This is a genomic window from Anaerovibrio sp. (assembly GCF_045637405.1).
In the GTDB taxonomy this organism is placed as follows: Bacteria; Bacillota; Negativicutes; order Selenomonadales; family Selenomonadaceae; genus Anaerovibrio.
This window is the reverse complement of record NZ_JAZTZI010000153.1, coordinates 1-45,460: the sequence shown is the minus strand read 5'-3', so window position 1 is coordinate 45,460 and position 45,460 is coordinate 1. Positions and strand designations below refer to the sequence as shown.

The window sequence follows — 45,460 nt, the reverse complement described above, 5'->3', positions numbered from 1 at the left end:
GAACATTTATAAAGAAGTTTTAGATAAAACGATAAACAGATTAAATCGATTTTGAATTATATATTATGTGTAAAAAAAGATAACATCTATACGATTGAGATGTTTGTATAATTTGTGTCCTCAGGGGGAACCTATAAAAATGTGAAATATGTTATTTTATGGGGTATAAGGGTCTATATTTTATAGTTAATGCCCAAGAATCAGAAGGGGGATATGTAAAAAATGCTTATTAAGTTGCTGATAGGTGGGACATTTATAGTTTGGATTGCTCTTACTATTGCTATTACATTGTGGTGGCGAAATAAATTCGTCTATATATATGGCGGTGATGGTGCTGTATGGAAAAGCTGGTACGGCACACTAATTGGAGCAGGGTTGGTTTCCATGATCATTGTAGGTGTTATAGCTTATCCTTTGACGTGGATGGATCAGAACTGTCCATATTTGCCGGATGTTTTGGCAGTAGGTGGAATAGGTTATTATTTTGTAAAGAGAAAGAAAAATCCTGAGGGTGATAATGCTAAACAAGAGCTTCAAGCTACAGGCGACACTGCCTCTAAAGAAGATAATAATGTAAATAAAGAATAAAAAAGGAAATCCCCGCTAAGGCTGTATGGTCACAGCCCATAGCGGGGATTTTTGCAATTTATTTGTAAAGTCGTGGCAAATCCACCATAAATATTTTTTTAGTTTGTGCATTAGTTTTAACCCAGTCAGAGAAACCACTCTTGGAGAAAAGCAGATATTGGACTACCTGATACTTTTTATTAAGCAAGTCCTTTCTTTCTTCCAGCTGTTCAAAGACACTCTTATCCAATAATTCATTCTTGTACTTACATTCACCAATAATAGCCTGTTTTCCAATAGTATCAATACCTACTACATCAATATCAGTTTCTTCTTTTTTGGCTGGGTTAGTGCCCCACCATTTTCCGACCTTCATTACCATACAAGCCAGTTCACCAGTACAACCTGCATACATGGTAAAGTAACGGCACATATCCTCAAAAACACTCCCCATATAGTGGGCAATGTTATTTTTTACCACATTTTCGTAATATACATCTCCACGTCCATAGTCAATCATGCTAACGCTCGGAGAAACAAACTGATACCAAAACCTGAACATATTGTCAGCTAATACATACTGGACTTTACGCTTATTGCTCTCATCAGTAATGGCATAGTCTTTACTGAGTATTCCTGTACTAACCAAATTCGCTACTGCGTGAGAAACCTGGGTCTTTTCCATATGTGTAAGGTCAGCAATGGTGACAATTCTGTTTCTGCCGGATGCTACAGCTTCAATGATGGCATTATAAAGAGCTACATTTTTAAACTCCTGTGTCAGAAGATTATTAGGCTCCTCATACAAATATCCTGTGTCGGAGAAAAACAGATTCTTAAGGTTATCATCCAATGATAATCCATCGTCAAACATAGCCAGATACTTGGCTATACCACCAGTAACACCATATACAACAGCCTTATCTTCAAAACTGTATTTTGGTACAAATTCTGCTGCTTCCCGATAGTTGAAGGCTTTTAATTTTAACTGTGATGTCCTGCGGCCGAACAGAGGACTCTTTTCGCTTAATACTTCATCTTCCATGAAACTGATTGAAGAACCGCTCAGGATAAAGAACATATTTCCTGTGATCCATTCTCTGTCGATATACTTCTGCAGCACTGAAAGCAGCGATTTATCCTGCTCAGCCATATAAGGGAACTCATCAATTATAAATATGATTCGTTCATTTTTGGCCTTTTCACCTATCCAATGAAATAATTGCTCGTATGAATCAAAGCTAATGCCCTGCATTTCTGGTGCCAAAGCCTCAACAACATAATCACTCAAAAGTTTAAGGTTCCTTTGACTGCTGCTTCTCACAGCTGTATAAAATATTGATTTCTTTCCTTCAATGAATTTCTGTAGCAATGTAGACTTACCAACCCGGCGCCGACCATAAAGCACCATCATTTGGAAGCCTTCCCTTTTGCAAATATTATCAAGAGCATCAAGTTCACGCTGACGACCAATAAATTCTTTCATCGTATTCACCTGCCCATCAGATTTTAGTTGAAAATGTTTTCAATGAAATTAACTTCAACTTATTATACATTATTTTTGATAATATCAGCTACATTTTTCTTTTTCGCTCTCATTCACCTGCTCAGAGTAGATTTTGAAATTTTTGCTTATGTCTGGCACACAAAAGGCCCTATGACATTTTCTGTCATAGGGCCTAAATTTCTTTCTGGAGCGGGCGAGGGGAATCGAACCCCCCTCTAAAGCTTGGGAAGCTTCCATTCTACCAATGAACTACGCCCGGGCTCAATTCCTTATTATAACGTATTTGATTAAATTTTTCCATCAAAAAATCAAAAAATATTCTAAATATTAATCATCCAGGAAAGGGCTCTTGGTGCTGTTTCTGGAGCTGTTGAGAGCTGCACTGAGTCCTGGAATGCTGTTGATCTTGTCTGCCAGTCGCTCATGATCCCGTTTTGCTGCCTCAGTCATTGGGGGTGCTGTAAAGCTGCCCTCAGTTGGGGATACAGGCATGCCGTTGGCATCCAGCTGTGGCTTTGCAGGGGCCTCAGCTGCGGTGGCGGCACTCTTTTCAGCATTTCCGACTGCAGAGCTGTGATGGGCCTCTATATCGGAAATAATAACCTCCAGAGTGTCACCGTTCTTAATAGGATCGGTGAAGTTCACCGGCTGGTTGTTTACCAGAAGAGTAAAGGTCTTTCTGGAGGAAGCAGCAGGTGGCTGAAAGCCTACAGCCAGCAGAGCATCACTAATGGTAGTGGTTGCCCTGAGAGATTTCATGTAACGTACTTCAGCTCCGTCCTCAATAATGGTTCCGGTGCTGGCAGGATGTCCATTTACCTCCAGAGAAACAGTGGCTGAAGGAATCTTATGCTCCTGGCCCTCGTAGTAGATAACCAGAGTTGCATCCAGCTCGGACACGTTCAGCACATTACCCAGCTTTGGTTCCTCGGATTCAATGTATTCAATATAATCATTCTCATGCACCTCTGTGGAGAGGGTTGCAGGATTATCATTCAGCAAAATTGTAGGGGACACAGTGAACTGGGACTCCTTGCCGTTAAGGGTATACTTTATCTTACGGCCCATAGGTGGCATATTAAGGGAATTCAGCACTTCACCCAACAGGCGGGTATCCTTGCTGGTAATAATATCCCCATCCTTAAGGAGCTGCCCCGGTCCTGCCGGCTGGCCGTTGATGGTGAACTGGGCATCAATATGACGTTCCTCACCATTTATATAAACAGTGTAGGAAGGCGGAATCTCCAGCACATCATTAATGGTTACCTCTGGCTGGGTGCCGTCCTTTCCCTGAATAATCTCAATGTGGCTGTCTTCCTTAACCACAGTGTCCAAAGTAGCAGGACGCCCATCAAGATTCAGCTGGGCCATGGTTCCCATGGTTCCTGGAATAAATTTATTTTCTCCATTAACGGTGAGCATAACACCCAGCCCCGGGCGGCCATTCATCTTTTTCAGCTGAATACCAGCATTTAAAAGGGCGTCTGAAACGGTGAGCTCACGGAAATTAAAGAGGCTGTACTCGTCATTATTTACGAATATTTTTAAGAAATGCAGGGAAGTAAGGGCAGCTACCTTCAAAATACCCAATGGAGTAACTGCATCCGGCAGCTTCAGTTCATCCGGGATTTCATTGATTCCGTCAATCTTCTCAGGATGGCGCACTGCCACGCGGCCAGGAGCCAGTCCTAAAATTTCTCCCACATAATCAGCAAGGTGTGGAGTCAGGGAACCGCCACCTACCATAATAACGGCCTGCGGCTGATCGCTGCCATTCAGCTCCATAATCTGCTTGGCAATGGCATCTGCCAGATTTTTGATGTTTGGCAGAACCGGATCCAGCACATCCTTGGCGGAAAGATCGTATTCTGCCCCCAGAATATCAGTAAAATGAACATCCTTGCCGTGGGCAGCATCCCGCTTTAATTGCTCGGCAACGTTAAAGTCCAGTAGGAATCGCTGGGAAATGGCTTCAGTGACCTCATCACCAGCCTGTGGTACCATGCCATAGGCAATTACAGAGCCGTTTTTGGTAATGGCCACGTCTGATGTACCAGCGCCCACATCCACCAGCACCAGGTTCAGATGGCGCATGGTAGGAGGAATCAGTACGTTGATGGCGGCAATTGGCTCCAAAGTAAGTGCCCGCATATCCAGCTTGGTAGCCTGGAGAGCTGAGTGCATGGAGTCAATAACCTGACGAGGCAGGAAGGTGGCAATAACTGTAGCGTTGGCTATACGTCCACGCTGTCCAACCAGAGTCTTTAACTGGGTACCGTCCAAATCATATTTTATGGTGCTGTAACCAACACAGTAATACTTGGTTGGATCATCAATTGTCTTGGAAGCCGCCAGCTTGGCCTGGGCAGCCTGAACACCGGCAAAATCCAGCGCTCGTTCCTGCTCCGGGGTAATAATGCCGTTGATTTCCATGTCAGCATCAGCAGTCATGGTGTAAAGGGCGCGGCCGGCTGCTGCTACGGCAGCACTCTTAAGGGCTCCGGTTTTCTTTATCAGTGCCTTTTTTACATTGTCTATAATGGCTGCAACCTGTGGCACGTCGTGAATCTGCCCGTCCAGCATGGCACGGGTTTTGTGCTCCTGACGCTCAGTGGCCACGATCTTAAGGCCGTTGGCCTCCTTCTCGGCTACAATACCAATAACGCTTCTGGTACCGATATCCAGAGCAAAGATGCGCTCCTTCCGTTCCTTCCTCGGCTCGGCAGTTTTCTTTTTGGTACTCCGCTTTTTAGTAGCTTTACCGCGGGTGGTTTTTCTGGTTTTTTTGGTGCCCTCTGCAGCTTCGGTAGCATCAGCTTCTGCTGCTTCTTCCATCTGGGAAAGCATTTCGATTTCATTAGCTGCTTCCATATTCTCAACTGGTTCAGGCATTTCAACAGACTGTGGAGCGGCAGATTTTCTGGTTGCTCTGCCAGCTCTGGTATTTCTGGTGGTTACCTTGGATTCTGCAATCTCTTTGGTGTCCTTGTTAGTCTCTTTAGTGACTGATTTTGCCATTGTATTGTCCTCATTTATTCAAAATTTAAAGGTGATAAAAAAGGTTTATTTGATTATTTCGCGAATAACAAAGTAGATTCCTTTTTTGGATTTGCACAATATAATTACATTATATCGCATTTGTTCTAATTTTTCCTTTACATTTTGAAAAAGGGAGAATATTCCTTTCAGAATAGCGGTGAGATGGTGGACATTTTTCACCGAGTTATATATGATTTTTATGAGAGAACAAAGTTACTATGCTTTATGGAGGCATTAGTTAAAAATGGCGGATACGATTGATAACGATAATATAGGAGAAATGATAACGGGAAGTGACTATAAGCGCATGGTTTTGGGTGCTTATGGGGAATTTCTCAACGAGTTTGAAAATATAAATGCCGTAAAAGAATCCTCTGCATTTTTCTACTCCGGCAAGCCGGGCTCCGATGTTTTGCGTACCATGGGGGCGGCGGTGATCCCTTTAACCGAAGCGGTAAATGAGAGTATTGGCGGCTTGGCCAGGCGCGTTGCAGACGCGTCTGTTTTGGGTGCCCGTGGAAATGCGGGAGTTCTTGTTTCCCAGATTTTAAGAGGTATTGCCAAGGGTCTTATAGGAAAATACACTGCTACCTCCCAGGAGTTTGGCAAGGCCTTCCAGTATGGTATTCTTTACGCCCAGAAGGCTGTGCCGGATGAAAAGAACCGTCCTATAATTGTGGCCTCAAAGGTGGTGGCCAAGGGTGCCCATGATGCTGTGAAATCAGGCAAGCATATCAGTGATATTCTTCTGGCGGCCATTAAGGCCAGCAACGAAAATAAATCCACCCATAAGGATTGTGGTGAGCAGATTTTACAGGTTTTTCTGGAGGGCTGTTTAAAGGGGCTCCAGGGAGATCTTAATTTACCTCCAATTGATGTGGGAAAGAAAATGTATGAGTCCCGGGGAATTGTAAGTCCTATGAATGATAAAGCCCGTCCGTACTGCGTCAGCTTTTTGGTGGCAAATCCCAAGCTGTCAGTGCCTCTTATCGAAAAAGAGCTTCAGGAGATTGGCAACTTTGTTGTGGTGGAACGTCGTTTTAAGACCATATTTATTCATGTTCACTCCGAGCACCCCGGTACTATTCTGGAGCGTGCCGTTGCCTGGGGCCATGTGGGAGAGATCCATATTAATATTATGGCAGAGCCTCATGCCATGGCCATGGTACAGCAGGCTTGTATTATGCCACAGGCCCTTTTGACTGTTGCGGAAAATGATGAATGGGCCCAGAAGCTTCAAGAGGCCGGGGCCATGGTTATTATTGACGGCAGCGATCCTTCAGGACCATCAGTTGAGGAAATCGTCAATGCAGCCCATAGTGATATTGCCAATAAATATATACTTTTGACGGATTCGGATCATTTGCGTCTGGTTATGCACCAGGTGAAGCGCATTATGGGTGACCGGGTCAGCGTGGTGGTTGCCAATAACAACGAAGAACAGATTTATGCTGTACGGGCATTTTTCCCAGAGCTTTCCATGGAGGAAAATGTGGCTCAGATGCGGGAGGCTATCCGCCGTATGTCCCAGGACAATAAAAAGAATAACAGTCAGGATAATAACAATAATTAACCAAATAAAAACAAGAAAGGAGCTGCTACCGAAGTAACAGCTCCTCGAAAGCGGGGTCCGCATATGCCGTAGTCCAACAGGCTAAACCTGTATGTTAAAGTGGGTATCCTAAGTAACAGGTTCTGCTATTCGTTCGGAGACGATCCAGCATCTGCTGCACAAAATCAGATTCCCTTATGAAAAAGAGTCGGCTAGACGATGAATGGAAGCTACGGTCAAAGAAGATTATCCCTCTTTAGCTGTATAATACCATAGGTTCATAGGAATAACAAGACTTGACAAAATGGTTAAAAGGTGGGTAAGATTAAAGAATAGTGTGGTAAAATTATAGTTACTATATATAAAATAGCATACAAAGTAGATACATTTGTATATGTAGAAAAAATACCAAAATAAGCTGAAATTTAGGAAGGAAGATAAACAAAGATGAGTAACCAGCAGTTGATGCGTGCCATATTGATTGAACCAGGCAAGGACCCGTCTATTATCAAGCTTCCGGCAGCTCACGGCCCCCATGATGAGGCCATCAAGGATACTTTGGAGGGCAACTACGGTGCTGTGGAATTTTTCCAGATTCAGCCCGGAATTTCCCTGTTTATTCTGGTTAATGACTTGGCAGCAGCCTTGGGAATGAAGCCAAACCGTCGCTTCCCTGGTGCCGACAGCGATCAGATTATTTGGGGCAAGGCTATTTTTATTGCAGCCTACAATGGTGATGATGAAACCAAGGAAGGGACCTTGGATATGTCAGAGGAAACCTGCCTTATGTTTATCGAGCAGATTAAGCTGAATTTCCCAATGTGCGATGGCACAGAGGAGCCTCGTCCGGAGGACACCTTGTATTATGATGAGGATGAGGAGGGCAATCCTGCACCATATCGCTGGATTGAGATTTCCAAGCCTTCCGGCTTGCCAAAGCCACTGGAGGCAGGTCGTGTAAAATTTTACCGTATGCCGGCCCAGGAGGTAATGGAAATAAATGATCGCTACTTTAAGAAGGTGGCAGTATATACCTCCGATTCAAAGCTGAATTAATACTAGCCAAAATTGACTTTTGTAGTATAATATTAACGTCAATGTGAATAGTTAATTTTTAATAAATTTTAAGGGAGAAACAAAATGGAAGATAAAATATATAGCGTAGCTGTAAGCTGCCGCGGTGTTAATGGCTGGGTAGAATATGATACTGAGGCTAAAACCGTAAAGGTGTTTTTGGACGATGAAAAGGCTGTGGCTGATGCTGAGAAGTTCCTCAGCGAAAAGCATGTGATTAAAGTGCCTCACGAGTCCCTGCTGGACTTCACCGAGGAGACCTTTGATCCATTGGCAGATGTAAAGAGCTTCCAGACCGTGCTCACCAGACTGTGGGAGAACACTGAGGTTCATGTGGACTGGAGCCGTCCGGTAGATTACGTAAAGGCTCACCCAACCTTAGATTAAGATGAATACTAAAAAGACAGGTAGAGAGTTTTGAGACCACCTCAGAATTCTTACCTGTCTTTTTTGTTGGATTATTGTTTAAGGAAGGGGCGAGGTCGATTGCCTAGAGCAGTTGAAGCCAGAGCGTAAAGAAATTTTTTCTTATCGTACTTATGCATTAGTGGAAAAAATTACTTGTCTGAGCGAAGTCCTATAAGGACGAAGCGAGTTGTAATTTTTTTCACTATATGAGGATAAGAAAAAATTTTAGCGATGGATTCGTGCTATAGGTAACGACCTTGCCACTTTTATTAGACTTCTGCATCCATCTTATCCTTTAAAAGCCCTACAGCGGCACTGGCTCCGATGCGCTCACAGCCCTCAGCCAGGTATTGCTTCATATCCTCCAGGGTGCGGATACCACCTGCGGCCTTCATCTTTACATTTGGACCAATGTGGGCGGCAAAGAGCTTAATATCCTCATGGGTGGCTCCCCCGGTGCCGAATCCGGTGGAGGTCTTTATAAAATCTGCTTTGGCATCGGTAACACATTTGCAGAGTGACTTCTTCTCATCATCTGTAAGGTAGCAGGCCTCGATAATGACCTTCAGGATATTATCTCCCACAGCCTTTTTGATTTCAACGATTTCTCCGGTGATTTTTTCAAAGCTTCCATTTTTGGCATCTGTAATATTGATGACCATATCAACTTCTTTTGCACCATCTTTTATGGCCTGTTCAGCGGCAGTGATTTTTGCTTCCTTGCTGTCATAGCCCAAAGGAAAACCAATAACAGTACAGATATTGAGCTTATCTCCAAATTCCTTATGAACCGGTGCCACATAGCTGGCAGGAATACAAACAGAGGCGGTTTTGCAATTAATGGCCTCCTGGCACAGCTCCTTGATTTGTTCCCAGGTTGCGGTGGGTTTCAACAAGGTGTGGTCCACATGGGCAAGAATTTCAGATCCCTTCATAATAGAAAATCCTCCTGTATCGTGATATATTTTAATTATATTATTTGCTAACTCAATGATGAATTTAATTATATAACATAATATGGTAAAAATTAAGGTGAAAATATGAAGGCAATTGTTAATGGCAAACTGATTACCCCAGGACCAAATGGCGACTTTCGGGTGGAGCGGAATAAGGTTGTTATCTTCGAGGACAGAATACTTGAAATAATTGACAAAGCAGAATTTGATAAGCGGGACAGAAGTTCCTTCGAGGAAGTCTATTACGCCCAGGGACAGTATGTGTCCCCCGGATTTATAAATCTTCATATCCACGGCTGTGTAGGCTCGGATACAATGGACTGTCGGGAAATGGGGCTTCGTCGGATGACTGTGTTTCAGGCCTCTACGGGAGTAACCTCCATGCTGCCCACCACCATGACCTATGATATGCCCAAGGTTTATGAGGCACTAAAGCTGGTGCGCCAGGCTGTATCCTATAGGGACGGGGCCAGAATTCTGGGGGCAAATATGGAAGGTCCATTTATCAGTGAAAGCCATAAGGGTGCCCAGAAGGCATCCCATATCAGAAAGGCCGATTTTAAGCTGATAAAAGAATATAGTGATGTAATAAAGCTCATAACCATCGCACCTGAGGAGCTGCCGGCTGGCAGTGATTTCATAAGCAAATGCCGTGATGCCGGAATCAGGGTCTCTTTAGGACACACAGCGGCGGATTATGACTGTGCCATAAATGCCATTAATGATCAGGGAGCAACCCATATTACACATCTCTTTAACGCCATGACGGGGCTTCACCACCGTAATCCTGGGGTGGTGGGAGCCGCCTTTGATTCTGATGCTTTTTGTGAGCTGATAACGGATAATATTCATGTGGCTCCAGGAGCTCAGCGTATAGCTCACCGAATAAAGGGCAAAGAACGGATAGCCCTGATTACTGATTCCATGCGGGCCTGCGGCCTTGGGGATGGGGAATCAGAGCTGGGGGGCCAGAAGGTTTTTGTCACTGGGCAAAGGGCTGTTCTTGAGGATGGTACCATCGCCGGTAGTGTGCTTACCATGGATAGGGGGCTATACAACTACGCCAAAAATCTTCATATTCCTGTATGGCAGGCCGTTGAATGTGCCACCATAACCCCGGCCAGGGCCATTGGCATGGAAAAGGATTTAGGCTCCATAAAAGTCGGTAAAATGGCAGATTTTACGGTTTTTGATGAAAATGTTCATGTAACTATAACATTTTGTGCAGGAAAAGAAATATTTTTGGAATAAATTTGCATAGTTCGGTATAAAAGTATATTATATATGTAATATATTATATACTGCGGAAGGTATGATTCTATGGAAATTAAAGACATGCAGGCGTTTTACGCCATCGTTGAAGAAGGCAATATCAGTCATGCGGCCATTCGCCTGAATGTGGCCCAACCGGCTCTCAGCCGTCAAATGAAGCGATTGGAGACTTCTTTGGGGGTAAAGCTCTTTGAGCGTGGCAGCCGCCGTATTCGTCTTACTGATGCGGGAATGCTTCTCTATTCCAGGGTTAAGCACATTTTAGGCATGGTGGACGGCACTATGAGGGAGCTTATTGATATTGGCTCCGGCGTGGCGGGAACCATTAAGCTGGGTACCATTACCTCATCAGGCTCCATGCTTATCCCGGAGCTGGTGGAGGACTTCACCAAAAGGTATCCTCTGGTAACCTTCCAGGTATGGGAGGGGGAGGGGGCCCGTATGCTGGAGCTCCTTGACAGCCATATAATTGAGATCGCCATAACCCGTACCCAGGTGGATAATGCCTCCTATGAGTCCATTATCCTTCCGGATGAGCCGCTGGTTCTGGCTATGCATAAGAGCTTCTGTGACGATGACAAGAACGAGTTTGTCCATATTCAGGACCTGAAGGACAAGCCACTTCTGGTGCCTCTTCGCTGGAAAACCGCCTTTATGTCCCATTGTCAGAAGGCAAAATTTGAGCCGAACATCTTAAGTGTAAGTGACAGCCAGATTCAGAACATGCTGTGGACTCAGCGGGGTATCGGCATTTCCCTGGTTCCATTATCTGCCCGCAGTCTGATGCGCTCAGATGATATCGTATTCAAGCACCTTGAGGAGGCAGAAATCTATACCCATACTGTTGTATCCTGGCTGAAGAGTCGCACTCTTTCCAGCAGCTGTCAGCATTTTATTGAAATGTTCCGTCAGAAATACGTTAAATAAGTTGATATTTAGAGAGGTATAAATATGGCAGATGGAAAAAAGATTTTTATCGTGGAGGATGAGAACCGCATTGCCCGCTTCCTGCAAATGGAGCTGGAGCATGAGGGCTTTGAAACTGAGACGGAATCCAACGGCAGCCGTGCCTATGAGCGCATTATTCAGGGCGACTTTGATCTGGTGCTGCTGGATGTGATGCTGCCGGATATGGATGGCCTCACAATCTGCAAAAAGGTACGGGAGCTTTCGGATGTGCCGATTATTATGCTTACAGCCCGGGATGATGTTAATGACAAGGTTCAGGGTCTGGATATCGGTGCCGATGACTATGTTACCAAGCCTTTTGCCATTCCAGAGCTTTTTGCCCGCATGAGGGTGGCTCTCAGAAAGCATACTGCCCCTGAACACTCAGTGGAGACTTCCAATGGGGAGGAGCTGAAGCTGAAGAATCTCACCATGAATATAGCCCGCCACGAGGTTATGGTGGATGATGTGCTGGTGGAGCTGACCAAAAAGGAATTTGACCTTTTGGAATACCTTATCCGCAACAAGCGTAGTGTGCTTACCCGTGATCAGATTCTCTCCCAGGTCTGGGGCTATGACTATATGGGAGACACCAATGTGGTGGATGTTTATATCCGTTATCTGCGGGCCAAGCTGGACGATAAATTTAACGAGAAATACATTCATACCATGCGGGGGGTAGGCTATGTCGTCAAAGACTAGTCTCTGGAAAAAAATTATAAATTATCCTAAGCAGTGGGAGATTTCTACCCGGCTTACCCTCATGTATGCCGCAGTGATCACCATTCTGTTGGGCTGTGCTTGTATGGCCTCGGTTATCGGCATGTATTACATAATTTACCATCAGGCAGAAACAGAAATGACCATCAGTGTGGAAATAGCCTTGGATAAAATGAATGACCCGCAATTCATGAGCCAGGCGGCAGAAAAGCCCCATGAGGCCACTGAGGAAATATTGCTTCCGGGAGTGGTGCTGAGGGTAGCCGATGAGAATGGCAAAATCGTATACGACACTGACAGGCATTTTGCTTCGGTGGATAAGCTTAGGGAAAATTTTACGGATGACAAAATGTTTTGGATTTCCGACAAATACCAGCTGGTACGGCTGAAGCATTTTATGATTTACTATCATGAGGTGCCTATGGACTACAAGGGGCGTCACTATACCCTGATTTTCAGCCGCGTTATTACTGCTGAGCGGCCAATGCTGGCCAAAATGCAGGAGCGTCTTATTTTAGGCGGTGTAATAGGAATTTTGTTGGTGGTGCTGATCGTTTACATGGGTATAAAGCGTGCCTTCAGGCCTCTCAGAGATTTTATTGCCACGGCCCAATCCATAGAGGTAAGTGATTTAAGTACCCGTATGGAGGTGCCTCCAAGCCATGATGAAATGACGGAGCTGGCCACTACCTTTAACAGGATGCTGGACCGCATTGAGGAAGGCTTTAAAATGCAGCAGCGTTTCGTTTCTGATGCATCCCATGAGCTGCGTACCCCGGTGACGGTAATTAAGGGCTATGCAGACATGCTGAGCCGTTGGGGACAATCTGATGCGGCTACTCTGGACGAGGGAATTAATGCCATAAAAACCGAGGCAGAGGACATGCAGGAGCTTATTGAAAAGCTGTTGTTCCTGGCCAGGGTTGACCAGAACCGCCAGATTGTGAACAAAGTTCCGTTGGAGCTCAGCGAGCTGGTGGAGGATGTTTATAAGAAGCTGAAGCTGACTGCCACCAATCATACTGTGGAGCTGCTGCGCAACGAGGAAGGCTATATAATGGGCGACAAGGTTATTATGAAGGAGCTTATCCGTATTTTCCTCGAAAATGGTATAAAATACACACCTGAGGGTGGTACTATAACCATTGATAGCCATGAAATGCCCCATTATATGTGTCTGGAAATTGCGGATAACGGCATTGGCATTGCTCCTGAGGACCAGGAAAAGATTTTCCAGCGGTTTTATCGTGTGGACAGCTCCAGAACAAAGTCTGCAGGACAGCCGGGGGGGACCGGGCTGGGACTTTCCATTGCCAAATGGATTGCAGACAATCACGATATTGGCATTTCTTTGGACAGTGAATTGGGGAAGGGTACCAAGTTTATTTTGATGATTCCTCTGATTGAGGAAGAAAAATAGCGGTGAATAAAAAGGGCAGATGGCAGTTGATTGGAGCGGTTGAACAGGTCGCGTTAAGAAACTAATTTTTACATTCCTGCATTAGTGATAAAAATTATTTGTTTGAGCGACGCGAGTTATAATTTTTATTGCTATTACAATAGTTGTAAAAAATAGTTTTAGAGTCCTGTTCTTGCGACAGACAACTGTTATCTGCCCGTTGCTATTACGCAAATAGAGAAGCCCGTTCTGCGGTGTGCAGAGCGGGCTTTGAGTTTTAATATGAATTTGGCAATGGATTACAGGGTCTTGGAAATCAGAGCCATAAATACCAGATCGCCGGAGGAGGCATTCTCGATGCCGTGGCCTTCTCCATCAGGGCAGTAAGTGGTGGTGCCTACACCGATGGTCATTTCCTTGCCATTGTCGTTGTAGAGAGCCTCACCCTGAAGAATGTGGTAGGTTTCAGCGTTGCCATGATGCTCATGGAAACCGATGGAGCATCCAGGTGGAATGGTAACCTTGGCAAACATGTCGTTGCCACCAAGCTCCTTTTCTCCCAGGAGCTTTTCAATGGTGATGGTACCCTTGCCGCCTGCCTTGTTCTCGGCCTTCACAATGTTGCTTGTTAATGTCTGCATAGTTCTTTCTCTCCTTTATTACACAATATGATAACCATATTATCTCACTTATGGTATATTATAACGTAGTTGTTCAAATTTTTCCTCTATTTAGGGGAAAAATATTCTTTATTGACGTTTCGTCGAGGTATAGGTTTTTCTCGACATAACGTAGTTGTTCAAATTTTTCCTATAAAAAAGGGAAAAAATTATAGGCAAGGGACTGTTGAGTTTCACGCCGTCCCAGCACTAAAACTTTTTCTTGCTCTTATATAGTGGCAAAAATCATAACTCGCTTCGCCCTAAAGGACCAGCTTCGCGTCGCTCAAACAGATGATTTTTCCCACTATAATCAAGGTATAGCAATAAAAAGTTTCTTAACGTACTGGGACTCAATGTTCAACTCAGCAGCCCCCTGCCCATAAAATTATTCTTAAAGTTTATACCGGAGCACATTATGATTTATATATTAAAATTTGGTGCCAGCCTTTTGATGCCACCGGGAATTTTTATTTTAATATTCCTGGTCATGGGAATATGGCTTTGGCGGAAAAATGAGAAAAGGGCTGCTTCCATAGTCGGGGCGGTAACGATAGTATTTTATTTGCTGTCCACCTTCTGGGTTTCAGGACTGCTTATTGGTTCTTTGGAAAATAAGTATGTCATGCCGGACAGACTTGATGGTGATTGTATCGTTATGCTTGGGGGCGGGGCCCTGTCCGGTACCCCCGCATTAGATGGTGAAGGCTCTCTTTCAGGGGCGGCGGCTAGTCGTATGGCCTTGGTGGCCCAGCTGTATAAAAAGACTGGACTTCCCGTTATTGTCAGCGGTGGCCAGGTTTATGACGACAGCGGCAACGAGGCTCATATTGCCAGTAGGGAGCTGATGCTTCTGGGGGTGCCGGAGGATAAAATCTTCATTGAGGATAAGAGTCTTAATACACGGCAAAACGCCCTGTACACCTGTGAAATTATTGGAAACCATGGCTGGAACAGGCCAATTTTGGTAACCTCTGCCTTTCACATGGACCGATCTGTGCTGAATTTTGAAAAAGAAGGAGTGGAGGTCATTCCTGCACCGGCGGATTTCCGTACAAATCGGCCCCAGAGCTTTAATATGAATAAGCTCCGTCCCAATGCAGATGCTTTGGGCGACAGCGTGATTTATATGCAGGAAAAGCTCAGAAGTATGGTGACTCAGTATCTGGGTTATTGATAATCATAGAAAGTAAGGTCTTATAATGACAAAAAAATTAACCGAAGGTAGTCCTGCGAAGTTAATATTGTTTTTTACTTTGCCCTTAATTGGCGGAAATATTTTCCAGCAATTATACAGCTTTGTTGATACCCTGATAGTGGGGCGTTTTTTGGGGGTTGAAGCCCTGGCCGCAGTCGGTTGTACCGGCTGTATCATGTTCCTTACTGTTGGATTTATAATAGGCCTGTCATCAGGACTTTCCATATTTACTGGTCAGCGCTTTGGAGCCAAGGATTATGAGGGAGTTCATCACAGTGCTGCCGCCTGTCTGGTGCTGGGCTTGGTGGTTGGCGTTATTCTGGCAGTAATCGGCTATGTCTTTTCCCGGGATGCGTTGGTATTTATGGATACGCCACCGGAAATACTGGAGGGGGCGGTGGATTTTATTACCATTGTCTGTGCCGGTATTCCAATTACAGTGGTTTTCATGCTGGAGGCAAATCTCATAAGAGCACTGGGAGACAGTCGTGCACCAACCTACATTTTAGCTACAGCCCTTATTATTAATATTATTGTGGAGCCGTTGTTTCTTCTTGTCTTTGAATGGGGTATACCAGGAGCTGCTTACGGCATATTGGTGTCTCAGTTTATTGGTGGCGTAATTGTGGTTACCTATATTTGGAAAAAGGTTCCTCATTTGATAATTCGCCGTCGGGACTGGCAGTATCTTAATTGGAGCTTTATGAAGAAGCATCTGGTCATTGCCCTGCCGATGGCCTTTCAGACTTCTATTATTGCCGTGGGAACCATCATTGTGCAGATGGCCCTGAATCGCCTGGGGCCTGTGGCAGTGGCAGCTTTTGCGGCAGCCCAGAAGGTTGAGATGATTGCCCTGATGCCAATGATGTCCTTTGGTATTGCCATGGCGGCATATACGGCGCAGAACTATGGCGCAGGAAAATTTGCCCGCATAAAAAAGGGGGTTAATCAGTGCATTCTCATGTCCGGAGCCTTCAGTATCCTGGTGGGAGTGTTCATTGTTATCTTTGGACCAAACTTCATGGAGCTATTTGTGGGGGCCGGGGAGATTGAGGTAATTGAGCTGGGGCAGGTATATCTGGTAACCACTTCTGTTTGTTATATTGTGTTGGCACTGCTGTTTATTTACCGTAATACCCTGCAGGGACTGGGACAGAGCTTTGTACCAACCTTTGCGGGAATTATGGAGCTGGTGATGAGGGCCATTGTTGGTCTGTGTTTCGTGGATACATTGGGCTTCTGGGGTGCCACTATTGCCAGCCCGGCCGCCTGGTTTGGCTCCTGTATACCGTTGGCTTTTGCCTACTATTACACCCTTCGCCGAATGAAGAAAAATATTCGAAAACTAAAAAGGGAACAAATAATTTCAAAATAAACAAGGACTTTTGAACTGAATAGAGAAATAAGTAAGGTGAAAGACTTATAGGGGGGATTTTCTATGGAATTAAAATTAAAATCCGGTTTTACCTTTGATTACGGCAATCTTGTGGGCGATGGCAAGGTTACCAAGGAAGATGTTAAGGAACTGGCCGGAAAGATTGATGAAGCCAACAAGGCCATTAAGGTAATGCGTGAAGAGGGCATAATCCGTGGGCATCTGTCCAAGGATGGCACTCCGGAGAAGGTTTATTTCTCCCAGCTGCCTTATGTGGAGGAGGGGCATCTCAATTCTCCTGCATCCATCAAGCACCTTAAGGAGCTGACTGATTCCGTAAAGAATCGCGTGGATGCTGTGGTATCCTTGGGTATTGGCGGGTCCTATCTCGGGGACAAGGTTATTTTTGATGTTCAGTGCGGTGAATTTTGGAATTCCATGACCACTGAGGAACGTGGTGGCATGCCAAAGATTTACTTCAGCGGGAACAATATTGATCCGCGTCGCACCGGGGATTTAATCAAGGAGCTGGAGCGTTCAGCCCGTATTGCCAAGTCCCATCTGAAGCGCAAGCTGGTGGTGGATTTAATGGTTATTTCCAAATCCGGTGGCACTTTGGACACCATGTCCAATTTCATGGTTATCTATGAGGAGCTGAAGAAGAATCCTGATATCGAGGTGGAGGTAATTGCGGTTACCGATCCTAACGAGGAAAAGCCTACTATCCTGAAAAAGCTGGCCATGGACAACAACTGGCCACAGTACAGTGTTCCAGACGGTGTAGGTGGGCGCTTCTCTATTTTTTGTGATGTGGGCCTTGTGCTGGCAGCTGTGTGCGGCTTTGATATTGAGGCTTTCCTCAATGGTGCCAAGGATATGGATATTGCCTGCCAGAACGAAGACGTATGGCAGAATCCGGCTCTCCTTAATGCAGTGCTGAAATATATCGCTTCCGAGAAATATGGCCGTGATATGGAGGTTATGATGCCGTATGGTGATTATCTGAAATCTGTTTCCGAATGGTACATTCAGCTGTTGGCTGAATCCCTTGGTAAGCAGGTGGACAGAAACGGCAAGGACGTGTACTATGGCCGTACTCCTATTGTGGCTGTGGGTACTACTGATATGCATGCTCAGACCCAGCAGCATCAGGAAGGCAAGCTGAACAAGGTGGTTCAGTTTATCAGAGTAGAAAATTGGGATACGGATTTTGTGATTCCAAATTCCTTCCCTGAGGTGAAGAAGCTGGCAGATATTTCCGGGGTAAAGATGAGTCAGGCCTTGGAGGTGGCCCGTCAGTCCAATGCGGACGCCTTGGCTTCCAATAACCGCTTCAATGCGCTGTTCTCACTGCCGAAGCTGGATGCCTATCATTTAGGTGAGCTCCTTTATATGTTGGCTCTGACCATTGCTTATGAGGGTGAGTTGGCAGATGTGGATGCCTTTAACCAGCCTGGTGTTGAGGCTTACAAGCGCATTATGGGACCAAGTCTGCAGGCACTGAAAAAGTAACCTTGCTGGACGTGGCAATAACTAAAATTTAATATTTCAGTATTATATGGCAGAAATTCGCAAGCGTGTATCCTTTTGCATGGTTTTTCTGTCAGCATAATATGTCGAAAAGGAGAGGCAACATGCAGGGAATGATTCAATCCCTTGCTGAAAAGGCTGGCCGGCATTTATTGCAGTTAATGACATTGCTGAAGGAAAATATGCTGGCGCGGGTGGCTGTATTTGCAACCATCTGCGCCCTTATTTTTCTGGCATTTACGGTAATTGATGGCCTGGGAGATTCCTCTCAGGCCATTACTGCTTTTTCAGAGGGGACTTTAAGCGGGGAAAAGGAGTCTGCCAAAGGTGGCTTTAAGGAAATAAAGGGGATGAAGGAGGTTCAGGAGTTTAAAGGTCTATATAATCCCTTTGAGGAAGATCAGGTGAAGCATGGGAGAAGAGATAAATTTAAGAAAGGTGATATAACGAAAACTGGCACAAGATATTCCAGAGGGGAAAATCCTTCCAAGGAAAGTACGAAGGATACCCAAGCTGCCAAGGATAAAAAAGCCACCAAGGGGACAGCTCCCAGGATAAAGGGTATTGTGGAGGGAAGCAGTGGTCCGGCTGTGTTGCTGGAATATGGTGGAAGTCAATATATGCTGTACGCGGGAGATGTGGTGGATAATATATTCGTGGAGGCAGTGGGAGAGAACAGTGTTAAGGTCAATGTACAGGGGAGAATAATGTGGGTAGAAAGATAATAATTATGGGGCTGGTTATGGCCTTGATGAACGTAATTTGGAGCATTGATGCCAAGTGTGAAGCCTTGTCCATGCGGGTGGCTGATGGTAGCGCGGCAGAGCTTATCCGCTTTGCGGCCCGGGAGGGGAATATTAATGTGATTATAGACAGCGGGGCGGACAGCCATGTCAGCGTAAATTTTCAGGATATCTCTCCACGGGAGGCCATTGACAAAATAGTGCTGGCCAGCGGTTTGAGCATCAGTGAAAAGGAAGGCACTTTAATAATCGGCAGGGGAAAAAATATTGTGTCCCAGCTGGGGCAGGTTCATGTGATACCGGTTGCCTATGGGGATTTGGAGGAGCTTAAAAGGGAAGCGGAGCTGTATTTTCAAAACAAAAATATAACGGAACCGAAAAGGACTGCTAAAAATAAGGATACCAAGTCCGGGAAAACCGCGGGATCTACCATCAGCAATGATGACGTGAATAAGGAAGCAGGGAAAAATAATCAACGGGTAAATGTCGCTGGAAATAGTAACAGCAATGGCAGCAACGCCAGCAATATCGGTAAAAATCCCCGGGTGGAGGTGGACATTAACACCCGATCTCTGCTGGTGTATGGTACTACGGAGGAAGCCAGAGAAATATATCAGCTTTTGAAGAAGGTGGATATTCCAGCACCTCAGGTGGCTTTGGAAGCCAAGGTGGTGGCTATGAAGCGGGAGGATCTGGAGAAGCTGGGGGTGACCTGGGAGTGGACTAAAATTCCCCATGATTTTACCTATGATGCTACCTTGGATTTACTGATTTCCAAGGGCAAGGCCAAGGTGCTGTCAAGACCAAATATCGTCACCATGCAGGGGCGGGAGGCGATTATTAATATCGGCGGGGAGGTTCCCGTTCCCGAGGTTTCCATAACCAATACCACCACCACTACCTCCATAAAATACAGGCCGGCGGGGATTCTTTTACAATGTCGTCCCTTTGTGAACGAGGAGGGCTATATTGACTCCCAACTGAATATTGAGGTCAGTGCCCCCAGCTATGTAAAGGAAATGAATGCCTACAGCTTTCAAAAGCGCTCAGCCCAGACCAGGGTGAGGCTCAAGGACGGGGAAACTCTGGTTATTGGCGGCCTCATCAGCAGAGAAGAGGTAAAGCAGCTTCAAAAGATTCCGTTTTTGGGAGATATCCCCGTTTTGGGGAACTTTTTCAAGGCAACCTCATCCAAAGTGACGGAGGAGGAGCTCACCATTTTCATAAAGGCTACGATTTTGTGAGGCCACTAGAACAAAGGTCTTATGCAAAAAGATAGTAAAAAAAGGCTATATGAAAAACCTTCAACAGGTAATTCAAATATGATATAATGTTGAAGTGATGAGTGGCTACACTGTTGTAGTGAATGAAGTGAGGAATTACGATGGCGATACGAGTGTTAATTGCTGATGATCATGCTCTTTTGAGACAGGGTCTAAAAAGAGTATTAAATTTTGAAGATGATATTGAGGTTGTGGGAGAGACAGAGGATGGCCAGGAGACTTTGGCTAGGACTTTGGTGTTACAGCCAGATATTTTGTTGCTTGACCTTAATATGCCTGGACTGAATGGCTTGGATGTAGCCAGCCAGCTTCAAGCAGCCAAGTGTAATACTAAAATTATTGCCCTGACAATTCATGATAATGACAATTATGTATTGGAAATGCTGAAGAATGGTGCTTCTGGTTATCTCCTGAAGGATGTGGAGCCGGATATGCTCATTAAGGCCATTCACATCGTCTATGAGGGTGGCGCCTACATTTATCCGGAGCTGGAGGAGCGAATTTTCGGCAGCCTTTGCGTGGAGGATGATATTAACGAAAAGGCCAAGGAGCTGTGGCGCACCGGTCGCGGTGAACGCCTTACAGCCAGAGAACTGGATGTTCTTTCCTGCATTGCCAAGGGCTTCAGCAATCAGGATATTGCCCAGGCCCTGTTTGTCAGTGAGAAGACAGTTAAGAATCACCTTACCAACATTTTCCGCAAGCTGAATGTTAATGATCGTACTCAGGCCCTTATTTATGTTTTGAAGCATAATATCATGAAACTCGACTAAGTCAACCTATGAGCCATGGCACCGCCTGCTGTGGCTCTTTTAATTTGCCTGTAAGTGGTGTATAATTATAAAGATGAATATGGTTCATTTAATTTCTTTTTGAAGAGGATAAAATGTATCCAATCAATTTGAAGCTTGATAACAGAAAATGTGCCGTGGTGGGCGGCGGTAAGGTGGCCTGCAGAAAGATTGGCAGGCTGTTGGAAAATAACGCCCGGATAACGGTTATATCCCCTGAGGCGGACAGTGAAATTCAAGGCTGGGCCCGGGAGAATAAAATTACATGGAAACAGGAGACTTACAGTAAGGATTTGCTGGAAGGTTTTTTTTGTGTCTTCTGTGCCACGGATAACGGCCATGTGAACCGTCAGGCGGCAATGGATGCCAAGGCCATGGGAATTTTGGTGAATGTGGCCAGTGCGCCGGAGCTTTGCGATTTTACGGTACCCGGTGTGGTAAATCAAGGACGGCTTCAATTTACTGTGTCCAGTGAGGGGGCCAGTCCTGCCTATACCCGTTTGCTCAGACAGGATCTGGAAAAGCGGTATCATCATGGCTTTGGGGAAATGGCGGATTTTATTGAGAGTATCCGTCAGGAGCTTATCCACGAAAAAAAAGAGGAAAAAGCTGCTACCGCCAGTCAACGGCAGAAAATATGGCGTCAGGTGCTGACACCGGAAATAATAGAATTAATTTACAATCAGGATTTGGATAGGGCAAAAGATGAAATCAGGAATGCAATTAATCGCGCTGGGTCTTAACCACAGAACAGCTCCCGTAGAAGTGCGGGAAAAATTCAGCCTGTCCCCGGATATTATCCGGGAGGGGCTAAAAAAACTATATAAATATGAGCATCTCCACGAGGCCGTGGTCCTTTCCACCTGCAATCGCAGTGAGATATATGCAGTGGTGAGCCGGGGATGCAGCAATGCCTTGGCCAGCTTTTGGGGAGATTTAAACAAAACGGAATGCTCCCAGGAGTTCTTCCAGCAATATACCTATAAATACGAGGATGAGGATTGCATAGAGCATTTGCTGCGGGTTACCGCCAGCCTTGATTCCCTGGTAATCGGTGAGGGACAGATTCTCAGCCAGGTGAAGCATGCTTATGCTATTGCCCAGACTGCAGGGGCCACTGGTACTATTTTGAATCTTATGTTCAACAGGGCCATTTCTGCCGGTAAAAGAGTGCGTACGGAAACCAAAATCGCCTTTAATGCGGTATCTGTCAGCTACGCAGCGGTGGAGCTGGCCAAGGGCACCTTTGGAGATTTTTCCAATAGTAGTGTCCTGCTCTTTGGTGCGGGAAAAATGGCGGAACTTACTGCTACCCATCTGATGAGCCACGGTCTGAAGAACCTTTATGTGGCCAATCGTCATATTGAAAGGGCAGAGCAGCTGGCCAACAAGTACGGCGGTAAGGCTGTGGACCTAAATGATGTATTTCAGCTGCTGGACAAGGTGGATATTATCATCACCTCCACCGGTGCTCCTCATTACGTTATTTACAAGCGGGAAATGATCCATGTGATGGCAGCCCGCCAAGGGAAGCCACTGATGCTTATAGATATTGCTGTACCGAGGGATGTGGAACCGGATGTAGGCTGTCTTGCCGGGGTGAAGCTCTATAACATTGATGATTTGGAGGCCGTGGTAGACGACAATATCCACGAGCGTCAGCGTGAGGCCGTCAGGGCCCAGCGTATAATTCAGGAAGAGGTGGACGCTCTTTTGGAGCGGTTTAACTACCTTTCCATGCAGCCTGTTATGGCTCAGCTCACGGACAAGGCTGAATTCATTCGGGAGCGGGAATTGAAGAGAGCCATGCGGAAGCTGCCGGATCTTACAGAGGAAGAATACAAGGTCGTTGATAAAATGACCCATATGATAGTGCGTAAGATGCTTCGGGATCCTATGCGCATGGTTAATAATACAGCGGGCACCTCGCGGGAAAGAGTGCTGAAATTTGCCATCCGCAAGCTGTTTAAGCTGCAGGAGGAATCCATAGATGAGTGACAACAAAAAAGAAAAAATTGTAATTGGTACCCGCAGTAGTCAGTTGGCCCTGTGGCAGGCGGATTACATTGCAGACAGACTGAGAAAGCAGTATCCGGGCCTTGTGGTGGAAAGGGTACTTATGACCACCAAGGGGGATAAAATCCTTGATGCCCCGTTGGCGAAAATCGGTGGCAAAGGACTTTTTACCAAAGAACTGGAAACGGCCATGCTTAATGGTGATATTGATATAGCAGTACACAGCCTGAAGGATATGCCAGTGGAGGTGCCTGAGGGACTGAAAATAACTGCAGTTACCCAGCGTGAGGACCCGGGAGATGTACTGGTAAGTCCTAAATATAAGCTGTTCAGCGAGTTGCCTAAGGGGGCCAAAATCGGTACCTCCAGCCTCAGAAGAAAGGCCCAGCTCCTAAGTGCAAGGCCGGACCTTACCATTTGTGATTTACGGGGAAATGTAAATACCCGTCTGAAAAAGCTGGAGGAGGAAAACTTCGATGGTATAATCCTGGCTGCGGCTGGCTTGAAGCGTCTGGGCTTTGGCAACCGAATTACAGATGTGCTGGACAAGAAGGTTTGTCTCCCGGCAGTGGGCCAGGGGGCTTTGGCTGTGGAGTCAAGAGCTGATGACAAAGAAGTCAATGAACTGGTGGCCTTCCTTAACGATGATGACACACTGACTTGCACCAAGGCCGAGCGTTCCTTCTTAAACCGTGTTCAGGGTGGCTGTCAGGTCCCTGTGGGCGTATACGGCACCATGAATGATGGCGTCCTCAATGTGGAGGGGGTTATAGCCTCTCTTGACGGCAGCAAGGTCTACAGAGACCACATCATGGGCCAGCCAGCTGATGCAGAAGCTATAGGCCAGCAGCTGGCAGACCGCCTTCTGGAAGCCGGCGGACGAACAGTTCTTGCAGAGTTAGGTATAGAACTGTAATAAAGATAAAAGAAGCGGTGAAACTTTTTCGGCTTCATCCCTCCGTCCAAATCATCATGTAATGAGTGTTTAGTCGTCTTCGAAGGCGACATAGTCGCACATACATCTTGCCGTTCAAAGATATAGTGCCCATGATGAGCCTCCGGCAGGTGGACTCCGTTCTTGCAGGCGAAAAAATTCCCCCGCTTTTCATATTAATAGTGTAGTTTATGAGTTGTGATTTGGGCAATTGCTTGAAGCCTTGGGCGATGAGCGTTAAGAAACTATTTTTTGCATACTTACACAGCGAGAAAACATCCATTGTTTGAGCGAAGCGAGTTTGGATTTTTCTTGCTGACTAATTGAAAGCAAAACAATAGTTTTAGCTCTGAGTCCCTTGCTGAAAGCAATGCCCATATCAGAATATAGTATGACATAAGGAGAACAATATGGCAGGAAAAGTATTTCTCGTAGGCGCCGGTCCCGGAGACTATCGCCTCTTAACCATAAAGGCAGTGGATTGCCTTAAAATAGCCGATACCGTTGTATATGACCGCCTGGCAGACCCACGAATCCTTCAGTATGCCCCAAAGGATGCAGAATACATCTATGTGGGCAAGGCCTCCAGCCAGCACACCATGACCCAGGACAAAATATGTCAGCTTCTGGTGGATTTGGCCAAGGAGGGCAAAACCGTAGTACGCCTTAAGGGCGGCGACCCATTTGTATTTGGCCGTGGTGGTGAAGAAGCCCTGCTTCTGAGGGAAAACAATCTGCCATTTGAAGTGGTACCGGGGGTTACTTCCGCCATTTCAGTACCAGCCTATGCGGGCATTCCTGTAACCCACCGTGGCGTAGCAGCATCCTTTTCAGTAATCACCGGCCACGAGGACCCTACCAAGGAAACCTCTGACATTAACTGGCCACAGCTGGCCAAGGCCACTGACACTCTCGTATTCCTCATGGGTGTGGCCAACCTGCCTAAGATTACTTCAAAGCTCATTGAAAACGGCAGACCAGCATCTACACCTATTGCTATTATCCGTTGGGGTACCAAGCTGAAGCAGCAGGTATGGACCAGCACCCTGGATGATGCGGCGGACATGGCCAAGCGGGAGGCCATTAAGCCACCATGTATTTTCCTTGTGGGTGATGTGGTAAATCTGCGGAAGGATTTGGCATGGTTTGATAATGTGGCCATGAAGCCACTTTTTGGAAAGAAAATTCTGGTGACCCGTTCCAGGGCCCAGGCTTCCAAGCTCACCTTCCAGCTGGAGGAGCTGGGGGCAGAGTGCATGGAGGCACCTGCTATTTCCATTAAGGCCCCATCAGATGATTATCAGGCTTTAGACAAGGCTATTGAGAGCCTTGATAAATATAACTGGCTTATCTTCACCTCTGCAAACGGGGTGGATCATTTTTGGCAGCGTCTTCATAAGGCTGGCAAGGATGCCAGAGCAATGGCCAGTGTCAAGCTCTGCGCTATTGGTTCTGCCACAGCAGATGCATTGAAGTGCCATGGCCTTGTGGCTGATGTAATTCCAGACCGCTATCAGGCAGAGGGGATTATTGATGCTCTGAAGGGTGAGATTAAGGCGGGGACCAAGGTGCTTATACCTAGAGCAGCGGAGGCAAGGGAAATCCTTCCCGATACCCTTAGAAAAGCCGAGGCAGAGGTGGATGTGGTTCCAGCCTATGAAACAATTATGGGAGATGGAGATGCTGAGGAAATCAAGAAGGAATTGGCAGCAGGCAACATTGATGCCGTAACCTTTACCAGCTCTTCCACTGTAACCAACTTCCTCAAGCTACTTGAGGGAGATACAGCTCTCCTTAACAAGGTTAAGCTGGGAGCCATCGGTCCAATTACCGCCGAAACCATGAAGAAAAATGGCCTTAATGTAAGTGTGGAGGCCAAGGAATATACCATTGACGGCCTTGTGGAGGCCCTGAAGGAGGCATTTTGATGATTGAGCAGAAGCTGCGCCCTCGTCGTATGCGCATCAGTGAAAATGTTCGTGCCATGGTCAGGGAGACCAATCTCTCTGCCAAGGATTTTGTTTATCCGATGTTTGTTATTCCGGGTGAAAACAAAAAGGAAGAAATTTCCAGTATGCCGGGCTGTTACCGGTATTCTGTGGATTTAGCTGTGAAGCTGGCCAAGGAGATTTATGAGCTGGGTATCCCTTCCGTGGAGGTATTTGGCCTTCCGGAATATAAGGACGAAATTGGCTCCAGCGCCTGGGATATGAATTCCCCGGTTCAGCGGGCTATTAAGGCAATAAAGGAAGCTGTGCCAGAGCTGGTAATTATCGGTGATGTTTGCCTTTGCCAGTACACCAGCCATGGCCATTGTGGTCAGCTTTGCGGTCATTATGTGGATAATGATGCTACATTGAAGCTGCTGCAGAAGGTAGCTGTAAGCCAGGCCCAGGCCGGCGCAGATATTATCGCTCCATCAGATATGATGGACGGTCGCGTGGCAGCCATTCGTGAAGCACTGGATGAAAATGGCTTCATTAACGTATCTATCATGTCCTATGCGGTAAAATACGCTTCCGGCTATTATGGCCCATTCCGTGATGCGGCAGATTCAGCACCACAGTTTGGTGACCGCCGTGCCTATCAGATGGACCCTGCCAACAGCCGTGAGGCCATGAAGGAAGTGGAGCTGGATCTGGCTGAGGGTGCTGATATTATTATGGTGAAGCCTGCTCTTGCCTATATGGATATTATTTCCAAGGTTCGTGACCGCATTAATTTACCAGTGGCCTGCTACAATGTCAGTGGTGAATATGCCATGGTAAAAGCAGCTGCTGCCAATGGCTGGATTGACGAAAAACGCATTGTGCTGGAAACCCTTACCAGCATGAAACGGGCCGGTGCCGATATTATTATTACCTATCATGCAATTGATGCCGCTAAGTGGCTTATGGAAAGGTAAAACATGAGACAAGTAAGGGTGATGATGTGTTGAACAATTAGTCACGGTACGTTAAGAAACTTTTTAGTGCTATACCTTGATTATAGTGGGAAAAATCATTATGTTTGAGCGGAGCGAGTTATGATTTTTGCCGCTATATAAGAGCAATCAAAAGTTTTAGTGCCGGGACGTCGTGAAACGCAGCATTATCCTTACTGTACTGAAAGCAATTATATTTAACAGGAAAGGATTATAATATGCTTAATTTAGAGAAATCTGCCGCTGCTTTTGAGGAGGCCAAGACCTTAATGCCCGGCGGTGTAAACAGCCCTGTGCGCTCCTACAGAAATGTGGATTGCAATCCTCCCTTTATCGAGAGAGCTGAGGGTTCACATATTTACGATATTGACGGCAATGAATATATAGATTATGTGGGCTCCTGGGGCCCAATGGTGGTGGGTCATGCTCATCCACAGGTGGTAAAGGCCTTGCAGGAGGCGGCTACCCGTGGCACCAGCTATGGAGCTCCTACCCTTATTGAAAGCGAGCTGGCCAAGCTGGTAATGGAGGTATATCCTTCCATTGAGGTTATTCGCATGGTTAACTCCGGTACTGAGGCCACCATGAGTGCCTTGCGTCTGGCCCGTGGCTTCACTGGTCGCAACAAGATTTTGAAATTTATCGGCTGCTATCACGGCCATAGTGACAGCCTTTTGGTGAAGGCCGGTTCTGGTCTGGCTACCTTTGGCGTACCAGATAGCCCTGGTGTTACTCCGGGTACTGCCAATGATACCATTACCATTCCATACAACGACTTTGAGGCCTTTACTGAGGTTATGGAAAAGAGCGGCAGTGAGATTGCAGCAGTTATCGTAGAGCCGGTGGCTGGTAATATGGGCTTGGTACTGCCAAAGCCAGGATATCTTGATCTTCTGAGAAAGCTCACCAAGGAAACCGGTTCATTGCTGATTTTCGATGAGGTAATGTGTGGTTTCAGAGCATCCCTGGGCGGCGCCCAGAAGGCCTATGCCGTTAAGCCTGATTTGACCTGTTTGGGTAAGATTATCGGCGGTGGTCTGCCGGTAGCTGCCTACGGCGGTCGCCGTGATATTATGAATCACATAGCTCCGGCTGGTCCTGTATATCAGGCGGGAACCCTTTCCGGGAATCCATTGGCCATGACAGCTGGCTTGGAAACACTGAAGATCATCACTGAGGAACCGGAGCCGGGAGAACCGGACTACAGCCGTGTTCTCACTATCATGACCAAGAAGCTGGTGCTGGGAATTGCCAAGAAGGCAAAGGAAGCCGGCGTAACCCTTCAGGTTCAGCAGGCGGGCTCCATGTTTGGCTTCTTCTTCAATGACAAGGAAGTAGTGGACTATGAGACCTCAGCTGCTTCAAATCAGGAGGCCTTCAAGGTTTGGTTCAAGGCCATGCTGGAGCAGGGCATTTATCTGGCCCCATCCCAGTTTGAAACCCTGTTCATGTCCGGTGCCCACACTGATGAAGACATAGATAAAACCATCGAAGCTGCTGGAGTAGCCCTTAAAAAGGTTGCAGAGTTCTTAAAATAATTATTTCAATAGGGGCATTGCTTTCAGCAAGGGACTCAGGACTAAATCTGTTGTTTTGCTTTTAATTAGTCAGCAAGAAAAATCCAAACTCGCTGCGCTCAAACAGTGGATGTTTTCTCGCTGTGTAAGAATGCAAAAAATAGCTTCTTAACGTCCATCGCCCAACGCTTCAAGCAATTGCCCCTATAGAAAAGCTCTAATCCAATTTTATTCATTTTTTAATCAGATTTAAATAGTAAGATTGTATAAGAAAGGCAGGGTGATTTTGTGTTGAACATTTAGTACCGGTACGTTAAGAAACTTTTTATTGCTATTCCTTGATTATAGTGGTAAAAATCATTTGTTTGAGCGATGCGAAGCTAGTCCTGTAAGGGCGAAGCGAGTTATGATTTTTGCCACTATATAAGAGAAATAAAAAGTTTTAGTGCCGGGACGGCGTGAAACACAGAATTATCCTGCTGTTATTGAAAGCAATCATTATATACATTTTTACCACTGAATGTAGGAGGATTTTGAAATGCTTAAGAAATTATTTAGTATCTTTTTAAGCGGAGTGTTCCTGGTTTCATCTCTGGGCACGGCAGCAGCAGAGGTTCCAAACACCGCCAACGGCAAGCTGGGAGCTGTGGAAACAGTAACCTACGGTCAGGAGCAGACCGGTGCCATCGTGGAACGAATTAAAAAGCTGGAAAAGGATTATGAGTGCAGCAACACCAGCGGTGGTATGATGAACCGCATCAATAACCTGTACGACACCACCTTTGACAATTCTTCCAGCCCATCCCTTATTACCCAGCTCAATGCTCTGGAGTGGACCATTTCCCACAAGGTTAGTGCAGACCCTATCCAGAAGCGCATCAGCGATATGGAGCTGCAGATCAATGGCAAGAATTCCGATGCCTCCATCAAGAAACGCATTGAGGCTTTGGCAACCTTTGCCTTTGGCAGCACCACCATTCCACTGAGCCAGGTGAATGTGCCAGCCAACACCCTAGTAAAGATTTCTCTGGTAACCCCAATTAATGCCAAGGAATTGAAAAAGGGTGATGTTATTAAATTCAAGGCAGCAGAGGATGTTATTGAAAATGATATGCTTATCATAACTGCCGGTGCCTTGGGTGAGGGAGAGGTTACCGAGGTATCCCAGGCTCAGAACTTTGGACGTGATGCCAAGATCAACATTGACTTCAAGGACATGGAGGCCGTAGACGGTACCAAGATTGATATGACCTTGGGCGAGGAAGCCAAGGAAAACATGGAACAGATGGGCATGGCAGCCGGTGCCAGCCTGGCTGGCATGATTATTCTTGGACCTATCGGTATCATTGGCGGTGCTTTTGTAAAGGGCAAGAATATAAATCTACCAGAAGGCACTGAGATGTATCTCCAGACCGAAAAGGATTGCTCAATATATGCTATTCCAACCACCAGTGCCGAGCAGTTTTAATTCATAATTGAAAAGCTAAAACAGTCATAGAGCCTCTTTCGATAAATTATCATTATCGAAAGGGGCTTTCTTGTGTTATATGGTTAAATGGAGTATCATATAGTAGAGTATGTATGCAATTAAGGGCAATTGTGCCCATTTATAGATAGGGGATACATTTGATGAAAAGAAATACCAAGGCACTGCTGTGTGCCGGATTGATGGCTATTAGCTTGGTTTTGCCACAAGTAGCAGACGCATCCAAATATACTGCCAGCACTGATACAAATGCGGATGTACTGGATTATCTGGAAAACAATAAACGCTCCGCCAGGGAAAATGCCATAGCAGACGAGCAGAAGCAGCTGGTACATGATGCTTTTGAAATGCGAAAAAATCTGCGTGACCCATTGGATCCTACCAAAAATGTTCCTGTGGCGATGGAAGGTGACGAGCTTTTCTATGACCAGCGTAATGGTGACTTTTATGCCACGGGTCAGGTAAATATTACATCTCTGGACGCCCAGCGCTTTCAGACCGAAGAGGTCAACGGTAATATACAAAATACTGAAGTCAATGTACCAGGAAAGGGACATATGGTTCAGATGACTCCGGGACAGGCCAAAATTGTTATGGATGGCTATAAAATCCAGTATAACTATGGCAAAAAGACCGGTAGTATGGAAGACGCCAGTGGTAAGATTGACCATGAGTATATCAAGGGCAAGCGCATTGAAATGTATCCAGACAAAATCGTGATTTATGATGGCACTATGACCAAGTGCTCAGCCATAAATCCAGATTATCATACATCAGCCTCTAAAATTGAGGTTTATCCCGGGGATAAGATGATCTGTTATGATCTGAAATTCTGGTTGGGGCATGTGCCGGTTTATTCCACCAAGAAGCGCACCTTTAGATTGGATAAAGAGGATGACCAGACTGACTTACCTAAGGTGGGTTATACCAATGATGATGGCTGGTGGATCAGCAAGGACTTCCGTTATGATTTAGCTAAACAGCTGTATATAGATTCGGAGGTTAAATACACAGGTAAGCATGGCTTCCGCAGCCATGCCGATTTGGTTCACAACAATATGTTGGGTACTTTTAAGGTTTTGTATGGTTACTATGAAAGCTCCAACAATAAATGGGTAAAGAAGGAGCCTTCTTTTACATATTCCAAATCGATTCCTTTGGGGGATTGGCCATTCACCTTGGGGCTTAGCTATGAACGTGGTAAGTGGACTCAGAATGATATCCATAGTATCCACACCTATTATGGAATTTCTTTAAGCCATAATACAATTAATTTAGGTGGCAACCATAAACTGGATTTGAGTACCAGCTATTCCATTACAAATGAATCTGCCGATGATTCCAGTATACGAGGCTTTGGCTATGCAGCCTTGTTGCGCCGTGATGTGGATAAACGATGGTCATACTACACCAGATATAGCTATTCCCAGGCCAATACCAAGAATTCCCTCTTTGATTATGATCTGGACAGTTATTCACGTAAGTTGGCTGCAGGCTTTAGCTATAAGTTTAGTGATCATGATAGAGTAGTGGTTGGTTCCGCTTTTGATATGAATGATAGATCATTGGCGGATATGGATCTTTACTGGTTGCATGACTTCCATTGTCTCCAGTTGATTTCCCGTTATCGTGTTAAGCGTCATCAGATAAATGTAACATTACAGTTCAATCCTTGGTAATTAAGGAGCCGATAATGGATAAGGAAAAATTATTAAATGCTATAGATAAAATCCAGGGCTCAGAGGTTTTGGTAATCGGCGATATGATAGCTGATATCTACCTTGAGGGCACCATTTCCCGCATTTCCCGGGAAGCACCTGTATTGGTTCTGGAGCAGGCTGCTGAAAAGGTGGTGGCCGGTGGTGCGGCAAATGTGGTAAATAACGCGGCAACCCTTGGTGGTTATGTTCACGCCGCAGGCCTATTAGGTGATGACAATGGTGCAAGGGGGCTTACAGAAATCCTTACAGGCCGCGGGGTGGATGTGGCAGGATTTATAAAGGATGCCAGCCGTGATACCATTTCCAAGACCCGGGTTATTGCCGGGGGACGAACTACTGTGAGCCAGCAGATTGTCCGCATTGACAAGGAAACCAAGGAACCCATGTCCTCGGAGCATGAGAATGCTATGTCCCAGTATTTGGCAGAGGTGCTGCCAAAGGTTAAGGGAGTAGTCCTCAGCGATTATGGCAGTGGTACCATTACGGATAAGCTAAAAAAGCAGATTTTTGACTATTGTCATCAGAATGATATTCCTACCATTGTGGATTCACGCTATGATATTCTCCGCTTTAAAACAGTGGTTTTTATTAAGCAAAATGATGCAGAGCTGGCCAGCGCCGTGGGACGCACTCTGAATAATGAGGAGGAGCTTATAGCTGCCGGCAAGGAGCTATTGAAAAAAATGGAAGCCAAGGGAGCTCTTATCACCCGTGGTGAACAGGGTATGACCTTGTTTATGGCTGACGGCAGTGTGGAAAATATTCCTGTTTCCGATAAGAGTGAGGTTTTTGATGTTTCCGGTGCCGGCGATACCTGTGTGGCTACAGTTATATTGGCCTTGGCAGCAGGAGTGGAGCCATTGACAGCAGCGACCTTGTCAAATATAGCCTCCGGGATTGCCGTAAGAAAAATGGGTACTTCCACCGTTAATGCCCAAGAGCTTAGAGATTATATTACTAAACATATGTAAGGGGAACCCCTTGCTTAAAGGTATTTATTATGCTTATAGACGGTTCAAAAATAGAAGATTTTTGTAAGGTCCTGCGGGATGGCGGACAGAAGGTGGTATTTACCAATGGCTGTTTCGATATTCTTCACGCAGGTCATGTAAGATATTTAAAAAAAGCCCGTTCCTTTGGGGATTGCCTGGTGCTGGGACTTAACAGTGATGCCTCTGTAAGGCGCATTAAGGGGCCTAGACGGCCAATAAACTGTCAGGCGGACAGGGCTGAGGTGGCAGATGCCTTGGGGTGCGTAGATTATGTGGTAATTTTCGATGAGCCTACAGCTGAGGAGCTTATTACCAAGGTCCATCCAGATGTTTATGTCAAGGGTGGGGATTATACCTTGGATACCCTGCCGGAGGGACAAATCGTCAAATCCTACGGCGGTGAGGTGGAGCTGGTAACTTTGGTTGAAGGACGTTCCACTACCAATATCATCAATAAAATTCAGGCAGGTGACAGCAATGGCTAATGTAAAAAATGTTCTTGTAGTAAAGCTTAGTGCCATTGGTGATGTGATTCACGCCCTGCCGGTGTCCTACGCCATTAAGGAGACATATCCGGATGCAAAAATTACCTGGGTAGTGGAGCCACCGGCCTACGATTTGTTAAAGGACAACCCATATATAGACAAGATTATTGTATTTGAAAAGAAGAAATTTAAGTCCTTTAAGGGTTTTTTTAAAAACTATGGACCTTTTTCCAAGATAATCAGGGCAGATCGTTATGATGCTTCCCTGGATTTACAGGGCCTCTTTAAATCCGCAGCAATTGTTTGGAATGCCAAGGCCCGTCTTCGTATTGGTACCTGTAACATGCGGGAAATGTCCCATAAGATAAGCCGTCCGGTAGTTGGTCCTAATTCCAATGGTCACATTGTGGAGCGTTATCTGGACGTGGCCAGAGCTTTGGGCTGTAAAGTGGAAAATGTGGTATTTCCCATGGAAATCACAGAGCGTGACCGTATAGGTGCTGAAGGAGTCATGCAGCAGGCGGGAGCACGTATGGAGAATCCTTATGTGGTGCTGGCTGTGGGGGCCAACTGGCCTAATAAGCGGTGGCCGACCAGATACTATGCCCAGCTGTCTGACTGGCTTTATGGTATGAAAATCATTCCGGTTATTATCGGTGGTGGTGTTTTGGACGGTACATTGGCGGCAGATATTGAAGCTGCAGCGGAAATTCCACCAATCAATTTAGTGGGAAAGACCTCATTAAAGCAGCTTGCCTATATTATTCAACAGTCTCAGGCTGTAGTTGGTGGCGATACCGGACCGGTTCATCTCTCTGCAGGCCTTGGAAAACCAACGGTAATGGTTATGGGACCTACTGATGCCAACCGCAATGGTCCTTACGGACAGTTGGAAAATGCCATTGAGGCTAACCGTCCATGTAAATATTGCTGGAAGCGGGCCTGTCCTAAGGGGCTGGAGTGCTTGTCAGTGATTCACCCGGATGAGGTTGAAGCAAAGCTGTTGGCACTGTTAAAAAAAGATAAGTAAAGGTATAAATATAATATCCATGAAAAACTACAACAATATTCTGGTCATTAATCTAATGCATATTGGGGATTTAATGTTGGCTACCCCTGTACTTAGAACCCTGAGAGCCAATTATCCAGCATCCAGGATAACTCTGTTGGCAGATAAAAAGCTGGCCGATCTGGTGGTACATAATAAATGGATTGATGAGTGCTTATTGATAGATAAAAAGGGTGCAGATAATGCATTGCCAGCCTTTATAAAATTCATAAAAAAGGTACGTCAAAAAAATTATGACCTGGTAATAAATCTTCATCGCAACGAAAGGGCGTCAGCCCTGGCGGCCTTCAGTGGGGCCAAGACTATTGTAGGCTACAGCAAGCCCATATTTTCTCTGTTATTTACAAAGGTAATGAACAACCCTTCTGTGGCCCATCATATAGGTTGGGGACCATTTCATCTGTTTCCACCATATAAATATGTACCAGGCTGGGAGCATCAAGTCCATGCCCATTTAAATGTTTTGAAGGAAGCACTTGATATAGAGAAAATCGATGACGGCGGTCTGGAAATGTGGGTGGCTGAGAAGGATACTGTCTCTGCTGATAAAATCTGGCAGGACAGCTTCCCGGAGGATACCAGAGTGGTGGCCTTTAACATAGGTGCCAGCTGGATAACCAAGCGATGGATTGACAGCTATTTTGCCCAATGTGCTGACCAGCTTTTGGATAAGGGGTACGGAGTGGCTTTCTTTGGTGGCCCCATGGATACAGAAATTGTTAATAAGTGCATTTCCCAGATGAAAAATAAGGACAGTGAACTCATAAAAGTATTTACGGGAAAGTTGTCCTTGGCAGAGCTGGCAGCCATGCTGAAAAAATGTGCTCTTATGCTCACTACAGATTCTGGTCCTATGCATGTGGGAGTTTCCCAAAGTGTGCCGGTGGTTACCATGTTTGGTGCCTCTCCAGTACCGGGATTTTATCCATATGATGCCAAGGATGTACTTATAAAGAGTCCTGAACCCTGCCACCCATGTGGCATTCATCAGTGCCCGCATGAGGGAGACAGGAATTTGGCCTGTATGAAGAATATTACAGCAGAAACCGTTATGAAATATGTATGGGAGCTGCTGGAAAAATACGAAGATAAGGCGGGAAATGTGCCAAGAGAGTATGGCGCATATACGTGCCGGGTCGTAGAAGCAACAAAAGCGGAGTAAGGAGGAAGTAATATCATGACCACAAACAAGGATAGATTAAAGGAGTTTGTCACCTCAGGCATGTCCAAGGTGCATATTCTTGTGGTAGGTGATGTAATGCTGGATAAGTATTACTATGGAGAAGTGACCAGAATATCACCGGAGGCCCCTGTGCCAATTACCCGTGTGGTTGACACCAAGGACACCATGGGTGGTGCTGCCAACGTAGCCCATAACCTGGCTCTTCTTGGCTGTAAAACCTCTATTGCCGGTTTTGTGGGTGATGATTACCATTGCCAGACCTTGGTAGATAAGTTTATTTCCCGTGGCATAGACTACAAGGGAATAATTTACCGTGAGGAGCCTACCACCACCAAGCTGCGTGTTATAGGGGGCCATCAGCAGATGCTTCGCCTTGATTTTGAGGATACGGAGCCGGTAAAGCCTCTGTACGCCAACCGCCTCTTGAATTTTGTGGAACAGTCATTGGATGATGTGGATGCAATCATTCTCTCTGATTACGGCAAAGGTGCCTGTACGGATGAGGTTTGTGAAAGTGTCATTGAAATGTGCAACAATGCCAATGTGCCTGTGCTGGTGGATCCCAAGGGACGTGACTGGAACAAATATACAAATGCGGATTTCATTACTCCAAATGTAAAGGAAATTAACGAAATACTGGAAAAGCCTATTAAAAATCGTGATGAAGCTATTAAGCAGGCGGCCACATATATCATGAGCAAATTCAAGATCAAAAATGTACTTGCCACCCGTTCTGAGTGCGGTATGTCCATGGTAACTCCAACGGAGGCCGTTCACATTCCTACAAAGTCCCAGGAGGTATTTGATGTATCCGGTGCCGGTGATACTGTTATAGCCGTATTTGCATTGGGGATCGCAGGAGGTCTGATTCCTCGTGAAGCTGCATACCTTGCAAATCTGGCAGCCAGTGTTGTTGTGGGCAAGCTGGGTACTTACGCTGTTAGCAAGGATGAGCTTGAGGGCGTGCTTTTACAGACTATGACGTCTGAGGAGGATAAATAATAAATGATTATCGTAACAGGTGGTGCCGGATTTATCGGCAGCAATATTGTAAAAGAGCTTAATCGTCAGGGGCGTAGTGATATACTTATCGTTGACGATTTAAATAACCGCAAGGAACAGAGTCAGTCCTACCGCAATCTTCGTGGTTTGCAGTTTATCGATTATATGCACAAGGATGACTTCCTCGCGGCTATTCAAAATAAGGAATTTGATGGTGTTGATGTGGATGTGGTATTCCATGAGGGGGCCTGCTCCGACACCATGGAATACGATGTCAACTACATGATGAAGGCCAACTACGAGTATTCCAAGTCAGTGCTTCATTTCTGCATGGAGCATCGGATTCCATTCCTCTACGCCTCCTCTGCTTCCACATATGGTGCTGGGGAAAACGGCTTCCGTGAGGGAGATGAATGTGAGGATGCCTTGAATCCTTATGCTTATTCCAAGCTGTTGTTTGACCGTTATGTGCGTCAGGTGATGTCCGATACCCAGAGTCAGATTGTGGGCTTGAAGTATTTTAATGTATACGGTCCCCAGGAGCATCACAAGGGTAATATGGCCTCCATTTTCTATCAGCTGTATCATCAGGTGAAGAAGGATGGCGTATGTCGTCTTTTTGAAGGCTGGGGCAAGTTCAGTGATGGTACCGATGTGCCAAATGGTGGTCAGAAGCGTGATTTCATTTATGTAAAGGATGTTGTAAAGGTAAATCTTTGGTTCTGGCAGCATAAGGGGCCAAGCGGTATTTATAACTGTGGCACCGGTAAGGCACATACCTACAATGAGGTGGCCGATAGTGTTATCAAGGCACTGGGCAAAGGTAAAATTGAGTACCGTGATTTTCCGGAGGTGTTAAAGGGTAAGTATCAGAACTATACTCAGTCCGATACCACCAAGCTGCTGGAGGCTGGCTACGACCAGGGCTTCTATGATATGTATGAGGCCGTAAAGGAATATTGTGACTTCCTTGATGCCGGCGGCTACTTTAAATACGGCAAATAGGTATTTTTATGAACAAGGCAGTTTTTTTTGATCGTGATGGTACCCTAAATGAAGAGGTTCATTACCTTCATAAAATTGAAGACTTTAAATGGATAGAGGGCGCCATAGACGCCATAAAGTATTGTAATGACAATGGTTATCTGGCCATTGTCATTACTAATCAGAGCGGAGTTGCCAGAGGCTATTACCCGGAAAGTGACATTATGAAGCTCTATGATTGGATGAACGCTGATTTGGCAAAGCATGGAGCCCATCTTGACGGCATTTATTATTGTCCTCACCATCCTGCGGGGAAGGTGAATGAATACGCCATAGAGTGCGATTGTCGTAAGCCAAAGCCGGGAATGCTCTTTAAGGCTCAGAAAGACCATAATATTGACCTAAAATCCTCTTATCTTATAGGCGACGGTGCCAGAGATGTGGAATGTGCGGCGGTTGCTGGGGTAAAAGGAATACACTATGATGGGGGTAATTTATACTATTCCCTTGTTGGTAGTATCAAATAAGTTTTAATGAGAAGGATGTAGTTTAAATGTCAGATTTGGCGGTTATTATTTTGACGAAAAATGAAGAAGCAAATATTGAAGACTGTATCAAAAGTGCATTATTTGCCGACGAAATAATAGTTATAGATTCCGGTAGTACTGATAATACACAGGCTAAAGCTGAAGCTTTAGGAGCCAAATTTGTGGTACATCCTATGGGAGATGAAGGGTTTGCGGGACAGCGAAATTATGCTTTGACCCAGACAAATGCCAAATGGGTGTTCTACCTTGATGCAGATGAACGACTGACCAATGAGGCTGCTGATGAAATAAGGGAAATAGTTCAGTCCGATAGAATTGGTGTATACCGTATTAAAAGGATGAATGTTTTATTTGGTAAGCTGATGAAATACGGTGCTCATGCCCCAGATTGGTGTGTCCGCCTTTATCCACGAGATGAGGTGCATTGGGTAGGTGTTGTTCATGAGCGGGGAGAAACAACGTTGTCCCAGCATGACCTTAAGGGGGTAATGCATCATCACACCTATAACGAATGGAATAGCTATTTCCGTAAGCTAGGTCAGTACACTGACATGATGGCTGCAAGAATGCATCAGGATGGCAAGAAAGCTGGTATGGGGGACTTAACACTTCGTCCTATATATGCCTTTATCAGGGCTTATATAATAAAGAGGGGATTTCTGGATGGGGAAATGGGTATAGTATTTTCCCTATTGCACGGTTATTATACATTTTTGAAGTATTTAAAGCTTAGGTATTTCTATATAGGAAAAGGGGAACAGCAATAATGAAGGTTGCTATACTGGAAACAGTAAAGGCCAGCGCCGGCTTTGAATTGGAATTTGATAGAATTATTATTGAGGCTTTACAAGAGGCGGGCCATGAGCCGGTAATGATGATGCCGGCGGGTACTGTGCTGGACCAAAATTTTGATGTACCTAAATATGAGCTGTCTGGTGGGAGTATTATTTCCTATGATGGTGTCAAAGGTTTAAAAAAGATATGGTATTCATATTTACGGGAAACTCGTCGTGTAAAATGGTTTGATTCAGCGCTTGAGGTGGCAGAAAAGGAAGGTATAGATGCAATTTTGCTTACTACTGCAACCTATCGTTATTTGCGTTCTCTAAAAAAAAGTAAGCTGCGTTGTGGTAAAGTGCCAGTTTATTTTATTTTTTTAGGTGTTAATCCTAGCGAAAAGCCGAAATTCTTAAAGAAGGCCCAGGAATGTCTACCATATAAAAATATTCATTTGTGCGTCACTACACTTAGGGATGATTTCGGTAGTGAAAGACCAGAAAATGTTAAGCTGATAAAACCACCAGTAATGATTCCATCAGCTTGTAAGCCTCAATCATCTGGGGATGTATTACGCATCGGGTTCTTTGGACATTACCGCAAGGGGGAAAAGAATATTGACTGGCTTCTTGACTCAATTTCGGGGGCACAGTTCAAAATACCTGTGAAATTCATTATTCAGCTGGCACCCACTACAGAAGAAGACCGTCAGGAGGTTGAGAGGATAGTAGATGGTTGGAAAAAAAACAGCCGTGTGGAGTTTATTACACACAAGCTGTTGAAGGATGACTGGTACAATGCTATTCAGTCTGTGGACGTGGTATATTTGCCGTACACAGCCGAAAGATACCTCTATAACTGGAGTGCTATTTATTTTACGGCCATTGGTGCCAAAAAGCCTGTTTTGACCACTAGAACCTTAAATCCTGAGGTCATGGAAAAATACTCCATTGGAGAATACATTGATACTACTGATTATGAAATATTCCGCAATCAGTTGGAAGAATTTATAAATAATTACGAAACAAACAAGGCAAATTATAATAATGCATTAGAAAAGGCTAATCAGGAATATAGCAAGTCTTCCTTTATTCGTAGTCTGTTTTAAATTGCCTTTTTACTTCCTGTTATTGAACAGGCCAAGGAGAAGAGTTGATATGAATGAGTGATAATAAGCTTCAAAGCTATACTGCTTTGGGGAAGCAGATATATGATACCAGCAAGGGCAGGGAAAAACGCCGATACTATGTATTTTTGTTGCGTTCCCTTAAGTATAGAAAAAAATTGAATGACCTTCAGCGCTATTTTACCTCCACGCCCCTTTTGACAGAAATACAGAGGTTGTATCCGTTTGTTTATGAGCAGCCTACCAGGGCCTTTTTCTACAATAAATCCACATTTGATGAACGAATAGAGATTGTCAAGGAACATTTTGATTACTTGCTTGGCAAGCTTAAAGCAGAGGTTATTCGGGACATTTACACGAAAAAAAATCTCCCTATATGGCAAGGAGAAGATATAGATGGTCAACATTTTGGGGCGTATTTGTACTATGAGGATGGTCATCGCAAGGAAGGTATGATGTCTGTAGTATTGCGGCTGGATGTAAGAGCATTATATCTGATTGTTTTTTGGATTGCCAAGGACAAAAATGGTAAATGGGCTATGTGGATTGGGGCTATGCAAGGTCCCAATATGGATGATGCCAAGGATGTAGTTAAGAAAATAACTAATCGGTGTCATCGATACCGTACCAAGAACCTTATCTTATATGTAGCTCAGGCTGTGGCAAGAAATTTAGGGTTGGAAAAGATATATGCAGTAACTAACTTTGGTTATTATGCCAACAATCATGTGCGGATGGACCGCAAGCTGAAAACTTCTTTCAGTGACTTTTGGCAAGAGGCTGGTGGACATCCTACCGATGATGAGCGTTTTGATGAATTGCCGTTGGTAGAACCACGGAAAACTATGGAAGAGGTTCCCACCAGAAAACGTGCTGTTTACAGAAGGCGGTTTGAGTTTTTGGATAATATAGATGCTTCAATAGCATCGGCTATGAAAGACATGCGTCTTGAAGATAATTAAGCATGTTGCAATATTCTAAAGGAGGAATATATGCGAATTTTATTGGCAAATTTTTCCAAAATGGTAGGGGATACCGGTGGTGCTGCTAAGGTACATTGCAATTTCGCCAATGTTATGCAGCAACGAGGCCATGATGTGTCCATGGTATATAGTGATGATAATCAGGGGGAATGCTTCTTTCCTGTTAATAAAGAGGTTCGTCAATATAATATAAATTATTATAATGGCCACAGCTATACCTTTCCTTTAAGATATAGGATTCGCCGTGAGGTACTGCGGGTTTTCAGCAGGAAGCTGGCTTCTTCCGTCAATGATGATTTTACCAAGGATTACCTGTTGGATAATGTGAAATCAATTCTGGATAAGGAAAATCCGGATATTATTATTGCCTTTCAGCCAGCAGCGGCCAAGGTATATATACAGGATATCAAGACAGATATACCAATTATTCTCATGTGTCATGGAGAGGCTGAGGACTGGTTCCGCAGTTATCCCGATAAGCAGGTTCAGGCCATAAAGGATTGTGATGTGGTTCAGGTGTTGATGCCATCATTCAAGGAAGCAGTCACAAAGCGTTATCCAAATACAAAAACAGTGGTTATTGGAAATGTGGTACCACAGTTTGCAAAGGAGGAAATAGCAAAACATGTAGGGCACCATAAAATTATCTTTATTGGTCGTTTGGCTCGTAACCACAAGCGTCCTCATTTATTGCTTGAGGCGTTTATTCCCTTGGCTTCCAAATACCCCGATTGGGATGTGGAAATCTGGGGCAAGGAGCATAGTCGTGGCTATGCTGAGGAAATGCAGTCCAAGATAGATGGGGCAGATTTGCAAGATCGCGTAAAAATTATGGGTACAACCCATGACGTGGAGTCTGTCCTAAGACAAGGAGATATTTTTGTATTCCCAAGTGCCTATGAGGGATTTGGACTTACTATTGCTGAAGGCATGAGCGTGGGCTTGCCGGCTGTAGCCTATGCCAACTGCCCGGCTGTAAATGAATTGGTTCATGACGGTGTAGATGGTTTCTTGGTTGAAGATGGTGTGGAGCCATTGCAAGAAAAGATGGAGCTGTTAATGTCAGATATGGACCTTCGTGTAAAAATGGGTACTGCAGCTCATGAAGCCATGAAGGAATACAGTGACGATAAAATTTGGGACACCTGGGAAAAGCTAATTCAAGAAACGGCACATAAATGAAATGACCGAAAAGGATTACATGATGAGCGACTTTATCTTTAAAAAACACAAAATATTATTTTTAAATATTTGTGAAAATATGGACACGTATCCTCAAATGCGTTGTGCCTCTCTTTATAAAGATATAAATGGTTGGGAGAAGAAAAAATTTAAATTTGCAGAACATGTTAGTGGAAGTGACATGAGTAAATGGTATGGTGAATGGAAAAAACACATAAATGAGTATGATACGGTTTTTATAGGAGATGGCGGTAGAGGCCCAGATATAGTAGCCTACTTAAACAAAGTTAATCCTAATATTAGGGTAATCTTATATTATTTGGATACGATTTTTCCAGGACATCGGTGTGAACCCTGCAATTATAAAGGTTTGAATTGTGAAATGTATACATTTGATAAGGAAAATGCAAAAAAGTATGGCATACCGTTTAAACATTTCTATTATCCATATATGTCATTGAATAATGCCAGCCAGATGGAGAATGTTAATGCTTCTATTAGTGATAACGATGTAAATGACATTTTTTTTGTTGGTCAAGATAAGGATAGATTAGCCTATTTACTTCAACTAAAGGAAAATTTTATTGAAATGGGTTTGTCGTGCGATTTTCATATAAAGCGTGACCCACACAGTATGTATTGGCCATGGAATAAAAAACATACCTTTAAGGATGGTATCTCATATGATGATGTTATTGGTCGAATAAAAGGTTGCCGTGCCATTTTAGATATCGTACAAGAAGGGCAACATGGGATTACGTGGCGTCCTATGGAGGCTATGTGCTTTGGGAAAAAGTTGATTACTAATTTTACTGATATTATTAATTATCCTTTTTATAATCCTGAAAATATATTTGTATTGGGCACAAGAGAAATCAATGAACTTCCATCATTCGTGTCCAAGCCTCTAGTTAAAGTGGATAAGTCTATTATGGATGAATATGTTTTTGAAAATTGGTTGGAATCTTTCTTTACTGAATAATATTATTATTAAAATATGTGTCTTATAACTAAAAGGCGCTGGCCCGGTATTCCGAGTCAGCGCCAGTTTTTTACGGTTAACTTATTTTGTTGCTTTATTCAAACACAGGTCTTTTCACTACCTTATGTCCGGTGATGATTTCCTTACGTTTGCAGTGTGGGCATTCGTTTTCAATAATGCCTGTATAGCCGCAGACAGGGTCACGGTCAACAGGGTGGTTAATGGAGAAATAGCCCATGTTGGCATCGTGCATGGCACGAACCAGAGCCTTGAAGGCCTTCACATTCTTGGAAGGGTCTCCGTTTATCTCCACATAGGCAATGTGGCCAGCATTTTCCAGCTCATGGTATGGTGCTTCAATGCGGATTTTGTCCAAAGCTTTAATGTCGTAGTATACAGGCACATGGGAGCTGTTGGTCATATAATCTCTGTCGGTAACCCCGGCAATTTTGCCGAATTTCTTGCGGTTTGCCCGCTGGAACTGACCGGCAGTGGACTCGGCAGGAGTACCAAAGCAGGTCCAGTTCATGCTTTCTGACTTGGTATATTCATCTGTCTTCTGACGGATATGGCCCACGATTTCCAGACCCAGCTTCTGAGCCTCCTCAGATTCGCCGTGGTGCTTGCCAATGAGAGCTACCAGACACTCAGCCAAACCGCAGAAGCCAATGGAATAGGAAGCATGCTTCAATACTTCCTCAATGGAGTCCGTATTCTTCAGCTTGTCACTGTCCATCCAGATACCCTGTCCCATAAGGAACGGATAGTTATAGACGTGCTTATGCTTAATGGTCTGCAGTCTGAACAGGAGATAGTCGTGGCTGATCTGAATGTATTTATCCAAGAGGCACCAGAATTTGTCCATATTTCTGTCAGCCTCCAGAGCCAGCATTGGCAGATTAATGGTGGTAAAGGAGAAGTTTCCTCTGCTGCCCACCTCGCTAGGACCATTTACGTTGCCAATGGTACGGGTACGACAGCCCATGGTGGCAATTACGCTGTTGTAGTTGCCAGGCTTGTAGTATTGGAGGTTATATGGGGCGTCCACATTTACGAAGTTAGGGAACAATCTCTTGGCAGAGGTCTTGCAGGCCTGCTGGAAAAGATCATAGTTAGGATCCCCGGGATTGTAATTTACCCCTGCCTTAAGCTGGAACACGGAAATAGGGAAAATGGCAGTTTCACCATTACCCAGACCGCTCATAATGGCGTTCATAACCTCCCGCATGGCAAGGCGCCCCTCAGGAGAGGTATCCATACCATAGTTAATGGAGCTGAATGGTACCTGGGCACCGGCCCTAGAATGGAGGGTGTTGAAATTATGGATTAGTGCCTCCATGGCCTGATGGGTTTCCTCGGTGGTATCATCACAGGCCAGACGATAAATATTGGCAGAATCCAGCTTCAAATCCGGGCTGGTCTCCATAATATCTGTAGGCAGCACCTTACTCAGAGCTTCAGTAATGGCCTTAATGTTATCCTCAGTTGCGGTTGGCTCACTATCGGTAAAGGTGCATTGCTCGTAATTCATAGCTTCCATAAATGCCTTACGGAATTCCTTGGCGGCGGTCAGCTTATCCCCACCAAAGCGGTAGAGACAGGCCTTGTAGGCTTCATCAGCTATAGCTTTTTTAAAGGTCTTGCGCACACCCTCAGCCATGGCGTAGTCAAAGGCATTGATGGACTGACCACCAAACATGTCATTTTGGTTGGACTGAATAGCAATGCAGGCCAAAGATGCGTAAGCACGGATGGAATTTGGCTCACGAAGAAAGCCGTGTCCAGTGGAAAAACCACCATGGAATAGCTTCAACAAATCAATCTGGCAGCAGTTCAGTGTGATTAAGGAAAAGTCCTTGTCGTGAATATGGATATAATTTTCCCTGTCAGCCTTGGCAAATTCTTCAGGAAGCATGTAGTTATCTACGAAATGCTTGGCACCTTCGGCACCTAATTTAAGCATAATACCCATGGAGGCATCGGTGTTTATATTGGCATTGTCACGCTTCATGTCCGAATCCACAGCATCAGCGAAGAAAATATCCCGATAGCTGTTCATGAGATGCTTTTGGGCCTCACGGCGGTTGGCATGGCGCTGACGATACATGATATAACGCTTGGCTATCTCATAGTAGTCCTGCTCCATGAGAGTCTTCTCAACAATATCCTGAATATCCTCTACGTTGATATTTTCCCAGTTCTCAATGGCGGACTCCACCTGGTCCACAACCTTCTGAATATCCCTTGTAGACAAGGAGTCATTTACAGCCTTGCTGGCTCCTGCAATGGCGTTGAAAATTTTGGATGAATCGTAGTCCACCACAACGCCGGAGCGCTTAATAACGTGCTTTAACTTCATTTATTACACTTCCTTAATTTCAAAAAAACTATCCTATATAGGATATACCAAACAACAATGAATAACAATTCTTGATTTTTTACCGTGTTTGTGCTAGACATTCGTGGTACAATAGAATAGAATGTATAGGCTGACCATAATAGCTTTTTATTACTATTTTAAGATACATA

Annotated in this window: 39 protein-coding genes; 34 read left to right on the top strand and 5 right to left on the bottom strand. The window is 45.0% G+C overall.

What is annotated here, in order from left to right:
* Positions 1 to 222 precede the first annotated feature (222 nt).
* The gene (locus ACKI5G_RS10525) at positions 223 to 588 is read left to right on the top strand and encodes a hypothetical protein (RefSeq protein WP_407400174.1); all 366 of its coding nucleotides are present in this window, start codon (positions 223 to 225) and stop codon (positions 586 to 588) included.
* Between the two features lie 58 nt (positions 589 to 646).
* Here the strand turns inward: ACKI5G_RS10525 and ACKI5G_RS10520 are convergent, their stop codons facing one another.
* Positions 647 to 2,053, bottom strand: coding sequence for an ATP-binding protein (locus ACKI5G_RS10520; protein WP_407400172.1), 1,407 nt, complete (start codon positions 2,051 to 2,053; stop codon positions 647 to 649).
* Between the two features lie 348 nt (positions 2,054 to 2,401).
* Positions 2,402 to 4,909 (bottom strand): cell division FtsA domain-containing protein, encoded by a 2,508-nt coding sequence (locus tag ACKI5G_RS10515; protein WP_407400176.1) that lies wholly within the window; start codon positions 4,907 to 4,909, stop codon positions 2,402 to 2,404.
* Positions 4,910 to 5,357: 448 nt separating this feature from the next.
* On the opposite strand from ACKI5G_RS10515, the gene ACKI5G_RS10510 reads away from it, so the two are divergent.
* The 3 genes from ACKI5G_RS10510 to ACKI5G_RS10500 all read left to right on the top strand — a co-directional run bounded on the left by ACKI5G_RS10510 (position 5,358) and on the right by ACKI5G_RS10500 (position 8,126).
* Positions 5,358 to 6,686, top strand: coding sequence for a DAK2 domain-containing protein (locus ACKI5G_RS10510; protein WP_407400170.1), 1,329 nt, complete (start codon positions 5,358 to 5,360; stop codon positions 6,684 to 6,686).
* Between the two features lie 426 nt (positions 6,687 to 7,112).
* Complete coding sequence (locus tag ACKI5G_RS10505) at positions 7,113 to 7,721, top strand: hypothetical protein (protein WP_039206935.1); 609 nt, start codon at positions 7,113 to 7,115, stop codon at positions 7,719 to 7,721.
* A gap of 84 nt (positions 7,722 to 7,805) precedes the next feature.
* On the top strand, positions 7,806 to 8,126 hold the full coding sequence (locus ACKI5G_RS10500; RefSeq protein ID WP_407400168.1) for a hypothetical protein: 321 nt from the start codon (positions 7,806 to 7,808) through the stop codon (positions 8,124 to 8,126).
* 290 nt (positions 8,127 to 8,416) lie between these two features.
* On the opposite strand, the gene deoC is transcribed toward ACKI5G_RS10500, so the two are convergent.
* Positions 8,417 to 9,082, bottom strand: coding sequence for a deoxyribose-phosphate aldolase (gene deoC / locus ACKI5G_RS10495; RefSeq protein ID WP_407400166.1), 666 nt, complete (start codon positions 9,080 to 9,082; stop codon positions 8,417 to 8,419).
* Between the two features lie 105 nt (positions 9,083 to 9,187).
* On the opposite strand from deoC, the gene nagA reads away from it, so the two are divergent.
* The 4 genes from nagA to ACKI5G_RS10475 all read left to right on the top strand — a co-directional run bounded on the left by nagA (position 9,188) and on the right by ACKI5G_RS10475 (position 13,463).
* On the top strand, positions 9,188 to 10,354 hold the full coding sequence (nagA, locus tag ACKI5G_RS10490) for an N-acetylglucosamine-6-phosphate deacetylase (protein WP_407400164.1): 1,167 nt from the start codon (positions 9,188 to 9,190) through the stop codon (positions 10,352 to 10,354).
* A gap of 69 nt (positions 10,355 to 10,423) precedes the next feature.
* Entirely contained in the window at positions 10,424 to 11,302 is an 879-nt protein-coding gene (locus ACKI5G_RS10485; RefSeq protein ID WP_407400162.1) for a LysR family transcriptional regulator, read from the top strand.
* 24 nt (positions 11,303 to 11,326) lie between these two features.
* The gene (locus tag ACKI5G_RS10480; RefSeq protein WP_407400160.1) at positions 11,327 to 12,025 is read left to right on the top strand and encodes a response regulator transcription factor; all 699 of its coding nucleotides are present in this window, start codon (positions 11,327 to 11,329) and stop codon (positions 12,023 to 12,025) included.
* The gene (locus ACKI5G_RS10475; RefSeq protein WP_407400158.1) at positions 12,009 to 13,463 is read left to right on the top strand and encodes a sensor histidine kinase; all 1,455 of its coding nucleotides are present in this window, start codon (positions 12,009 to 12,011) and stop codon (positions 13,461 to 13,463) included. Before ACKI5G_RS10480 ends, ACKI5G_RS10475 begins: the two co-directional genes overlap by 17 nt.
* Before the next feature lie 278 nt (positions 13,464 to 13,741).
* Here ACKI5G_RS10475 and ACKI5G_RS10470 read toward each other — a convergent pair whose 3' ends face one another.
* Positions 13,742 to 14,083, bottom strand: a complete 342-nt coding sequence (locus tag ACKI5G_RS10470; protein ID WP_276838979.1) for a cupin domain-containing protein — start codon at positions 14,081 to 14,083, stop codon at positions 13,742 to 13,744.
* 436 nt (positions 14,084 to 14,519) lie between these two features.
* Between ACKI5G_RS10470 and ACKI5G_RS10465 the strand changes: the two genes are divergently transcribed.
* From ACKI5G_RS10465 to ACKI5G_RS10340, 26 genes are all read left to right on the top strand, one after another.
* Complete coding sequence (locus ACKI5G_RS10465; protein WP_407400156.1) at positions 14,520 to 15,278, top strand: YdcF family protein; 759 nt, start codon at positions 14,520 to 14,522, stop codon at positions 15,276 to 15,278.
* Positions 15,279 to 15,303: 25 nt separating this feature from the next.
* On the top strand, positions 15,304 to 16,674 hold the full coding sequence (locus tag ACKI5G_RS10460; RefSeq protein WP_407400154.1) for an MATE family efflux transporter: 1,371 nt from the start codon (positions 15,304 to 15,306) through the stop codon (positions 16,672 to 16,674).
* 63 nt (positions 16,675 to 16,737) lie between these two features.
* The gene (locus ACKI5G_RS10455) at positions 16,738 to 18,186 is read left to right on the top strand and encodes a glucose-6-phosphate isomerase (protein WP_407400152.1); all 1,449 of its coding nucleotides are present in this window, start codon (positions 16,738 to 16,740) and stop codon (positions 18,184 to 18,186) included.
* Between the two features lie 122 nt (positions 18,187 to 18,308).
* Complete coding sequence (locus ACKI5G_RS10450) at positions 18,309 to 18,929, top strand: hypothetical protein (protein WP_407400150.1); 621 nt, start codon at positions 18,309 to 18,311, stop codon at positions 18,927 to 18,929.
* Positions 18,914 to 20,191, top strand: coding sequence for a type II secretion system protein GspD (locus ACKI5G_RS10445; protein ID WP_407400148.1), 1,278 nt, complete (start codon positions 18,914 to 18,916; stop codon positions 20,189 to 20,191). Before ACKI5G_RS10450 ends, ACKI5G_RS10445 begins: the two co-directional genes overlap by 16 nt.
* A gap of 140 nt (positions 20,192 to 20,331) precedes the next feature.
* Positions 20,332 to 21,003: a response regulator transcription factor gene (locus tag ACKI5G_RS10440; RefSeq protein WP_027396814.1), complete on the top strand. Its 672-nt coding sequence runs from the start codon at positions 20,332 to 20,334 to the stop codon at positions 21,001 to 21,003.
* A 113-nt stretch (positions 21,004 to 21,116) separates the two neighbouring features.
* Entirely contained in the window at positions 21,117 to 21,764 is a 648-nt protein-coding gene (locus tag ACKI5G_RS10435; RefSeq protein ID WP_407400146.1) for a bifunctional precorrin-2 dehydrogenase/sirohydrochlorin ferrochelatase, read from the top strand.
* A complete protein-coding gene (gene hemA / locus ACKI5G_RS10430; RefSeq protein WP_407400144.1) occupies positions 21,739 to 23,019 on the top strand; it encodes a glutamyl-tRNA reductase in 1,281 nt (426 codons plus the stop codon). Before ACKI5G_RS10435 ends, hemA begins: the two co-directional genes overlap by 26 nt.
* The gene (gene hemC, locus ACKI5G_RS10425; RefSeq protein WP_407400142.1) at positions 23,012 to 23,953 is read left to right on the top strand and encodes a hydroxymethylbilane synthase; all 942 of its coding nucleotides are present in this window, start codon (positions 23,012 to 23,014) and stop codon (positions 23,951 to 23,953) included. The genes hemA and hemC overlap by 8 nt, the downstream gene beginning before the upstream one ends.
* Before the next feature lie 428 nt (positions 23,954 to 24,381).
* The gene (gene cobA / locus ACKI5G_RS10420) at positions 24,382 to 25,899 is read left to right on the top strand and encodes a uroporphyrinogen-III C-methyltransferase (protein WP_407400140.1); all 1,518 of its coding nucleotides are present in this window, start codon (positions 24,382 to 24,384) and stop codon (positions 25,897 to 25,899) included.
* Positions 25,899 to 26,876, top strand: a complete 978-nt coding sequence (gene hemB / locus ACKI5G_RS10415) for a porphobilinogen synthase (RefSeq protein ID WP_407400138.1) — start codon at positions 25,899 to 25,901, stop codon at positions 26,874 to 26,876. The genes cobA and hemB overlap by 1 nt, the downstream gene beginning before the upstream one ends.
* A 236-nt stretch (positions 26,877 to 27,112) precedes the next feature.
* Positions 27,113 to 28,432, top strand: coding sequence for a glutamate-1-semialdehyde 2,1-aminomutase (hemL, locus tag ACKI5G_RS10410; RefSeq protein WP_407400136.1), 1,320 nt, complete (start codon positions 27,113 to 27,115; stop codon positions 28,430 to 28,432).
* Positions 28,433 to 28,949: 517 nt separating this feature from the next.
* Positions 28,950 to 29,879 carry a hypothetical protein gene (locus ACKI5G_RS10405; protein WP_407400134.1) on the top strand — a complete coding sequence of 310 codons (930 nt, stop codon included), beginning with the start codon at positions 28,950 to 28,952 and terminating at the stop codon, positions 29,877 to 29,879.
* Between the two features lie 161 nt (positions 29,880 to 30,040).
* Positions 30,041 to 31,576, top strand: a complete 1,536-nt coding sequence (locus tag ACKI5G_RS10400) for an LPS-assembly protein LptD (protein ID WP_407400132.1) — start codon at positions 30,041 to 30,043, stop codon at positions 31,574 to 31,576.
* A gap of 14 nt (positions 31,577 to 31,590) precedes the next feature.
* Entirely contained in the window at positions 31,591 to 32,589 is a 999-nt protein-coding gene (locus ACKI5G_RS10395; protein ID WP_407400130.1) for a bifunctional heptose 7-phosphate kinase/heptose 1-phosphate adenyltransferase, read from the top strand.
* 29 nt (positions 32,590 to 32,618) lie between these two features.
* Positions 32,619 to 33,095, top strand: a complete 477-nt coding sequence (gene rfaE2 / locus ACKI5G_RS10390) for a D-glycero-beta-D-manno-heptose 1-phosphate adenylyltransferase (RefSeq protein WP_407400128.1) — start codon at positions 32,619 to 32,621, stop codon at positions 33,093 to 33,095.
* Entirely contained in the window at positions 33,088 to 34,125 is a 1,038-nt protein-coding gene (locus ACKI5G_RS10385; protein WP_407400126.1) for a glycosyltransferase family 9 protein, read from the top strand. Before rfaE2 ends, ACKI5G_RS10385 begins: the two co-directional genes overlap by 8 nt.
* Before the next feature lie 73 nt (positions 34,126 to 34,198).
* Entirely contained in the window at positions 34,199 to 35,326 is a 1,128-nt protein-coding gene (locus tag ACKI5G_RS10380) for a glycosyltransferase family 9 protein (protein WP_407400124.1), read from the top strand.
* Between the two features lie 15 nt (positions 35,327 to 35,341).
* Positions 35,342 to 36,349 (top strand): D-glycero-beta-D-manno-heptose-7-phosphate kinase, encoded by a 1,008-nt coding sequence (gene rfaE1, locus ACKI5G_RS10375; RefSeq protein WP_407400122.1) that lies wholly within the window; start codon positions 35,342 to 35,344, stop codon positions 36,347 to 36,349.
* Between the two features lie 3 nt (positions 36,350 to 36,352).
* Entirely contained in the window at positions 36,353 to 37,354 is a 1,002-nt protein-coding gene (rfaD, locus tag ACKI5G_RS10370) for an ADP-glyceromanno-heptose 6-epimerase (protein ID WP_407400120.1), read from the top strand.
* 8 nt (positions 37,355 to 37,362) lie between these two features.
* Complete coding sequence (gene gmhB / locus ACKI5G_RS10365) at positions 37,363 to 37,860, top strand: D-glycero-beta-D-manno-heptose 1,7-bisphosphate 7-phosphatase (protein WP_407400118.1); 498 nt, start codon at positions 37,363 to 37,365, stop codon at positions 37,858 to 37,860.
* A gap of 26 nt (positions 37,861 to 37,886) precedes the next feature.
* Complete coding sequence (locus tag ACKI5G_RS10360) at positions 37,887 to 38,648, top strand: glycosyltransferase family 2 protein (protein WP_407400116.1); 762 nt, start codon at positions 37,887 to 37,889, stop codon at positions 38,646 to 38,648.
* Positions 38,648 to 39,766, top strand: a complete 1,119-nt coding sequence (locus ACKI5G_RS10355; RefSeq protein ID WP_407400114.1) for a glycosyltransferase — start codon at positions 38,648 to 38,650, stop codon at positions 39,764 to 39,766. The genes ACKI5G_RS10360 and ACKI5G_RS10355 overlap by 1 nt, the downstream gene beginning before the upstream one ends.
* Positions 39,767 to 39,819: 53 nt before the next feature.
* Complete coding sequence (locus tag ACKI5G_RS10350) at positions 39,820 to 40,746, top strand: VirK/YbjX family protein (protein WP_407400112.1); 927 nt, start codon at positions 39,820 to 39,822, stop codon at positions 40,744 to 40,746.
* Positions 40,747 to 40,776: 30 nt separating this feature from the next.
* Positions 40,777 to 41,949, top strand: coding sequence for a glycosyltransferase (locus ACKI5G_RS10345; protein ID WP_407400110.1), 1,173 nt, complete (start codon positions 40,777 to 40,779; stop codon positions 41,947 to 41,949).
* Positions 41,950 to 41,968: 19 nt separating this feature from the next.
* Entirely contained in the window at positions 41,969 to 42,931 is a 963-nt protein-coding gene (locus tag ACKI5G_RS10340; protein ID WP_407400108.1) for a hypothetical protein, read from the top strand.
* 94 nt (positions 42,932 to 43,025) lie between these two features.
* On the opposite strand, the gene ACKI5G_RS10335 is transcribed toward ACKI5G_RS10340, so the two are convergent.
* On the bottom strand, positions 43,026 to 45,290 hold the full coding sequence (locus ACKI5G_RS10335) for an anaerobic ribonucleoside triphosphate reductase (protein WP_407400106.1): 2,265 nt from the start codon (positions 45,288 to 45,290) through the stop codon (positions 43,026 to 43,028).
* Positions 45,291 to 45,460 lie beyond the last annotated feature (170 nt).

Excerpts from the sequence above, each read along its gene's own strand:
- ACKI5G_RS10345 (WP_407400110.1), top strand. The coding sequence starts at position 40,777 with ATGCGAATTTTATTGGCAAATTTTTCCAAAATGGTAGGGGATACCGGT.
- ACKI5G_RS10405 (WP_407400134.1), top strand. The coding sequence starts at position 28,950 with ATGCTTAAGAAATTATTTAGTATCTTTTTAAGCGGAGTGTTCCTGGTT.
- rfaE1 (WP_407400122.1), top strand. The coding sequence starts at position 35,342 with ATGACCACAAACAAGGATAGATTAAAGGAGTTTGTCACCTCAGGCATG.
- ACKI5G_RS10385 (WP_407400126.1), top strand. The coding sequence starts at position 33,088 with ATGGCTAATGTAAAAAATGTTCTTGTAGTAAAGCTTAGTGCCATTGGT.
- hemA (WP_407400144.1), top strand. The coding sequence starts at position 21,739 with ATGCAATTAATCGCGCTGGGTCTTAACCACAGAACAGCTCCCGTAGAA.
- rfaD (WP_407400120.1), top strand. The coding sequence starts at position 36,353 with ATGATTATCGTAACAGGTGGTGCCGGATTTATCGGCAGCAATATTGTA.
- ACKI5G_RS10400 (WP_407400132.1), top strand. The coding sequence starts at position 30,041 with ATGAAAAGAAATACCAAGGCACTGCTGTGTGCCGGATTGATGGCTATT.
- ACKI5G_RS10510 (WP_407400170.1), top strand. The coding sequence starts at position 5,358 with ATGGCGGATACGATTGATAACGATAATATAGGAGAAATGATAACGGGA.
- ACKI5G_RS10520 (WP_407400172.1), bottom strand. The coding sequence starts at position 2,053 with ATGAAAGAATTTATTGGTCGTCAGCGTGAACTTGATGCTCTTGATAAT.
- ACKI5G_RS10380 (WP_407400124.1), top strand. The coding sequence starts at position 34,199 with ATGTTGGCTACCCCTGTACTTAGAACCCTGAGAGCCAATTATCCAGCA.
- ACKI5G_RS10340 (WP_407400108.1), top strand. The coding sequence starts at position 41,969 with ATGATGAGCGACTTTATCTTTAAAAAACACAAAATATTATTTTTAAAT.
- hemB (WP_407400138.1), top strand. The coding sequence starts at position 25,899 with ATGATTGAGCAGAAGCTGCGCCCTCGTCGTATGCGCATCAGTGAAAAT.
- ACKI5G_RS10465 (WP_407400156.1), top strand. The coding sequence starts at position 14,520 with ATGATTTATATATTAAAATTTGGTGCCAGCCTTTTGATGCCACCGGGA.
- ACKI5G_RS10440 (WP_027396814.1), top strand. The coding sequence starts at position 20,332 with ATGGCGATACGAGTGTTAATTGCTGATGATCATGCTCTTTTGAGACAG.
- cobA (WP_407400140.1), top strand. The coding sequence starts at position 24,382 with ATGGCAGGAAAAGTATTTCTCGTAGGCGCCGGTCCCGGAGACTATCGC.
- deoC (WP_407400166.1), bottom strand. The coding sequence starts at position 9,082 with ATGAAGGGATCTGAAATTCTTGCCCATGTGGACCACACCTTGTTGAAA.
- ACKI5G_RS10525 (WP_407400174.1), top strand. The coding sequence starts at position 223 with ATGCTTATTAAGTTGCTGATAGGTGGGACATTTATAGTTTGGATTGCT.
- ACKI5G_RS10475 (WP_407400158.1), top strand. The coding sequence starts at position 12,009 with ATGTCGTCAAAGACTAGTCTCTGGAAAAAAATTATAAATTATCCTAAG.
- ACKI5G_RS10350 (WP_407400112.1), top strand. The coding sequence starts at position 39,820 with ATGAGTGATAATAAGCTTCAAAGCTATACTGCTTTGGGGAAGCAGATA.
- ACKI5G_RS10460 (WP_407400154.1), top strand. The coding sequence starts at position 15,304 with ATGACAAAAAAATTAACCGAAGGTAGTCCTGCGAAGTTAATATTGTTT.
- hemC (WP_407400142.1), top strand. The coding sequence starts at position 23,012 with ATGAGTGACAACAAAAAAGAAAAAATTGTAATTGGTACCCGCAGTAGT.
- ACKI5G_RS10435 (WP_407400146.1), top strand. The coding sequence starts at position 21,117 with ATGTATCCAATCAATTTGAAGCTTGATAACAGAAAATGTGCCGTGGTG.
- ACKI5G_RS10480 (WP_407400160.1), top strand. The coding sequence starts at position 11,327 with ATGGCAGATGGAAAAAAGATTTTTATCGTGGAGGATGAGAACCGCATT.
- hemL (WP_407400136.1), top strand. The coding sequence starts at position 27,113 with ATGCTTAATTTAGAGAAATCTGCCGCTGCTTTTGAGGAGGCCAAGACC.
- ACKI5G_RS10355 (WP_407400114.1), top strand. The coding sequence starts at position 38,648 with ATGAAGGTTGCTATACTGGAAACAGTAAAGGCCAGCGCCGGCTTTGAA.
- ACKI5G_RS10515 (WP_407400176.1), bottom strand. The coding sequence starts at position 4,909 with ATGGAAGAAGCAGCAGAAGCTGATGCTACCGAAGCTGCAGAGGGCACC.
- nagA (WP_407400164.1), top strand. The coding sequence starts at position 9,188 with ATGAAGGCAATTGTTAATGGCAAACTGATTACCCCAGGACCAAATGGC.
- ACKI5G_RS10455 (WP_407400152.1), top strand. The coding sequence starts at position 16,738 with ATGGAATTAAAATTAAAATCCGGTTTTACCTTTGATTACGGCAATCTT.
- gmhB (WP_407400118.1), top strand. The coding sequence starts at position 37,363 with ATGAACAAGGCAGTTTTTTTTGATCGTGATGGTACCCTAAATGAAGAG.
- ACKI5G_RS10470 (WP_276838979.1), bottom strand. The coding sequence starts at position 14,083 with ATGCAGACATTAACAAGCAACATTGTGAAGGCCGAGAACAAGGCAGGC.
- ACKI5G_RS10485 (WP_407400162.1), top strand. The coding sequence starts at position 10,424 with ATGGAAATTAAAGACATGCAGGCGTTTTACGCCATCGTTGAAGAAGGC.
- ACKI5G_RS10360 (WP_407400116.1), top strand. The coding sequence starts at position 37,887 with ATGTCAGATTTGGCGGTTATTATTTTGACGAAAAATGAAGAAGCAAAT.
- ACKI5G_RS10450 (WP_407400150.1), top strand. The coding sequence starts at position 18,309 with ATGCAGGGAATGATTCAATCCCTTGCTGAAAAGGCTGGCCGGCATTTA.
- ACKI5G_RS10505 (WP_039206935.1), top strand. The coding sequence starts at position 7,113 with ATGAGTAACCAGCAGTTGATGCGTGCCATATTGATTGAACCAGGCAAG.
- ACKI5G_RS10500 (WP_407400168.1), top strand. The coding sequence starts at position 7,806 with ATGGAAGATAAAATATATAGCGTAGCTGTAAGCTGCCGCGGTGTTAAT.
- ACKI5G_RS10395 (WP_407400130.1), top strand. The coding sequence starts at position 31,591 with ATGGATAAGGAAAAATTATTAAATGCTATAGATAAAATCCAGGGCTCA.
- rfaE2 (WP_407400128.1), top strand. The coding sequence starts at position 32,619 with ATGCTTATAGACGGTTCAAAAATAGAAGATTTTTGTAAGGTCCTGCGG.
- ACKI5G_RS10335 (WP_407400106.1), bottom strand. The coding sequence starts at position 45,290 with ATGAAGTTAAAGCACGTTATTAAGCGCTCCGGCGTTGTGGTGGACTAC.